The following is a 57,671-nucleotide window of genomic DNA, read 5'->3' on the forward strand; positions in this document are numbered from 1 at the left end:
GGGTCGCGGCGACAGGCGCTTCGTCGACTTCGTTTGGATCGATAAAGCCAGAGATGATGTCGGTTAAACGCATCTCTTCGGCTTCACATTGATCCCATTGATCAAGTAAAAAGTTAATCGCTTCTGGATATTCAGCGACGGAACACTGGACCTGGTTGATGCCTTCTTCGATACGCTTGGCAATATCGATCTCGCCTTCACGAGTCAATAGCTCAACGGTACCCATTTCCCGCATGTACATACGCACCGGGTCGGTGGTACGGCCAAGTTCACCGTCAACACTCGCAAGTGCTTGAGCTGCGGCTTCCGCGGCATCTTCATCGGCAGTGTCTTCGCTCATCATCAGGTCATCGGCATCAGGGGCGTTTTCAAACACCTTGATACCCATGTCATTGATCATGGCAATAATATCTTCGATTTGATCGGAATCTACAATCTCAGAAGGTAAATGATCGTTAACCTCGGAAAATGTCAGGTACCCCTGCTCTTTCCCTTTGGCAATAAGAATTCTGAGTTGCGATTGACGACTCTGCTGCATACAGATCTACCACCTGTCATTTCAAATGGATAAATAAAAACCGGTCTTAAACTTACGAATCAAATTCAAGACCGGAAATTATAGCAGAATATGCAGTTTTGAGCCAGAAATTAATCAGTAGCTTTGTGGGATTCGGCTGAGTGCCAATTCACCGGTTCCGACCAGAATACTGTCTTTAAAAACCAGCGGTGTGCACTCGTCTTTGCTGGTATTGCCATCAGCTTCGACGCGGTGTGTACGGTAGTAAAGGACATCGTAGCGGGCGCCATCAACGGTGGTGCGATTGGCAAAATCCGGGGTTCCCATGCGACTGCGAACATCGGTCAAGGTCGCGCTATCCGACAACGCCGAAATCATCTGGCGGTTCTGCTCTTCCTGTTTGCGGAAGTCACTGCTTGAGTAGCCATCGCCATGCTCGCCGTCGGCAACAATGATACATCCTTGCAAAGTCGCACTCGCGGCTAAGATTGCTACAGCAGCTGCTAAACCTTTTATTGCTTTCATTCGTTTTTCTCCTAGATAAGACGTCAGGTTATTATTAGGTCGTGGTTTTGACTTATGACATAGGTTTTAAAGCAAAGATGATGCCAACTTATCAGAATTCTATTTTTATACTTTAATTCAAACACTTAGAATTTAAATAAGAAGAGGTATGGAAACTCGTTAGAGAAACTGTTCGGCAGAATCGCCAAGCGTTGGTCAAATTCGCTAGTCGCTGTCGCTAACCTGGCTTTTTTGTGCGCGGTGCTGCATCAGCGCCATGTACTCTTTTTTCTCGGTATGGGTCAGCGGTGCTTCACGTTCCTTGGCGAGCAGTTCGTTGGCACGTTGCTCAACAAAAAGATCGATAAAGAACAAGAACGTATCAAAAAATTCCTGGCCAATCTTATCCTGATCCAGGTGGTGCTCCCAGGTCACTAACTGACGTAGCAGTTTCTCTTCACGGCTGCCGCGCCACTGTTCGAGTAGCTGAGCTGAAGTCAGGTTCTGTTCGCGGGCCTGCTGATGCAGCTGCATAAATACTTGGATACCTGGCAGCTTGAGCTGACCAAGCGCATCATGAACCGGTACTTCCTGGGCCAGTTGCGGGTATTGCAATAACAGTGCAATAGCACGTCGAATTGGCGTGATCTTAAGCTCGTCCCGCTCGGTGGTGGTGGTTTTCGCTTGCCGTACCTGTGCCGCAACCTGTGACACCTCGCGGCGCAACAGCCGCGCGAGCTCGGCCAACAGCGCTTCGCGGTAATAGTCACTGGCAATACGCTCAATTAAAGGCTTGGCCTGGTTGAGCAAAGCCGCTCGGCCACTGTCGGAAGCCAGATCCAACTGCTCTGACAGATGACTGAAAAAGTAGCTGGTGAAGCTTTGCGCCTGAGCGAGTCGCGCGGTGAAGGCTTCAGCACCCTCCTGGCGGACCAGACTATCGGGATCCTCACCGTCAGGCAGAAACAGAAAGCTCAATTCCAGGCCGTCGGTTAAAAGAGGTAAGGCATTTTCCAGCGCGCGCCATGCAGCATCACGGCCGGCGCGATCGCCATCGTAACAGCAGACCACCTTGCGCGTAGCGCGGAACAGCATCTGTAACTGGTCCGTCGTAGTGGCTGTACCCAACGAGGCAACAGCAAAATCAATGCCCGCCTGAGCCAGTGCCACCACGTCCATGTAGCCTTCGACAATGACGATTTGTTCAATCTGCCGATGGGCCCGCTTCACCTCATAAAATCCGTACAGCTCCCGGCCTTTGTGAAAAACACGGGTTTCGGGCGAATTGAGGTACTTAGGCCCATCGCCTTCAAGGATGCGGCCACCGAAACCGACCACGCGACCACGGCGATCCCGGATCGGAAACATCACCCGATCCCGGAAAAAGTCATAATAACGTCCGTTATCGTTGCGATTGACGAGTTTCAGATCCACTAACTGATCGCGTGATCCCTGGCCTTTGCCCAGGGTTTTCAGCAGATCGTCCCAACCATCGGGGGCATAGCCAATCTGGAAAGCTTTCACCACTTCACCACTCAGGCCTCGGCCCTTTAGGTAGTCAATGACCTTAGGTGCATTGGCATGGCGGCGAAGCTGGTGAGCAAAGAACTTAGCCGCATGTTCCATTTGCTGGTAGTCATCGGCCGCCTGTTGACGTTTGCGCGCCTCTGCCTGAGGATTAACTGAGGTTTCCCGCGGCACTTCCATGCCCAGCATTGCCGCTAACTCTTCAATTGCATCAGGAAAGTCCAGGCCGTCATAGCGCATCAAAAAATCAATGGCATTGCCATGCTCACCGCAACCAAAGCAATGAAAGAATTGCTTGTCGGGAGCAACAGTGAAACTTGGGGACTTTTCATTATGAAAGGGGCAACACGCCTGGTAGTTACGGCCTGCTTTTTTTAACGGAACGCGGCTGTCCACGACTTCGACCACGTCTGCGCGATCAAGGAGATCATGAATAAAGCTTTTTGGGATCAGGCCTGCCATGGTTATTTGTGTTCCGTTGTTCTGAACTGACTTGATTGTACTTGCTGAATGGGAATTGCAAAAGCCTAAATCAAAAAGCCCAAATGAAAAAGCCGGACCACGTTTCCGTGCTCCGGCCTTCGATTAGTTACTGAAGCTTTCAGTAACCAGTCGCGACGTAAAAGCTAGCGACTCTCTCTACTAAGCAATACTTGCTTGTTCTTAGTAAAGACGAGTGCGGCGCGCGTTTTCGCGCGATAATTTCTTCGCGTGACGTTTTACGGCTGCAGCTTTCTTGCGCTTACGCTCTGAAGTTGGCTTTTCGTAGAATTCACGACGACGCACTTCTGAAAGTACACCGGCTTTTTCGCAAGAACGCTTGAAGCGGCGTAAAGCGACGTCAAACGGTTCGTTTTCTTTTACTTTAACAACTGGCATTAAAATCTCACCTCAATGAAAATTCTGTTGTTGGGTTATCAACATTGGTTACTAATTAACCAAGACGAATAAAAATGGTGCTGAATTGTAGCGAGTTCAGATCCTGATGTAAAGCCTGCGATCAATTTAATTAAGGGGATTTAGCACTAGCAGCGGCAGGGATGGAAGCGGTGAAGCATGGTATCAGGCTGGTCAACGAGAGTCCCATGCTCTTAGTCACCGCTTCCAAATTTTTGGCCGAAGGGTTCGCCTCAAATGAACTGAGACTATTGTTTCATTTTTGTAATCAGTAGTATGACAGTTTATTGCGCCAAAGCGTGTCGCAGCAACTTTTTTCGCTTAAAACTTTTTCTTTTTTAGCTACAATTTTTATAAGTTGATACAATACCTCAACTTATTTTTTCGGGAATCGCACCATGCTTGACACTTTTCTGTTCCAGTTCACTTCGTTATTCACCATGATTAACCCGATTGCCGCAATTCCCATCTATATCGCGTTAACTGAGGCAATGACTCCGAAGGCTGCGCGTTGGGTTGCTATGCGTGCGGCTGTCACGGCTTTTATTGCTCTAACAGTGTTTGCCCTGCTGGGCGAAGCGATCTTCAGCTTCTTTAATATCTCCGTAAACGGCTTACGCGTCGCTGGTGGTATTTTGTTCTTCGTGATGGGCTTTGAGATGCTGCGCGGGCGCACGGTACCCAAGCGGGTGGACGGTGAGACCGACGGGGACTTTGGTTCTGATGTGGCAGTCACCCCTATAGGCATTCCGATGATTGCCGGACCCGGTGCGATCACCATGGTGATTCTGTTTATTCAGGAAGGCAAAGTTACCGAAGCAACCGCCTCTGCCACTATTAGCTTATTTATTGCTATTGCCACGGTATGCGTACTGACGGCCATCGTCTTGGCCAGTGGCCGGCAAATGCTGGCTAAGCTCGGTCGTAGCGGCAGTAAGATCCTGATGCGCCTGATGGGGTTAATCGTCATGCTCATTGCCGTCGAGTTCTTCTTCGCCGGCATCAAGCCTTACATCATTGATATCGCGACGTCGATCCCGGCCTGAGCAGACCGGGATCGATTTCGTTAGCCCAGCGCTGGAACATCCATGCCGCGTTTTTGATAAAACTCGGCGACGTGCTGATCCAGGCGGTCGGCGGCAATCGCCTCGCGCAAATCACGCATGACTTTTTGATAGAAGTGCAGGTTATGGATGGTATTCAGGCGTCCGCCTAACATCTCGTTGGAGCGATCCAGGTGATGCAGGTATGCGCGCGAGTAGTTTTTACAGGTGTAGCAGTCGCACTCAGGATCCAGCGGCCCGGTATCGGTACGGTGCACTGCGTTACGGATCTTGACCACGCCAGTACTGACAAACAAATGACCATTCCGGGCGTTACGGGTCGGCATCACGCAGTCGAACATATCAATGCCGCGCCGTACCGCTTCCACCAGATCCTCAGGTTTACCTACGCCCATCAGATAACGGGGTTTGTCCACCGGCATTTGAGGCGCAATATGGTCCAGTACCCGCATCATATCTTCTTTGGGTTCACCCACAGAAAGCCCGCCGACAGCGTAGCCATCAAAACCGATATCGGTCAGACCATCCAGCGAGATGGTCCGCAATTCTTCGTACATACCGCCTTGAATGATGCCAAATAACGCCGCCGGATTATCTCCGTGTGCGGTCTTAGAGCGCTCCGCCCAACGCAGCGATAACTCCATAGAACTGCGGGCCTCGGCCTGCGTCGCCGGGTAAGGTGTGCACTCATCAAAAATCATCACGATGTCAGAACCTAAGTCCCGTTGCACTTCCATCGACTTCTCTGGCGTCAGCAGAATTTTTTCACCATTGATTGGCGAACGGAAAGTCACGCCTTCCTCAGTAATCTTGCGCAATTCGCCCAGGCTAAACACCTGAAAGCCACCCGAATCCGTCAGAATGGGTTTATCCCAATTCATGAAGTCGTGTAAATCGCCATGTTGCTTGATGATTTGCGTACCGGGACGCAGCATCAGATGGAAAGTATTGCCCAGGCAGATGTGCGCGCCAGTATCCTTCACTTCTTCTGGCGTCATCCCTTTTACAGTACCTGCAGTACCCACGGGCATAAAGGCTGGTGTCTCAACCACGCCCCGCTCAAAAATCATGCGCCCGCGGCGAGCTTTGCCACAGGTCGAAAGTAATTCAAACTTCATTTCATCACCGCTAGGTTAAATCACGGAAAAACAGTCCGAGAGCATCAGTATACCTTAGCTCGGCTGACGGGTCACAAACATCGCGTCACCGTAGCTGAAGAAGCGATAGCTGTTGTCAATCGCCTGCTGGTAGGCGTTCAGCACATGATCCCGACCAGCAAATGCCGACACCAACATGATGAGAGTTGACTCTGGTAAATGGAAGTTGGTGATCATCGCATCGATGATCTCAAACTTGTAGCCAGGATAGATAAAAATGTCAGTATCGGAGAAAAACGGTGCCAGTTCTCGCTGTTCCTGGACCGCAGCCTGCGCCGCAGATTCCAGTGACCGCACCGAAGTCGTGCCCACTGCGACCACCCGACCGCCATTGGCCTGTGTTTGTTTTATCAGGGTCACGGTTTCTTCGGGGACCTCAGCGTATTCACTGTGCATGTGATGCTCTTCAATCTTATCGACGCGCACCGGCTGGAAGGTTCCGGCGCCGACATGCAATGTCACATAAGCAAAGTTAACGCCTTTGGCTTTCAGCTTGGCCAGAATGGCGTCATCAAAGTGCAATCCTGCCGTGGGCGCTGCGACGGCACCGGGCTTTTTGTTATAGACCGTCTGATAGCGCTCACGATCACTGGCTTCATCGGGGCGATCGATATAAGGAGGTAATGGCATGTGACCATGCTGCTCCAGAACCTCGAGCACACTTTGTTCAGTATCAAAGCGCAATTCAAACAGCGCTCCGTCGCGCCCTAGCATTTCAACTTCAACGGCATCTTCCATCCGCATCCGCTGGCCAGGCTTAGGCGCACGGTTACTGCGTACGTGCGCCAGCACGCGGTTATCATCAAGCATACGCTCGACGAGAATTTCGACTTTGCCGCCCGAGATTTTTTCACCCAGCATCCGCGCTGGAATCACCCGGGTATCATTGAAAACCAGCAAATCACCTGCCTGTAAATGATCTTCAATGGCTTTGAACTGGTCGTGGGTCACCTCACCCGTCGCTCCATCGAGCACGAGTAAACGGCTCGCGCTGCGCTCTGGCTGTGGGTAGCGGGCAATCAATTGGTCGGGTAAATCAAAGTTAAAGTCTTTAACGTCCATAGGGCTTACTGCTGCTGGTTTTTGTGCGCGTACTTTACCCTTTTTACGCGACAAAAAAAAGCACGCCGGCAGGCGTGCTAAACAGAGATGACAACCGACCTTTCGATCAGTTAAAAGCTATACGTGGTTGCTTTTGCTAATAGATCACTGGCCGATGAACAATTTTCCAATTGCTGCTTGTTAAAAATAAAGATTTTGTCACTTCCGTCTGCGCCGTTTCCTGCGCCCTCAACGACAAAGGTGACGTGCTCCTGGTCAGGTAAGGCGCGTAAGGTACGGCCGTAATTGCACAAGGTACTGGTCATGGTTTGCTCAAACTGCGCCAATTGCTGTGCTCTTTGCTCAGCGCGTTTAGCACGATGTTCTGCTGCTCTTGCTTGCAGTTGCGTCTTCGCTTCGTCAAGTTCTGCACGGGCGCTGGCAACTTTCTCTTCGCTTTTCCGCAGCTGTTCGCGAACTTCCGTTAACTGCTTTTCAATAGCTTTGCCATCGTCCGCGTTGGCGCGCGCTAATTCAAGGTCGCGCACCTGGCGCCGTAATTCGCGCACCTGTTGGGCATGGTCGCGCATTTTTCGTGAGACCTGGCGCACCACTTTCACTTTGCCATCGCCATCGTCGCTGGTGAAATACACTTCACCGTCGTTGATCACGATTTCATCGGTTACCACCTCAATCTCACGCATCACTTCACCTGCAGCGGCCAGTCCTTCGGCCATGGCAGCCTCCAGCTCGATGCTTTCTATGCCATCTAAGTGGGGCAGATCCGGCATCGGGGGCATCGGCACACCTCCATTGAAAAACACCCGGTGTCCGCCACCTAGTTTGGTCCGGTACACGACCCCCTGACCCGCCAGGTAATTAAAGCTGAGACGATTGCTGCGCAGGTTACCCTGGCCGTCTTCACTGCGCTCCTGATCAAGCGCCGTGGTAAAAATGCTGTTCATAATCTCTAGCTGCTTACGTAACTCCTCTCGCTGCTGCTGGTCGGCCTGTGCTCCGGCACTGCCCAGCAATGCCACCGCGATGGCTGAAACTACTGCTAATGTACGCATGGTCTTACTCCTGAGTTGGGTCGTTCTGATAGTCACCGTCTTCGAGTAACTCGCCGGTAACCTGTGATAATTGGTAGGCCAGGTAGACTTGGTCGTCCTCACGCTGGGCGTTGACGTAGCGGATGATATCTTCCATATCTTCCTGACGTTCGGTGCGATTGGTGGTCAGAATATAATTCACCAGTTGCTGATTAGCAGCCGCTACATCGTCGCTAAAATCCTGTCGTAAATTGGCTGCGTAATTCGCCAGTTGCAGTTGCTGCTCTGCTGCAAAAACAGTGATTTGCTCATTGACCGCAGCCTGCAACTGCTGCTCTGTCAGACTACCGCCGAAATGTACGTTAAAACCTTGCTCTGTGACCTGCACTTGTAACTGTGTAACAACAGCCAGTACTGCCAGTGCTGAGCACGCCAGCGAAGCAACAGGTAACAGGGGTCGTTGCCACCAGCGCAGGGTTTCGGTGCTGTTGTAACGAGCGCGAAAGGTCGTTTCCCGCGGCCACTCTGGCACAGCCTCAGGCCGGGTGTCAGTGGCCGTTTTTTCGATCCAGTTCTGGAATTCATCGTGCTTGTTCATACAGCCTCCACCAACGTCTGTAACTCTTCTACCGCTTTGTACAAGCGGGACTTAACGGTATTCAGTGGCACTTCAAGTTGCTGACTAATTTCCTGCAGCTTCAAGTGCTGAAAAAACTTTAATTCCACGATGAGGCGCTGCTCAACAGGCAACTTCTGCATCGCGCTCACCAGCTGCTGTGTTTGCTGCTGGCCGTGGTACACCGCCTCGGGATCGTGCCAGTCCGATGAGCTCGGTTGCTGGTCAAAATCGTAATCGTCAGCAAAGTCTTTGCGCCGGCGAAAGTGCTCGATGCAACGGTGATGAGCGATGGTCATCAGCCAGTTCTTAAACGAGCTCTCACCACGCCAGCCAGCCAGGTTCCGAAACAGTGACATAAACACATCCTGCATCAGGTCCAGAGCGTCATCGCGGCTACCACTCATGCGCAACGCGTAGTTAAAGACTAAACCCTCGTAACGCTTTACCAGCTGCAGCCAAGCTTGTTTATTATTTTCCAGCGCTCGTTTCACGAGCCTTTCATCTGATGGTGCAAACACAGTGTCGTTTCCTTTTTCTACTGCCACTAAGGTCGTGGTGGCTGATAAAAAAGTTGCCATAAAAGCAAAAAATAATCGAGCAGGCACAAAAAAAGGCGACCGAAGTCGCCTTTTTAAACAGTTTCCATCAGGCTTTAGACGCCAAATGCTGTTTTAATAATAAAGAAGAAAATGATCGACATGATTGCACCGGCAGGTAGGGTAACAACCCAGGACACCACGATGTTGCGCACCACGCCAAGGTTCAGGGCGGCAATACCACGGGCCATACCAACACCAAGCACCGCACCGACCAAGGTTTGTGTGGTTGAAATAGGTAAGCCTGTGCCTGATGCAATAACCACCGTTGAAGCCGCTGCGAGTTCCGCAGCGAAACCACGACTTGGGGTTAAATGGGTGATGCCTTTACCGATAGTGGCAATGACGCGCTTGCCCAACATTGCCAAACCTAGCACGATACCTACAGCACCTACTGGCAATACCCACCAGGCCAGGGTTGCTTTGCTGGAAATCTCGCCACCATTTTGCACAATACTGACCACAGCGGCCAATGGACCGATGGCATTAGCAACGTCATTCGAACCGTGGGCAAATGCCATGGCACACGCGGTCACAACCATAAGTACCGCAAAGACTTTTTCGACGTTGGTATAATGCATATCGCGGTCAGCTGCCGGATCAAAGCGTAAGCGGCTGATCATGATTTTACCAAGGAAGAACACCACCACAGCAATACCGACCGCCAGGGCAATGGATTCCATTAACGTGAAGTTCAAACCAACGTGTTTCAGACCTTTGGTGATGGTTACCAGTGCGATGACAAAGCCCGTCAAGCCCATGTAGAAGGGGACGTAACGCTTGGCCATATCCAGCGGACTTTCGCTATCAAAAATCAGCTTCTGTGCGCTGATAAAGATAAAGTAAGCCAGCAAGCCGGCGATCATCGGTGTCACCACCCAACTTCCCACGATACCCAGAACTTTGCCCCATTCGACCGCGTCCGGGCTTACGCCCACCGCAGCAAAACCGACAATGGCACCGATAATGGAGTGCGTGGTAGAAACCGGCCAGCCCAGATAAGAAGCAATAAGTAGCCAAAACCCTGCCGCCAGCAAGGAGCCGATCATACCAAACACCAACAGCTCCGGTGTGTCGATAAAGTAGGCTGAATCGATAATCCCCTTACGAATGGTTGACGTTACCTCACCACCAGCAAGGTAGGCCCCGGCAAATTCGAAGATCATGGCAACGATAATGGCTTGCTTGATGGTTAAGGCTTTGGAGCCTACCGAGGTGCCCATCGCGTTAGCGACGTCATTTGCACCAATACCCCACGCCATGAAGAAAGCAAAAGCTGCTGCCATTAAAATCAGCGTGAGATTATAAGTAGAAATAATATCCATTGTTCGTCTCCGACTTAGACCCGTGCAAGCATGAGTTCAAAACGCGCACCCACGCGCTCGGCCAGGTCCGCGAGATCACCGACCCAATCAAGAATTTTATAGAGAAACATAGCATCCAGCGGGTTCATTTCTTGTTCCAAAGCCCGCAACTGACGACGCAATTTTACTTGTAACGCGTCGGTGTCTTGCTCGATGCTGTCTAGTTCGGAAATCAGACTATCCACGATACGTCGTTCGCGGCCTTTAAAGCCAACTTCCAGCAGATCGTCAAACTCACCGATGGTTTCTTTAGCTTTATCAGTGGCGTCCAGACAACGCTGCAGATAAGCATCAAAGCCCTCGATCATATCTTTTGGGATTTGCAGCTCACGGCCGGTAATCAATCCTGAGATATCTTTGGCTTTATTGGCAATACGGTCTTGTTGAGAAACGAGTTCCAGAAGATCGGTACGCTCAACGGGCATGAATAAACCACTAGGAAGGTTGAGACGGATTTCACGCTTCATATCATCCGCAGCCTTCTCTTTCTTGACGATGGCTTTGCGATGCTCTTCCGCATCATCCCAGTTCGCCGCGTACACAGCTTGAAAAAAAGGTTTTAAGGTCATCGCGCAGTCATGCACCTGAGAAATGTGCTCGATCATTGGTTTGATCGGAGACTTAGCGAAAACACCCAGAAACGAATTTGCAGACATAAAAGTTCGCCTTTGTTGCTGCTATTAGAGTCAAATGTCCCCCTTCATCCAGGGGTGCGCGCATACTAGCTAAAAGCCGAAGGACACGCAAAAGTTATTGTCCGTTGTTTTTGCACAATAACCTGTTTATTGTAATCCAATCCTCCCATATTGTCAGAGTAAGCGAAATGTTCGAGTGGATCTTTTTACCCGAAGCATGGGTAGCGCTAGCCACGCTCACTGCTTTAGAAGTTGTCTTAGGTATTGATAACATTATCTTCATCTCAATTCTGGTTGGTCGATTGCCGGAGCATCAACGGCAGAAAGCAAGGCAAATTGGTCTATTGCTGGCCATGGGCATGCGGATTGCCTTACTGCTCGCAATTGTCTGGGTGATGGGGCTGACGGAGACACTTTTCTCGGTGTTCAGTTTTGATTTTTCTGGACGTGACTTGATCTTGTTTTTCGGTGGTTTGTTCCTGCTAGGGAAAAGTACTCTGGAAATTCATCACAGTTTAGAAGGTGTCGAAGAACACAAAACGGCGGGAAAAACCGCAACTTTTGCGGCCATTATCACGCAGATTGCCGTCATTGATATGGTCTTCTCGCTGGATTCCGTGATTACCGCTGTCGGACTGGTTGATTACGTTGCCGTCATGATTATTGCTGTCGTGGTGGCGGTACTGGTAATGATGCTGGCAGCGAAGGCGATTGGTGACTTTGTCGATAGTCATCCCACCATCAAGATGTTGGCGTTGAGCTTTTTGATTCTGATTGGCTTTACGTTGATGGGCGAAGGGCTTGGCTTCCACGTACCGAAAGGCTACGTCTACTTCGCTATGGCCTTCTCACTGATTGTCGAACTGCTCAATATCAAAGTGCGCAAGCGCAACAAGCCCGTGCATTTGAAAAAGCGGATTGCCGAGGACTAATCGGCAACCCGCTTGCTGGACTAAAACCCGCAAAGCTCGATACTTTAGAAACTGTAGACCAAGGTCACTGCAGTTTCGGTATCGAGTTTTTCTTTGCTAGCATCTTCTAAGTACGAGTTATGGTTTGCAGCCACTGAAAATTTAAGTGCCAGTGAACTGTTCACGTTCGCAGATACCGAGACTTCAGCACGCGACTTGGTGTTGTCTTGACCAACTTCACTAGATGCCAGCGCGTTGAATTTTGAGGTCTTGGTAATATCCCAGACCAGATTGCCCGCCACACGCAAGATGGCACTGCTTTCCTGCTCCTGCACCACGCCATTGACGATAGGCTTATTCACAGAGTAACCCGGACCCACTTCATAGTCGGTGTACAATGACGGACTATAACGATAGCGGGCACCGTAACCGACAGCGATGGTTCCCTGATACTCGTAACCACTGAATTTATCTTCTTCATACGAGCCAAACACAAATAGTGAGGAACGGCTCTCAGGATTAAACTTGTAGTTCGACTGACCTGATATGAACAGCTTGTCGCCGGTCACATAAGTATCACCCGTACTTTGGTCTTCCTGTTCGGAGCGGTAATAGTCGATAATGCCTTTGTGGCGCCAGTTCTGGTAGTCACGCGCGGCACTCAACTTGGTCTTAAATGTCTCAGTCTTAGTGTTACCTGAAGTGAACAGCAGACCAAGCTCTGCCGAAGCATCCCAGTCCGACTTTTCTTCGGTGTTCAAATCACTGGCATCGTCATACATAAAAATCGAGGCTTGCGCGTTCGCAACAGACGCCCCGCCTAAGCACGCGACAATAGCCAATGCTGTTAAAGTTTTCTGATATGCCACAAACACCTCTTTTAGTCTTCCGCAATCCACGTTTACATTAGTATAACGTGGGATTGCGGCGTAAATGAACCCCGACTAGTTCACTTTAGCGTCTAAATCTCCCGCTTCGTAGCGTTTGAACATCTCTTCCAGAGAAATCGGTTTAATTTTATGAGCCTGACCAGCACAGCCAAATGCTTCAAAACGTGCCTTACAGATATCGTACATAGCATCGGTTGAAGCCTTGAGGAATTTGCGCGGGTCAAAATTGCTGGGGTTCTGCGCTAAATGACGACGCACCGCACCGGTAGATGCCAAGCGTAAGTCGGTATCGATATTCACTTTACGAACACCGTGCTTGATGCCTTCAGCGATCTGCTCCACCGGGACACCATAAGTTTCGGGGATTTCACCACCAAATTCGTTGATCACTTTCAACCATTCTTGCGGCACCGAAGAGGAACCATGCATGACCAGGTGGGTGGTTGGAATGCGTTTGTGGATCTCTTTGATACGGTCGATCGCCAGAATATCACCGGTCGGTGGGCGACTAAACTTATAGGCGCCATGTGAGGTACCACAGGCGATGGCCAAAGCATCTACATTGGTCGCTTTTACGAACTGTGCTGCTTCTTCGGGATCGGTCAGCAGTTGGTCGTGGCTAAGTTTACCTTCTGCACCTACACCGTCTTCTTCACCAGCTTCACCCGTTTCAAGCGAACCCAGCACACCCAACTCGCCCTCGACCGACACGCCACAGGCATGGGCCATTGCCACAGCTGTTTGCGTGACCTTGACGTTGTAATCGTAATCCGCTGGTGTTTTACCGTCTTCTTGTAATGAGCCATCCATCATGACCGAGCTAAAGCCCAGTTGAATGGAACGCTGACAGATCGCCGGAGAAGTACCGTGATCCTGATGCATAACGACCGGGATATGCGGCCATTCTTCAATAGCTGCCAGAATAAGGTGACGCAAAAACGGTGCTCCTGCGTAGGAGCGAGCGCCTGCCGAGGCCTGCACAATGACCGGACTATCTGTCGCATCAGCAGCTTCCATGATGGCGCGCATTTGCTCGAGGTTATTAACGTTGAATGCCGGCACGCCGTAATCGTTCTCGGCGGCGTGATCGAGCAACTGACGTAATGAAATTAAAGCCATAGTTTATCTCCTGATTTGCTGTTCTGCTCGGCTAGGCTTAGCCATGTTCTGCGCGTTCTTCCAGAATCGCTACTGCGGGAAGTTTTTTACCTTCTAAGAACTCTAAGAAGGCCCCACCGCCGGTCGAGATATAGCTGATTTTATCAGCGATACCATACTTATCAATTGCCGCAAGAGTGTCACCACCGCCTGCGATAGAAAATGCTGAGCTTGCTGCTATTGCGTCAGCTAAACGTTGGGTACCTGCACCAAACTGATCAAATTCAAACACACCGACTGGACCATTCCATACGATAGTGCCCGCATTTTGCAGAATGTTTGCGAAGGCTTCAGCGGTATCAGGACCAATATCAAATACCATGTCATCGTCACTGATCGCATCGACAGTTTTGGTTTCAGCCTGAGCTTCAGCGCTGAACTCCTTGCCAGTGACCACATCGGTCGGCAGTGGAATATCACCACCTTTCGCTTGCGCAGCATCAATCAGGCGCTGCGCTTCATCGGTAAGATCGGCCTCGTAAAGCGATTTACCAACGTTGTGCCCCGCGGCCGCGATAAAGGTGTTGGCGATGCCACCACCAACAATCAGCTGATCGACCACTCCGGATAAAGATTCCAGTACCGTCAGCTTGGTTGAGACTTTCGAGCCACCGACAATGGCCACCAACGGCCGTGCCGGCTCAGCCAGGGCTTTGCCCAGTGCATCCAGCTCTGCGGCGAGTAACGGTCCAGCACAGGCAACGTCAGCATACTTCGCCACGCCATGCGTGGAGGCTTGCGCCCGGTGTGCGGTACCAAAGGCGTCCATAACAAACACATCGCAAAGTGCTGCGAGTTTCTGCGCCAGCGCATCGTCGTTATTCTTTTCGCCTGGATTAAAGCGTACGTTCTCAAAAACCACCACTTCGCCGGCAGCAACATCGACCCCGTCCAGATAGTCTTTAGCAAGCCGTACCGGTGCGTCCAGCGCATCCTTTAAGTAATCAACCACAGGTTGCAACGAAAACTCAGGGTTATACTCGCCCTCTTCCGGCCGGCCAAGATGCGACATCACCATGACTTTGGCGCCACCTGCAAGTGCCTGCTTCAGAGTAGGCAATGCGGCCTTGATGCGGGCATCAGAGCTCACTTTTCCGTCTTTGACCGGAACATTAAGATCCTCGCGGATCAGAACGCGCAATCCGTCTAAATCTAAATCATCCATTGTGATGACTGCGGACATCGTTGTTTCCTCTCTCATCTACTTCTGATTAATCTTGCCGTGCTTGCTGCAGCATAACTTCGGCGGTATCGAGCATGCGATTGGCAAACCCCCACTCGTTGTCACACCAGCACAGCACTTTAATTAAATGTTTACCTGCGACCCGGGTCTGGGTGCCATCGACAATGCTTGAACGTGGATCATGGTTAAAATCAATCGACACCAGCGGCTCATCGGTGTAGCCGAGAATCGTCGCCATCGCGCCCCGGGCAGCCTTCGCCAGCGCCTCGTTCACCGTCTCGATGGACACCTCATCACGGACCGTGACACTGAGGTCCATGGCGGTCACATTAGTGGTGGGCACACGCACCTGAATGGCTTCAAACTTACCGGCAAAATGCGGCATGATACGCTCGATACCGCGTGCCAGGCGAGTATCCACTGGGATAATAGAACGCCCTGCGGCACGCGCCAGACGCGGGTCTTTGTGGTAAGCATCAATCACCTGCTGATCGTGCATAGCAGCGTGGATGGTGGTAATGGCGCCACTTTCGATGCCAAACAGATCGTCTAATACCTTCAGTACGGGGACCGAGCAGTTGGTGGTACAGGAGCCATTGGAAACGATCCGATGTGCCGCCGTTAACTGGTCTGTATTGACGCCATAAATTGCAGTGAAATCAACATCCGGCGAGCCTGGATGTGAGAACAATACCTGTGGGATACCGACATCATGATAATGCGCGCCATCTTCAGGGGTGCCATGCACGCCGGTACAATCCAACACCAGATCTACGTCCAGGTCCTGCCAGCTAAGATTGCTGATTTCCGATTCGGCAGAAACCCGAATCACATCGGCTCCGACGCGCAACTCGTGCTCGCCTGAGCAGGTCACCGCCTGCTCAAAGCGACCATGACTGGTGTCGTACTTAAGTAAATGAGCCATGGCAGTGACCGGTGCCAGCTCATTAATGGCGACAATTTCAATGTGCTCGCGATAACCACGTTCATACAAAGCACGCAGCACACTGCGTCCAATTCGACCAAATCCGTTGAGTGCTAACCGTGCCCGTGGTTGCGTCATTCCCCTAGTAACTCCTCAGCCATGGCCACCAGGTGCTCAGGCGTGAATCCGAAGTGTTTGAATAGATCACCAGCCGGTGCCGATTCGCCAAAGCTGGTCATGCCAAGTATACGTCCGTGCAGGCCGACGTACTTGTACCAGTAATCAGCAATCCCCGCTTCCACAGCAATACGCTTAGTGACTGAACCTGGCAGTACCTGTTCACGATAATCCGCTGGCTGAGCATCAAATACGTCGGTCGCTGGCATCGACACCACGCGCACTGAGTGGCCTTTGGCCTGCAGAGTTTTTGCTGCGGCGACGCTAAGTGCAACTTCCGAACCGGTAGCAATCAAAATCAGCTCAGGCGCGCCCTGACCATCCAATAAGGTATAGCCACCACGAGCAATATTCGCGAGCTGTTCAGAACTACGCTGCTGCTGTGCCAGGCCCTGACGACTGAAGATCAATGCCGTTGGCCCGTCAGTGCGTTGCAGTGCAGCTTTCCAGGCGACTGCAGACTCAACCTGGTCACATGGACGCCAGGTGCTCATGTTTGGTGTGGTGCGCAAACTGGCCAACTGCTCCACCGGCTGGTGGGTAGGCCCGTCCTCGCCCAGACCAATTGAGTCATGGGTGTAAACAAAAATACTGCGCTGTTTCATCAACGCTGCCATGCGCACTGCATTGCGGGCATATTCCATAAACATCAGGAACGTTGCGCCGTAAGGCACCAACCCACGATGCAAAGCAACACCGTTCATAATCGCCGACATACCAAATTCACGAACACCGTAGTAAACATAGTTGCCGCTGGCATCGTCGGCATTGACATCTTTGGCATCGTTCCACAAAGTCAGGTTTGAGCCGGCAAGGTCAGCGGAACCGCCGAGTAACTCGGGTAACTTCGGGCCATAAGCATTCAGCGCGTTTTGTGACGCTTTACGGCTGGCAATGTCGGCTGGCTCAGCTTGCAGCTGTTCGATATAAGCTTGCGCATGAGCATCAAAATCCGCAGGTAAGTCACCCGCTAACCGGCGCTTCAGTTCCTCTGCTAGTTCAGGGTAGGCTTGCGCATATGCGGCCAAGCGCTGCTCCCAAGCTTGCTCTTGCTCAGCGCCGCGCTCTTTGGCCGACCAGGCTTGATAAACGTCATCAGGAATCTCAAACGGTCCATAAGACCAGCCTAACTCTTTGCGGGCTGCCGCGATTTCATCATCACCAAGTGGCGCCCCATGGCAACTTTCCGAGCCCTGCTTGTTGGGAGCACCAAAACCGATAATCGTTTTGCAGATAATTAATGTGGGCCGCGCTGTCTCCGCGTGAGCGGCATCGACAGCAGTTTTAATTGCTTCGGCATCATGACCATCTACGCTGTCGATAACATGCCAACCATAAGCTGCAAAACGCTTGGCGGTATCGTCGGTGAACCAGCCTTCAACTTCACCATCAATAGAGATGCCGTTGTCGTCATAAAACGCCACCAATTTACCAAGACCTAAGGTGCCGGCTAACGAGCAAACTTCGTGGGAAATACCTTCCATTAAGCAGCCGTCACCTAAGAAAGTGTAGGTGTTATGGTCAATGATATTGTGCTCGTCACGGTTAAACTGCGCCGCCAGCACTTTCTCTGCTAATGCCATTCCGACTGCGTTGGCCAGCCCCTGACCCAAAGGTCCGGTGGTCGTTTCAACGCCAGGAGTATAACCATATTCCGGGTGACCCGGAGTCTTTGAATGCAACTGACGAAAATTTTTCAACTCGTCGATGGGCAGTTCATAACCGGTCAGGTGCAGCAATGAATAAATCAGCATCGAACCGTGTCCGTTGGACAGGACAAAACGGTCACGGTCGGCCCAATCAGGGTTTTCAGGATTGTGTTTCAGGTAGTCACGCCACAGGACTTCGGCAATATCCGCCATGCCCATAGGTGCGCCCGGGTGGCCCGAGTTGGCTTGCTGTACGGCATCCATGCTTAACGCACGAATAGCGTTGGCGAGATGCTTACGCTCAGAAACTGCTGTCGTCATAACAAATAACCCCGAATTGCTGCTTGAGAAAATGCTCACTTGGTGCGCGTATTCTCCACAATTCGGGGCTTCTAAGCAAATCAGATGTCAGCGCGAAGGGCTTCGGCTTTGTCTGTTTTCTCCCACGGAAACTCTTCCCGGCCAAAGTGGCCGTAGGCTGCTGTCGCAAGATACATAGGTTGCTCAAGGTTTAGCATCTTAATTAAGCCATAAGGACGTAAATCAAAGTGCTTGCGGACCAGAGCAATCAGGCGCTCCTCAGAATACGAGCTGGTACCAAAGGTTTCGATACTGATTGAAGTCGGCTCGGCAACGCCAATCGCATACGAAATTTGCAGCTCACAGCGGTCAGCCAGGCCAGCAGCAACCAGGTTTTTCGCGACATAACGCGCCGCATAGGCGGCACTGCGGTCAACCTTGGACGGATCTTTGCCGGAAAACGCTCCGCCACCATGGCGCGCCATACCGCCGTAGGTATCGACGATGATCTTGCGTCCGGTCAGGCCACAGTCACCCATAGGCCCACCGATCACAAATTTACCGGTCGGATTAATGAAAATGCGCTCTTGATTCGCTGGGAACCATTGGCCCGGCAACACCGGTTTGATAATGGTTTCAATCACCGCTTCCCGCAGCTCTGCCTGAGTAATACCCTCGGCGTGCTGCGTAGACAGCACCACTGTATCAATGGCAACGGGCTTGCCGTCTTCATAGATAAAGGTCAGCTGGCTTTTGGCGTCAGGCCGTAACCAGGGCAAAGTTCCGTTTTTACGGACTTCCGCTTGCCGTTGCATCAATCGATGGGCATAGGTAATCGGCGCTGGCATTAATACGTCAGTTTCATTTGAGGCATAGCCAAACATCAGCCCCTGGTCACCGGCGCCCTGCTCTTCCAACGAGGTCCGGTCAACGCCCTGATTAATATCCGGCGACTGCTTACCGATGGCATTTAAGACTGCGCAAGAGTCAGCATCAAAGCCCATATCTGAATGAACATAGCCAATGTCGCGCACGGTATTACGGGTCAATTCTTCAATATCCACCCAGGCCTTGGTGGAGACTTCACCGCCAACCAATACCATGCCGGTTTTTACGTAAGTTTCGCAGGCCACTCGGGCACGGGGATCTTGCGTCAGAATAGCATCAAGAACCGCATCTGAAATCTGGTCTGCAATTTTATCAGGATGTCCTTCTGAAACAGATTCAGAAGTAAAAAGGTGCTTCGTCATAGTTTAGGTGTCTCTACTTTTATCCGGACTTAAAAAATTGGGCGTAGTTTAGCGAAACCACGCCCAGTTTTCTACATTTAGACGTCTAAAAGTCTTTATCGCTGTTTTAACGTCGCCATATCAATTACAAAGCGGTATTTCACATCGCTACGCAACATCCGCTCATATGCTTTATTGATATCATTCATCGCAATCAGTTCAATATCCGAGGTGATGTTGTGCTCAGCGCAGAAATCGAGCATTTCCTGCGTTTCGGCAATACCGCCAATCAAAGACCCTGCCAGTGAACGGCGTTTGGCGATCAGGTTGAAGACCGACGGCGACGGATGCGATTCAGCCGGGACGCCGACCAGACACATGGTGCCGTCTAACCGTAGTAACGCCAGGTACTCATCCAGGTTATGCGGAGCTGCAACGGTATTCAGAATAAAGTCGAGCGAGTTCACCCACTCTCCCATAGCTTCTTCGTCTTTCGAGATCACCACATGGTCGGCACCCAGACGTTTACCATCTTCAACTTTGCCGGGCGAGGTGGTGAACAAGACCACTTCTGCTCCCATGGCTTTGGCAAGTTTTACCGCCATATGACCCAGTCCACCTAGGCCGACAACGCCCACTTTGTGACCTTTGCTCACACCCCAGTGGCGTAGTGGTGAGTAGGTGGTGATACCGGCGCATAGCAGCGGTGCCACGCCAGCCAGATCAGCATCATCAGCAACCCGCAAGACAAAGTCTTCAGTGACTGTAATGCGATTTGAGTAGCCACCATAGGTGACGCCTCCCGAGTGCTTGTCTTCGCCGTTGTAAGTCGCGACGAAACCGTTCTCACAGTACTGTTCGTGACCATCATCACAGCTATGGCAGTGGCCACAAGAGTCCACCATACAGCCAACACCGACGTTATCGCCAACTTTATACTTGCTGACTTTGCTGCCAACACGGGTCACTTTACCCACAATTTCGTGACCTGGGACGCAAGGGAACACGGTGTTGCCACCCCACTCATCGCGTACCTGATGTAAATCCGAGTGGCAAACACCGCAGTAAGCAATCTCAATCTCTACATCAAGCTCGGTGGGCTCGCGCCGGTCAAATTCAAAATACTCCAGCTCTTTGTCCGCAGCATGCGCTGCATAACCAATAGCTCGTGGCATTATTCACTCCTTTTTCGCTTAATGTTCCGGGTACAACAACGCTTCGTTGACGGTTTGTGTCAACGGATGGTAGCCAGATTTCGCCTGTTCATAGACTTCGCGTGCCCATTTCAGGTTTTCCGGTGTTTTCGCCAGTTCCCGATAAAGCGGGCTGACCAGCTTGTTGCGACCAATGTTGAGCAGGTAGTTACGTAAACGATCACGCGCTGGTTCATATTTTTTAGTAATCGCCAGCTTCAACCAGGCATGCGCAATTTCGGCATTGCTGCTGGCGGTTAAATGATAGTCGTTATCCAACCTTTTCATGTTGGTACTGGAAATATCCAGCGGTAAGTTATTGATAAAGTGTAGCCATTCATGCGTGGTCCATTCTGCGGTTTGCAGCTGCCCACCTTTTAACCAACGCTGCATTTGTCGCTCGACCTGGGCAAAAGCATCGGACTCGGGTTTTGGTGCATCCGCAGGCAGGCCGGGCTCATGGATCCATTCGTTCACTTTATCCATGCTAACCACATTGGGATGCTTGGCCAGCAGGTTCTTGGCCAGGTAATGTTTGAACTGAGCGGTCGAAATACTTTGAAAGGCGAAATCAGCAAAGTATTGACGTAAAAAGGCATCGAAGACTTCGCGACCAAATTTGTGCTCCAGGTAAACCAGGAACAACTGACCTTTAACGTAGGGAACGTTGGAAAAGACGTCGTCAGGATGGCGGGTCCCCAGATCGATATTTAAAACGGTATCGGCCGCTGGCAGCCGTTCCATATCAGCTAACAGATCCTGATACCCCAGCGCCAGCTCCATCTGGGCCCGGCGCTCACCAAACAAAGCTTCCATGATGCGGTTTTCAACATAGCTGGTGAAGCCTTCATTGAGCCATAAGTCGCGCCAGCTGGCATTGGTCACCAGATTGCCTGACCAGGAATGCGCCAGCTCATGAGCAATTAAGTTAATCAGGGAGCGATCACCGGAAACCACGGTCGGGGTGATAAACGACAGCCGTGGGTTTTCCATACCGCCGAACGGAAAGCTGGGCGGCAGTACCAGCAAGTCGTACCGATCCCAGCGGTAAGGGCCATACATTTTTTCGGTAGCGGTAATCATCGCCGGGGTATCCGCCCACTCCCAGGCGGCGTCATCAATAATGTAAGACTCAGCAAACACAGCAACGTTATCGCTGATGGATTTAATTTCCAGATCGCCCACAGCAATTGCAATCAGATAAGGCGGGATCGGCTGCGGCATGGTGAAGCTGTAGTTCCCATCACGGTCGTCACTCAAGCTGTTATCTGCACTCATCACCGCTAACAAGCCGGCGGGCGTGTAGACCTGCGCATTGTAGGTCAGGCGCAGTGCAGGCGTATCCTGAATTGGAATCCAGCTGCGCGCATGGATCGGCTGTGACTGGCTGAACATAAACGGATGTTCTTTACCCGCGGTTTGCGCCGGTGTTAGCCACTGCAGACCACTCGCCGTTGGCGCTGTTTTATAATGGATGCGCAGCTTATCGGCATCTTCACCGATGGTCACCGTCAGTTCTTGCCCCAGCGTTTGATGGGGTTCGCCTAAAGCGAAGGGCGTTTCCTGCCAGACACCATCCTGCCATAGCTCGGTTTTTTGGATGGTCAGATCACGCGTATCAAGATGGATGGCGGTAGCATCGGAGCGACGCAGCAGATCATAAGTCGCGGTTCCTTCCAGTTGCTGCTCGGCAAAATCGACGGTCAGGTTCAACTCTAAGTGAGGGGTGCTGACTTCATCAAGGCGGGCATAACTATGCGCGTCTTCCGCCCACGCCGTTGCTGATGAGCTCGCCGCAGCGACCAGGGTTACCGCGCCTGCCCACTGAATCAGTTGCTGCTGTATCGCCATAAAAGGTTTCCTTCTGATAAGATGATGGCATAAACATATTTAGGATCATGTTATGCGAGTACCGCGAATTTATCACCCTTTGCCGGCGAATACGCTTGAAAATAGTACGCAACCTGCGCTCAGCGTGGGCCAACAACTCGATCTTTGCGACGAGGCGGCGAATCACGTCGGCCGGGTGTTGCGTATGCAGGACGGCCAGCCGCTGGTCCTTTTCACCGGCGATGGCATGGATTACCGGGCGGTGATTGTCAGCGCCTCAAAGAAAAATGTGCGGGTTGAGATCACAGACATGGTGGTCAACGCCACTGAGTCCCCCGTGAAGATTCATCTGGGCCAGGGCATTTCCCGCGGCGATCGTATGGACTTCGTGCTGCAAAAGTCGGTGGAACTGGGCGTGCACAGCATCACGCCTGTCTTTACCGAGCGCTGCGGGGTGAAGTTAAGCGGTGACCGACTGCAGAAAAAAGTGCAACAATGGCAGAAGATTGTCGTCGCTGCCTGCGAGCAAAGTGGTCGCAGTGTCGTACCACAAGTTCATTCACCGGTGGCCCTCAATGACTGGCTGGCAAAGCTGCCGCCGGCGTTACGGCTGACCCTCGACCCGACCGCCCGTAAACCCTTGCGCGAGCAGCAGCTGACCAGCGAGCACGTGCAACTGCTCATTGGCCCGGAAGGCGGCCTGACCGATACCGAAATTGCCGCTTCGAAAAATGCTGATTTTCAGCCCGTACAACTTGGCCCCAGAGTGCTGCGCACAGAAACCGCAGCCTTAACGGCACTCAGTGTCATGCAATATCAATTTGGCGATTTAGCCACGCCCATTATTCAGGAGTAACCTTATGAAGTTAGCAATGATTATGGACCCCATTGCCACCGTTAAGACCTACAAGGACACCAGCTTCCGGTTGCTGCTTGAAGCGCAGGAGCGTGGCTACGAATGCTATTACCTGGAGATGAGCGATCTCTCATTGATTGCCGGCAAACCCATGGCGCATGCCCGCCGTGTCGATGTTGTTGATCAGGAGCGTGACTTTTATAAGTTAGGTGAAAGCGTGAATCAGCCGCTGGCCGATTTTGACGTGATCATGATGCGCAAGGACCCGCCCTTTGATACGGAATTTTTATACACCACCTATTTGCTCGAACTAGCAGAGGAAGCCGGTGCACTGGTAGTGAATAAACCGCGCAGTTTGCGCGACTGTAATGAGAAACTGTTCACGGCCTGGTTCTCTCATTTAACGCCGCCGACCATTGTCACCCGTCGCGCGGACGAGGTCCGTGCGTTTCATAAAGAGCATCAGGACATTATTTTAAAGCCTCTGGATGGCATGGGTGGCGCTTCCATTTTCCGGGTCGGCGAAGATGGCAATAACCTGGGCGTCATCATCGAAACACTGACCGCTCACGGTCAGCGATTTGCCATGATCCAACGCTATATGCCCGAAATAAAAGACGGCGATAAGCGTATTCTGATTATTGATGGCGAGCCTATGCCCTACTCACTGGCACGGGTACCTTCGGCCGGTGAAACCCGCGGTAACCTGGCAGCAGGAGGCAGCGGCCGACCACAGCCATTGAGTGATAGCGACTGGGAGTTAGCGCGTGAAGTGGGGCCTGAACTGAAACGTCGCGGCCTGTTGCTGGTTGGACTTGACGTGATTGGCGATCGCATCACCGAAATTAATGTCACGAGTCCAACTTGTATGCGCGAGATCGAAGCCGCATATGATATCAATATCGCAGGCAAACTTTATGAAGCCATTGAGGCACGCCGCGAAGCAAAAAGCAGATAAGGTCATTATGGAAGCACTCACGAATTTACAGAATCATTTTTTAATTGCGATGCCGGGCATGGACGACCCCTTTTTCCATCGCTCGGTCACTTACATCTGCGAGCACAATGCGGAAGGGGCGATGGGTCTTATCATTAACCAGCCCGTAGAACTTAATGTCGCCAACCTGCTTGAGCAACTTGAGATTGTAGTGCCTGAGCAGTCGCTGATGTTCGATAAGCAAGTTTTTGCCGGCGGTCCTTTGGCACGTGACCGCGGCTTTGTGCTGCACTCGCCGGAAGAAGAGTGGCGTAGTTCGGCACGATTAAGTGACGACGTCATGATTACCACTTCCAAAGACATTCTTGAGGCTATGGGCCGCGGCGATGCGCCAGAGAAGTTTCTGCTGACTCTGGGGTATGCCGGCTGGGAAGCGGGCCAACTGGAACAGGAACTGGCGGACAACAGCTGGCTGACGATTCCCGCTGATCCGGAAATCCTGTTTAACACGCCTATCACCGAGCGTTGGCAAAAAGCCACGGAAACACTAGGCTTTCACGCCTGGCAATTAGGGCCCGGAGCCGGCCACGCATGAGTCAGCTGCTGGGCTTTGATTTTGGTACACACAATATTGGCGTTGCCGTGGGTCAGACCATAACAGGAACCGCTTCGCCGCTGGCCGCGTTAAAAGCAAAAGACGGCCAGCCGGACTGGCACAAAGTGCAGGTGCTGATTAACGAGTGGCAGCCCCAGTGTCTGGTGGTAGGTTTGCCTCTGAATATGGATGGTACCGAACAGCCAGTAACCGAGCTGGCGCGTAAATTTGCCAACCGCTTACACGGCCGGTTTGGTTTACCCGTGCACCTGCAGGACGAACGCTTAACCACTGTCGCCGCAAAAGAAGAGTTGTTTGAGCGCGGCGGCTTTCGTCAGCTCAGCAAAGATAAAATCGACAGTGCTGCTGCGCAGCTCATCCTCGAAGACTACATTAGTCAGTTAAGCTGATGCAGCAGCTGCATTGCCTATAAATTTTCTTCGGCGTATTGCGCCAGACTGCTGCGCACCACACCATTTAAATTCACCGTCGCACTGCCGGGGTAATCTTTAAAACGCTCCACAATATAGGTTAAACCTGAAGTCACTGCGGTCAGATAATAGCTGTCAATTTGCGCCAGGTTACCGGAGCAAATGATTTTAGTACCGGTACCACAGCGGGTAATAATGGTTTTTAGCTGCGACGCGGTAAGGTTCTGCGACTCATCTAATAATACGATGGCATTTTGAATGCTTCGTCCGCGCATAAAGTTCAACGACTTAAACTGGATATTGGCCTTATTCATGATGTAATTCAGGCTCGACTCCATGCTTTCATCGTTTTTGTGCAACACTTCCAGCGAATCGGTAATTGCCGCCAGCCAGGGCGCCATTTTTTCTTCTTCAGTGCCAGGCAGGTAACCGATAGACTCAGCAATTTCCGGTGTATTGCGGGTCACGATGATCTTTTCATAAATACCTTGTTCAATAACCAGCTCCAGGGCCGAGGCCAGCGCCAGCAGGGTTTTACCACTGCCTGCCGGACCGGTCAGAATCACCAGATCAATGGTCGGATCAAGCAGAGCATTCATGGCCATTGCCTGATAAATATTTTTCGGATGAATTCCCCAGGCGTGATAACTCATCATCCGCTCGAAGCCCAGATCATGCAGCCGCACAAGCTCGTCACCGTAGCCTACTACTTTGGCCGCAAAATGCTCGGTTTCATCGATCAGGTACTGGTTGCGAAAGACGGTCGGTAAAATGTCCCGGTTCAGTTCGTGGAAGGTTTCCCGACCTTCCTGTACGCTGGTGACTTCGCCAACGCTTTGCCAGAAATCACCTTCGAGCTCAACAAAGCCTTTCGATAAGAAGCGGATATCGTCGATCAACTGGTCCGTGCGGTAGTCCTCAACAAACTTCACTCCAGCGCCTTTCGCCTTTAACCGCATATTGATGTCTTTGGTGACTAAGACAATTTTGGCGTTGCTCTTGGTCTTCTGCAGCTCAAGTGCGGCCTGAATAATGCGGTGATCATTTTCTGAGAGGTTCAGTACCGACTCGGTTTGCTTTAACTGATAATCAGGGAAAATGGCCAGTGTACCTTCGGCGCGATGCGCTCCTTGTATACGGTTAAGTGGTACTCCTTCGATGATTTCCTCAGGACTGGCGTCCTTCAGGGCATCCTCTAACGAGCGAATTGCGACCCGGGCCTCGCGGCTGACATCTTTATGGCGATCTTTAATGTTGTCGAGCTCTTCGAGCACAACCATCGGAATAATAACGTTATGTTCTTCAAAGTTTAAAAAGGCGAGCGGTTCGTGGAGTAAGATATTGGTGTCGAGCAGGTAGTATTTGGGCATTGTTTCAGTCATGCGTGACCTCAAGCAGCTATGAAGATTATTTATAATTTTGGCTTGCCATGCACTTTTAAGACTAGCGCAGTTTTCATGAAAATGGTGTGAACATTGAAAAAAATTTCGCTACCATGTGCGCCCTTTGGTAGAACGTCCTCGGACGTGTTGAGTTGTAGAGGTTTTTGCATGTCAAAAGATAGCGAGCACACTTATGTTGCAGGTCAGCGCTGGTTAAGCGAAACGGAACTTGAACAGGGGCTTGGCTTGTTGACGCAAGTTGAAGGCCGCATGCTCACAGTTTTGTTCCCTGCGACAGAGGAACTGCGCCATTATGCCATTCAGCAGGCACCGCTGGCGCGCTATCGGCTGTTACCTGACGATCGGGGTCAACACGCTGACGGCTGGTTCTTCCGTGTGACTGAGGTCGAGACTAAAGCTGGAGTACTGCATTACCACGGCGTGCATGAAGATACTGATAAAAAGATCACTCTGCCAGAAACACAGCTGGCTGCACAGGTCGCCACTCAGCATCCATTAACCCGCATCCTGGCGGGCAAAACCGATCGACTTGACATGTACCGCCTGCGCCAGCAGGCCCAGCAACACTTACAACATTGGCAACAATCTTCCGTTGCCGGATTGCTTGGCGCCCGGGCACAGTTACTCCCTCATCAGCTTTACATTGCCCATACTGTGGCCGACCGTTTTCAGCCGCGGGTGTTGCTCGCCGATGAAGTCGGCCTTGGCAAAACCATTGAAGCAGGCTTAATTTTGCAGCGACGCTTACTCAGCGGACGGAGTCAGCGGGTGGTGGTGATAGTACCGGACAGCCTTTGTCATCAATGGCTGGTCGAACTTAAGCGGCGTTTTGCCCTGGCCTTTAGCTTGTTTGATGAAGAGCGCTGCGAACAGACTCTGCACGAGTACGACAACGTCTTCAGCGCTGAACAACTGGTAGTGGTACCTCAGAGTCTGCTGCAAAGTGAAACTTGGCAAGCCCAGCTCGCTGCGGCGGACTTTGATCTACTGATAGTCGATGAAGCGCACCGCATCGCACCACAAACATCACATTTTGCTCAGTTACAGCAATTGTGTGGCGCGATTCCTGCTGTGTTGCTGCTTACCGCGACACCAGAGCAAGCCGGACTTGAGGGACACTTTGCCCGCTTACAACTGCTCGACCCTGATCGGTTCCACAGCTTTGACGACTTTGTCGCCGAGCAGGAAAGTTACCAGCAGTTGAGTCCTTTAGCCGAGGTGCTGGCGCGAGTGGAAGCCGATAAGTTGCTTGACCGTGTGCTTGATCACTACGGCACCGGGCGGCTGATGTTCCGTAACAGCCGCGCGCACGTCGGCGGCTTCCCTGAGCGCCAGTGTCAGCCTGCGCCATTAGAAGCCGACAACGATGAATTCACCAGCAAAGCCAACTGGCTGCATAACCTGCTGCGCCAGCACAAGCCGGAAAAGTTTATTCTGATTTGTCGCTCAGCTCTGACCGTGCAGGAACTGTACGATTACCTGCGGGTGCAACACGGCGTCCATGCCGCCGTATTCCATGAGGGCATGAGCCTGCTCGAGCGTGATCGCGCAGCTGAATTCTTTGCCAGTCCAGAAGATGGCTGCCCGGTACTGCTGTGTTCCGAAATTGGCAGCGAAGGTCGCAACTTCCAGTTTGCCCATCACCTGGTCTTGTTTGATCTGCCGGAGCACCCGGATCTTCTCGAGCAGCGCATCGGACGACTGGACCGCCTTGGCCAGAATCAGGACGTACAGATTCATGTGCCTTATGTTACCGACAGCCGCGATGCTTACCTGTTCCAGTGGTATCAGCAAATGCAGGCGTTTGCCGCACCAAACGCGGTTGGTGCCATGCTTTATAATGAATTCAGTGAGCAACTGCAGCCCTATTTAAGCGGTGATTATCATGACGAGCTGGGCTTCGAAGGACTGCTGGAAGCCACAGCCGAGCGCGCCGGGCAATTGCGTGAGCAAATCCGCCAGGGCCGTGACCGCCTGCAGGAACTGAACGCTTATCGGCCGCATCAGGCGCAGGCGATACTCGACGCAATTACCAGTGATGAGCGTCCGCAGCAGCTACGTGATTTCATGCACAACTTCTGGGCACGGTTTGGCCTCGATTACGATGAGCTGAATGCCGACAGTGGCTGGTTGCGCCCCACCGAACATATGCGGGTTCAGCTCCCGGGTTTGCCCGATGAGGGCCTGACGGTCACCTTTTCCCGTGACTATGCGCTGGCCAACGAACAGGTGGAGTTCCTGAGCTGGGACCATCCGCAGGTGCAACACGCACTGGAATTACTCAGCACCGATAGTTTTGGGAGCACTTGTGTTGCTCTGATCCAGAATCGCGCCCTGCCGGCGGGCAGCTGGTTTGTTGAGCTGACCTTTAGCAGTCAGCTGACGGCACCGGCCCATCTGGTCGCGCAGGAATTTTACCCGCAGCAGGCCATCCGGGTGCTGCTGGACAGTCAAGGTCGGGACTTGACCTCGCGCGTGCAAGCCAACGCATTTGATAAACAATTGCAGTTTATTGATAAAAAACAGTCCCGCGCGTTGTTGCAACAGTTACGGCAGACCATTCAGCAACATATTCAAAGCGCCTGGCAGCCGGCCGAAACGCAACAGCAGGCGCTCGTTGCCCAAGCCGCGGAACGCCTTGAACAACGTATGGCTGCGGCCCAGCAACGACTGCAACAATTGCAGCAACGCAACCCGGCGGTGCGGCAGAGCGAAGTGGACGCGCTGAACTCACGTCAGCAACAGCTTACCGCGGCTCTGCGTCAGCCTATGCTGCAGCTCGACAGTGTCCGTATCGTTGTGAATTCGCCAGCATGACCTTGCTGCACTACGCGCCACCCACCGAGCCTTATCTGGATATTGTCTACCGTGATGAGGCCATTGTGGTGGTGAATAAGCCTTCCGGTTTGTTGAGTGTACCTGGTAAAGATCCGGCACACCGCGACTCGGTCTGGGCTAGGGTCACCCGCGTTTTACCGGGGGCCCGTGTCGTTCACCGCCTGGATATGGCGACCTCGGGTCTCATCGTGCTGGCCTTACACAAAACCGCACAAGCGCATTTACAGCGTCAGTTTGAACAGCGCAAAGTGCATAAGTACTATCGCGCTCGTGTCGCTGGGCAACTCCCCGCCACTGCCGGAGTGATTGATCTGGCGATGCGCTGTGACTGGCCCAACCGGCCCCGGCAGATGATCGATTTAATTGAGGGGCGTCAGGCCCAGACCCGCTATCAGGTGGTGGCCTTTGATGGCGAAATAAGCGAAGTGATGTTATTTCCTGTCACCGGTCGGTCGCACCAGCTCCGGGTACATATGCAGGTGTTAGGCACACCTATTCTGGGGGACAAGTTTTATGCGGGCGCGGCCGCTTATGCCGCCGCTTCCCGTTTACTTTTACATGCCGAAGAGATTGGTTTTACTCATCCTCTGAGCGGGGCAGCGATTAACTTTCACTGCCCTGCTGACTTTTGATAAGTTCATAAGCCGCCTGAATTTCCTGCGCTTTTTGCTGGGCTGAAGCTCGCATTTCCTCTGGCAGACCTTGCGCTGCCAGCTTGTCCGGGTGGTGCTTTGCCATCAACTTGCGGTAGGCTTTTTTCACCTCAGCGAAGCTGGCTTTGCGGTCCACACCCAGTACCGCATAGGCATCATCAAGTTGACTGGCCGCAGTAGCACCACTGCTACCGCCCTGACCGCCCCGAAAACGCTGGCCAGCCTGTGCCATCCGCAACCACAGATCAAGCTGAGCGCGGCGGAAACCCAACGCCTGAGTGATGCGCAGCAGCACGTCGTACTCGGCTTGATCAAGCTTGCCATCATGTAAGGCAACAATCAGGATCTGCTCAATGAAAAACTGCAGAATGTCTTTGCGCCATGCCACTTGGCGACGGAAGGCGCTGACTTTGCTGACCAGCGGATAACCGGCATCTTTGCCTTCGCGAAAAGCTTCCTGGGCACGACTGCGAGCATCATCACTGAGTTTCAGGTGATGCATCAGGGCATTCACATAATCAATGTCCTGTTCCGTAACGCGGCCCTTCGATTTGGCCAGATGCCCTAACACGGCAAACAGCGTATCTGTAAATAGCTGCTGATCGACCGCGCCACCCGGGCGCATGGATTGCTGCAAAGCGCGATCAAACCAATGCCCAATCAAGAGCCCCAGAAACAAACCGGGAAGTTTTAGAAACAGGTAACCGAAGAAACCACCGAGCACTTTACCCAAAAACATGCTTACTCCTCGTACTTAATCCAGTGCCGCCATGGCGGGCAAGATACGGTCTTTTAAAAGATCGCGAAAATCGTCGAACTCCGGGTAGATGGCAGCAACGTCGTGAAGATAGCCCAAATTTCTTGGAATATCCTGCACGTACCCTGGATTACCATCCCGTTGATAGCGGCGGGCAAACAAGCCACTGGCATACGCATGGCGCTGTAAGCCCATTAAATCGAACCAACGTTGCCAGGTGGTGCTATCGACATCTTTTACTAAATCACTCTGCTCTTTACACAGATAATCAAAGCATTCTGCTGACAGCCGGCGCACCTGCTCTTCTGGCCAGCGCACATAGCAGTCACGCAGCAAACTGACGACATCATAGGTGATTGGCCCAATCACTGCATCATGAAATCCCGTATAAGCCAGAGATTTATCCCCTTGCACCAGCACGTTCCGCGCATGAAATTTACGGTGCACACCCACCTGCGGTTGTGCCGTGGCATTATCAACCAGGGTTGCGCAAAATCGCTCCCATACCTCTTGCTCTGCAGCAGTAAACTCGATCTGCAGGTGAGCCTTCACTAACCATTCTGGCAGCAAATCAAGCTCGGCCTGTAACTGTGTGCGATTAAATTCCGGTAAGGCGCCATACTGGGTTTCACGTACCCGCATAATCTCGCCAAGATCAGCGAATACTTTCGCGTACCAGTCACTGAGTGAGTGTTCACTTAGGTGGCTCAGCAACAAGCTCGAGCCCAGATCTGTGATCAGCATAAAACCATGTTGCTGCTGCACAGCCACCAGTTCGGGAACGGCTATATTGCGTTCACTGTAAGCGTCAGCAACTGCTAGGTAGTTTTCCAAAACCGCCTCAGTGTTCATGGTATCAACTGCAATAAGACTACGCAGACCATCATGAGTTCGGTAGTAACGCCAGGGACGGGCATCACCAAATACCGGTTGCAGATCCTGTTGCGGGTGCCCGGTCACCGCCTCACACCACGCCTGCAACTTTACTTCTCGTTTATTTTCCACGCTTATTCCTCGCTCACAAATGGCAGGCAAAGTAAATTTGCTTTATCATACCTTCCACATTGTTAAGGACAAAGTTGAGTCATCACTAACATGCATTCATTTATTCGCGGAGCCGGCTGGGGCATTGGCCTATATTTATGCGGCACCACAGTCGTCTCAGCACAGGCGCAGGACAACGCAGAGTTCCTTGCCCAATGTCCCGTCCGCGCACCGTTATTCCAGCTGGATGAACTCAAACCTATCCGTAACCTTAGCACTGATGCTATTGGCGTCCGAGCAAATCAAGCCGACATTGACTCAGAAACTTCTATCGCCTCGTTTACCGGCAATGTTGAGGTGCAATTTAATAATCAATTCTTATTGACTGAGCAGGCTACTGTGAATCAAGCGACGGGCAATATCAATGCCAGTGGTGCGACTCAATTTACTGATGGTTACGTCCAGGTGGCAAGTGAAAATTTCCGTCTCAACTCCGGTGAAAACCGTGCCTACCTGTCGGGTGCTCAATATCAGCTGATTGATAACGGTGCACACGGTACCGCTGAGCTTCTAGCCATTGCTCAGGAACAAGTTTTGCTGACCGGCTCAACCTTTACCACCTGTCCGACAGATAACCCGGCCTGGCAGCTTAGTGCTGAAGAAATCAGTATTAGCGAAGATGAAGCCTGGGGTGAAGCATGGCACGCTAAGTTTGAGCTTTTTGGTGTTCCGGTGCTGTATGTTCCCTACCTTAACTTTCCGATTAATGACGAACGCAAAACCGGATTTTTGTTCCCGACTATCCGCTCGTCACAGAAAAACGGCTTTGAGTTTGAAATTCCTTATTACATCAACATCGCTCCTAATCAGGACGCCACGATCACGCCGCGCTACATGGCTGAACGCGGGCTGCAAATGCAAGCCGAGTACCGTGTGCTTACCGACGACGGCTATGGTCAGTTAAACCTGGCTTATCTCAACGACGATAATAGTCTTGAGACCGAGGAGTCACGTTATCTGTGGCGGGTTGAGCACGCCCAGAACTGGAATCAGAACTGGCGTTCGTACATCAATGCTCTTGATATCAGCGATGACGATTACTTAAATGATTTTGGTAGCGACTTTGCTGGGCGAGCCGATGCGCAGCTTTATCGGCACGCCCGTATCGATTATCTGAGTGACAACGTCGAGGTCATGCTCCGGGCGGAAGATTTTGAGCTACTCGGTAACTACCGCTCGCCGTACCGTACGATGCCGCAAATTGTGACGCAGGCGCACTGGCAGGGACCGCGGATGCTGTCTTATGGCGTGTTCTCCGAGCTCACCCACTTTCAGAATCAGGAAGACAGTCGCGATTATGCCTCGCGTCTGCATGTTGAACCACAGGTCAGCCTGGCGCTTGAGAAGCCTGCTTATGACTGGCTGACAGAGTTACGTTATAGCTACACATACTATGACCAGACGGCCAGCGACAGTGGCCTGAGCGAAAACCCCTCGCGCGGTTTACCGCAGTTCCGGATGCGCGGACGTCTGAATCTCGAACGCGAGTTCAACTGGGACAACACGAATTACCGCCAAACCCTGCAACCCCAGATTCAGTATCTGTATGTGCCCTACCGGGATCAGTCTGATATCGGTATCTATGATTCGACCTTAATGCAGGATGACTACCGCGGTTTGTTTCGTGCGCGCCGTTTTTCCGGACTTGACCGAATCGCCGATGCCAACCAGGTCACTATCGGCGCCTCGACCAGTGTCTACAACGACAGCGCCCGCGAGTTGATGCGTTTTAGTGTAGGACAGATTTATTATTTTGATGACAGCGAGGTCAATCTGTTCGATGAAGCCAGCCAGGTTTCCGATGACCGTTCTGATGTGGCTTTTGAAACCCGTTTTCGCCTTGGCCAGCGTTGGTTTATCAACGGTGCTGTGCAGTACGATCTTGAGCAGGAAAACACCCGTAAGAGTCAAACTGCGGTTGAGTATCGCGTCAATGAGAGTAACCTCGTGCAGCTGAGTCACCGGCAGGTGACCAACATTCTTAACGATGATATCGAACAATTAGGTTTACAGACGGTCTATCAAGTGAATAGCAAGTGGCAACTGGCCACAAATTGGTACTACGATTTGCAGCAGAAGCGTACCAACGACGCGCTTCTTGCGTTACAGTACAACGACTGTTGTTGGGCCGTACGCGTGAGTGCCTATCGTCGCATCAATCGCAATCTCGAATTACAACAATTTGATCCCATGGCAGGTGAACCAGAGTTCGATAATGGGGTCAGTATACAATTCATAATTAAGGGGCTTGGCTCTGACAATGGTAATCTGCTGGAACTTATTGAGCAGAGCCTGTTTGGTTATCGCCACCCGTTTTATTTAAGCAACTAGGTAGTTTTCATGAACAAGATGTTGAAGTTAGTGAGCATTGCATGGCTGGCAATCGCAAGCAGCGTAGTCTCAGTGCAAGCCAACGAAGTGCTCGACCGGGTCGCTGTCATCGTTAATGACGGTGTGATTCTGCAAAGCGAAGTCGAAGCCATGTTGGCTCAGATCAAGCGTAACGCGGCTGAACAAGATATCAGTCTACCCGGTGATGAAGTGCTGCGGGTACAAGCGATCGATCGCCTGGTGTTGCAGGAAGTCCAGCTTCAAATCGCCCGTCGTGCCGGTATTGAGGTGAGTGATGCGCAACTTGAACAAACCATTCAAGGCATCGCTCAGGAATCCAACATGAGTGTTGATGAGCTGCGTAACGAGATTGAGCGTCTGGGCAGTTCCTGGTCGAGCTACCGTGAATCAGTGCGCAAAGAAATGCTGCTAGGTGAAATTCAGCGCGGCGCCGTACGCGAGCGGGTTTATATCTCACCACAGGAAATTCAAAATCTGTCCGAGATGCTGGACGAAGTCAACAGCCAGGAAGTCGAGTACCGGTTGAGCCACATTTTGGTGGGTTTACGTGACGGCAGTGGCGGTGACGAAGTCCAGGACGCACGCGAGCGTGCTGAACAGCTGTTAGATGTTCTGCGTAACGGTGCTGATTTTGCCGAGACAGCAATTTCCGCATCGTCGGGCTCACGCGCACTGGAAGGTGGTGATTTGGGCTGGATGAATATTAATGCGATGCCAACGTTATTCGCAGAAGCCGTGCGTGGTAAGCGCGAAGGCGACCTGATTGGTCCGATTAAAAGTGGTGTTGGTTTTCATATTCTGAAAGTTGCCGACACTCGCGGTTTAGAAACTGTTGAAGTGGAAGAAGTGAATGCCCGGCATATTCTGCTGCAACCTTCTGTGATTCTCTCTGACAAACGTGCCCGCGAGAAGCTGACCGAGATTCGTGCGCAAATCGTCGCCGGTGAAGCGACCTTCGAAGAGATGGCGCGCGAGCATTCCTCTGATCCGGGTTCAGCGAGCCAGGGCGGTGAATTAGGCTGGTCGCAAACCGATGTCTATGACCCAGCCTTTAAGCAGGTCGTCGATAGCTCCGAGATCGGTGTCATTAGTGAGCCTTTCAAATCACAGTTTGGCTGGCACATCGTTGAAGTTCTCGACCGCCGTGTTCAGGACGCCACCGAGCGGAGTAAACAAAACCGCGCGTATCAGTTACTGTTCCGTCGTAAATACCAGGAAGAGCTGGAAAACTGGCAACAAGAGATCCGTGACCAGGCGTATATTGAACAGGTCATTAAATGAGTTTGAAACGTATCGCCTATAGTTCCGGCGAGCCGGCCGGCATCGGTCCTGACATTGCACTGTATTTAATGCAAGAGATGGCCGCGAAGCAATGGCCCTGTGAACTGGTGGTACTGGGTAACAAACAACTCCTACAAGACCGGGCTGAACAGCTCGGTCTTGTCGTTTCCTGTGTCGACTATGACGCTCAACGGCCCCCGCAACTCTGGCCCAGCGGAACTCTGGTGGTCGCCGAGCATGAACTTGGCGCACCCGTGCAGGCCGGGCAGTTGGATAGTGCCAATAGTGCCTATGTACTGAGCCTGCTACGCCATGCTGGCGAAGGCTGCATGCAAGGCGAATTTGATGCCATCATGACCGGCCCCGTTCACAAAGGGGTGATTAACGATGCTGGCATCGCCTTTAGTGGTCATACGGAGTTCTTCGCTGAGCTTAGCCACACCAAACAAGTGGTCATGATGCTGGCCACTGAAGGTCTTCGTGTTGCCCTGGTAACCACTCACCTGCCCTTGAGTCAGGTTCCGGCAGCTATTACCCAGCCGCTGGTGGAGAGTGTCACCAAGATCGTAGCAACAGAATTGCGCCAGCGCTTTCAGTGCAGCTCGCCCAAAATACTGATGTGTGGCCTTAACCCGCATGCCGGCGAACAAGGCCATCTCGGCCGGGAAGAGATCGAACACATAGAGCCAGCGCTCGCAGCCTTGCAGTCGCAGGGTATCGAGGTAAGCGGCCCATGGCCGGCTGACACCGTATTTCAACCCCATTATTTAGCCAACGCCGATGCTGTCATCGCCATGTATCACGATCAAGGGTTACCCGTGCTAAAATACCGGGGCTTCGGCAATGCCGTGAATATCACCCTCGGCCTGCCTTTTGTTCGCACCTCGGTGGATCACGGCACTGCCCTCGATAAAGCGGGCACCGGCGCAATTGACATCGGCAGTGCCTGCTACGCTTTAGAGACCGCCTTAACCATGGTAACGGAATGACAAAAACGCATTTGGGACATCGCGCACGTAAGCGCTTTGGACAAAACTTTCTGCACGACACCTTTGTGATTGACGCTATCGTTGATGCAATTAATCCGCAAAAAGACGAGCAGTTGCTTGAGATCGGCCCTGGCCTTGCAGCACTTACTGAGCCGGTCTGCGACCGCATTGATCACCTGACCGTGGTCGAGCTTGACCGTGACCTTGCTGATCGCCTCGAACAGCACCCGTTCTTGCAGCAAAAGCTGACGGTCTATCGTGGTGATGCGCTGAAAACAGATTTTCGTCAGTTCCAACAAGACGGACAAAAACTGCGCGTGTTCGGCAACCTGCCGTACAACATTTCAACGCCGATTATTTTTCACTTACTCGACCAGATCGACGCGATTAGCGATATGCATTTCATGCTGCAAAAAGAAGTGGTCGAGCGTCTGGCAGCACAACCTGGTACTAAGGCTTATGGTCGCCTGACCGTGGCAGTGCAACAAGCCTGTGCCGTTGAGCCGGTGCTGACGGTGCCTGCCGGCGCCTTCACCCCGCCACCTAAAGTGGAGTCGGCAGTGGTACGGTTAACTCCGTATGCGGAGCCACCCTACCCGGTGCACGACTTTAAAACCTTGCAGAAACTTTGTCTGGTTGCCTTTAACCAGCGCCGTAAGACCATCCGCAACAACTTAAAACAGCATTTCTCTGATGCACAACTTGAGGCGCTGGGAATCGACCCGGGCACACGCCCGGAAACATTATCCGTGGCCGACTATTGTCGGCTCGCCAATTGGTATTACGAAAACGAAGGTGCTTTATGAGTGACATACGTATTGAGGTTCAAACTCACTATCTTGCTGCCCAATCAGCACCGGATAATGGTCAGTATGTTTTTGCCTACACCATCACCATCAGTAATGATGGCGCCCAAGCGGTGCAACTGCTGAATCGTGCCTGGCGCATCACCGATGCGGATCACAAAATCACCCGGGTCGCCGGTGACGGCGTAGTCGGTCAGCAGCCTCACATAGCCCCGGGCGAATCCTTCAGCTACACCAGCGGCACCGTGCTCGCTACACCGATCGGTACAATGGAAGGACATTACGGTATGGAAGCTGCTGATGGCTCGAAATTTGAGGTTACTATCCCGTCATTCCGTCTGGCTGTGCCTAATATTCTGCACTAACACCGGAGCTTTGTATGGCACGCTATTTTGTCGGAGATCTGCAAGGCTGTGTGACCCAGCTCGACGAATTGCTGGCACAGGTCAACTTCGATCCACGCTTTGATGAACTCTGGTGCGTCGGCGACATCGTTGCCCGCGGCCCGGACTCACTGGCCTGCCTGCAACGCTTGCGTGACCTGGGTGAAGCAGCAAAGTGCGTGCTCGGCAATCATGACTTGAATTTACTTGCCGTGCTGACTGGGGTGCGCAACGCCAACCCGAAAGACAAGCTGGATGCCATTCTCGCGCTTCCTAAAGCTGAACAACACGAGTGGATTGAATTTCTGGTGCAACAACCGCTGATGCGCCAGGTCGATGATGTCGTAATGACCCATGCTGGCATCTATCCGCAGTGGTCTTTAGCGCAAGCTGCGGCGCTAGCCGAGGAAGTCCGCGCGAGTCTGCAGCGTGCCTGGCGCCACCGCAAGCTGGCCCAGTGGCTTGATAAAATGTACGGCAATGAGCCGACCTGCTGGTCATCGACATTGCAGGGCCCCGAGCGGATCCGCTTTATTATTAATGCCTTCACGCGTATGCGCTTTATCGGCGAGAATCACTGCCTGGAGCTAGATACTAAAGGAGCGCCAGATGCCGACACTCGGGAGCGGGGACTAATACCGTGGTTTGAAACCTGGCAACCACAACCCATGACCCTGATGTTCGGGCATTGGGCTGCCTTACAAGGTCATACTGGTCGTGACGATGTGATTGGTCTGGAAACAGGCTGCGTATGGGGCGAAACAATGACCCTGCTGCGCTGGCCCGAAGGCCAGCGTTGGCAGGCAGAAAATCCTGAAGGTGCGGATTAAGCGACACCTAAGCTACAGTAATCCGCGCAAACTTACGTTTGCCAACCTGATAGACCGCCGTAGTGCCGGCTGCAATCATTTGTTTGGTATCGGTGACCTTCTCGCCATCCACCTTCACCGCACTTTGTTTAATCATCCGCATCGCATCAGAGGTGGAGTTGACCAGCTGAGCTTCTTTAAGCAAGTGGCAAATACCGATTTCGCCAGCCTCAGTGTTAAGCTCAAGTTCAGGCATGTCATCAGGGATAGCATTTTTACTAAAGCGCTGCACAAAATCCTGCTCTGCTGCCTCGGCTGCTTCGGCGTCATGAAAGCGAGTGATAATCTCTTTTGCCAGCAGCACTTTATAATCACGAGGGTTAGCGCCTGCGCTGACCGCCTGCTTGAACTGTGCAAGTTCTTCCAGTGGCCGGAAGCTCAGCAATTCAAAGTAGCGCCACATCAGCTCGTCCGAGACCGACATCAACTTACCGAACATATCGTTGGCGGGCTCAGTGATGCCAACGTAGTTGCCCAGCGACTTCGACATCTTCTGCACCCCGTCAAGGCCCTCAAGCAAAGGTACCATGATCACCGTTTGAGGGATCTGACCCTCATCTTTTTGTAGTTCACGGCCCATCAGCAAGTTGAAGCGCTGGTCGGTACCACCGAGTTCAACATCGGCACGCAGTGCCACGGAATCCCAGCCTTGTACCAGCGGGTACAAAAACTCATGAATGGCAATGGGCTGCCCGGAAGCGTAACGCTTCTTGAAGTCATCGCGTTCCAGCATACGCGCAACGGTCTGACGCGCCGCCAGTTTGATCATGCCGTCCGAGCCTAACTCATTCATCCATTCTGAATTGAAACGAATTTGGGTTTTTGCCGGATCGAGAATCTTAAAGACCTGTTCTTTATAGGTTTGCGCATTGGCAATTACATCGTCACGCGACAAGGGTTTACGGGTGACATTTTTACCCGTTGGATCGCCGATCATGCCGGTGAAATCACCGATAAGAAAAACGATCTCATGGCCGAGATCCTGAAACGCCCGCATTTTATTGATTAAAACCGTATGGCCAAGGTGTAAATCTGGTGCGGTTGGATCAAAACCGGCCTTGATCACTAAAGGTTTACCTTTTGCGAGCTTATCCTTAAGTTCATCGGCGAGCAGAATTTCTTCTGTGCCGCGGGCTATCTCTGCAAACGCATCCGCCGCTGATTTTGTCATTACTTTCATACTCCTGAGCTGTCGACCGTGACGCGGGAAGGGCTATCAAACGTTGCATTGTATGCTATTTGAGACGGTCTTTTAAGCGGAAATAAAGGTAAAGCGACTGGAAAAACGTTGCACTTCGTATTATTCTGCCAAAAGAACTATGGGAAATAGGGTTCCCAGTGCGCTAACTTCAGGAAGTATATGAAGGTATTAACTACTAGAATGGCAGGTGTTTTAAAGCAACTGCCACGACGTCACCAGCTCTTATTGTCGGGGGTTTGCCTCGCGACGCTAATTGTCATGTTGCTGCCATCCGAGCCAGCGACCGCGTCGCGTAATACCTCCGATCCCAAACTTGCCGATAAACAGTTGATTCTGGGCGAGCGTCTCGAAATTCCGCTCACCCTGAAGGACACAGTGACTGCCCCAGCCGCGCAGGAATTGCAGCTAAAGCCAGCCGTAGATTCTACCGCAGCCGCTGAAACGTTCGCCGTAGAGGAACCTGCAGAGCCTGCTGTGCACTGGAGCGGTTATGAAGTTAAGTCCGGAGATAGTCTGGCACGTATTTTCGATGTCATGGGCTTCTCACCGCAACAGCTCTATCGGGTCACGCAAGATAAGCAAGCAAACAAGTACCTGCTGAAGCTGCATCCGGGCGATACCCTGCGCTTTGCCAAGAATGCTGAAGGCGAGCTGCTGCAGCTGGCCTACCAAATCAGTCCTGTGGATACCCTGATCGTGAGCCAGACCACGAAGGGCTACGCCAGTGAAATCGACACTAAAGAAGTGCAGATTCAGGAAGCCTTTGCCTTTGCTGAAATCGATTCAAGCTTCTGGAACGCAGGTATTAATGCGGGCCTGACCGAAAATCAAATCATGAGTATCGCCAATATTTTTGGTTGGGACATCGACTTTGCACTCGACCTGCGTAAGGGTGACGAGTTCTCGGTCATCTTTGAAAAAGAGTACGTTGACGGTGAGTTCGTCGGTTATGGCCGAGTTCTGGCCGCCGAGTTTGTCAATCAGGATCGTAAATTCCAGGCGATTTTACACAGCAACGGCGACTACTACGCGGTGAATGGCAACGCCATGCGTAAATCATTTCTACGCTCGCCGGTGAAATTTACCTATATAAGCTCTAGCTTTAATCCGCGCCGCCTGCACCCTGTTACCGGTCGGGTCCGTCCCCACAATGGGATTGATTACGCTGCCAATGTCGGCACACCGGTTATGTCCTCAGGTAGCGGTAAAGTCATTGCCAGCGCCTACAACAATCTGAACGGCAATTACGTGTTTATCCAGCATGGCGAGCGCTATGTCACCAAGTACCTGCACCTGAGCAAGCGCACGGTGAAACGTGGCGATCGGGTCAAGCAAGGCGACTTGATTGGCCGTGTTGGTGCAACCGGCCGTGTCACCGGTGCTCATCTGCATTACGAATTTTTGGTAGATGGTGTGCATCGTAATCCGCGCACCGTCAAATTCCCTGAGGCCGAGTCACTGACCGCCAGCGAAATGCCAGAGTTCAAGCAAATTGCTGACCAACGTTTAGCGATGCTGGCAGATAACAGACGCGTCTTCCTGGCCATGCGCTGAGCATGAGCGAACAGCTTTACATCGGTTTAATGTCAGGAACCAGCATGGACGGCCTTGATGCCGTCCTTGTTGATTTTAGCGGCGAACAACCGCAGCTTCTGCAACACTACTCCCAGGCACTTCCGCCGCACCTCAAGGCTGAGTTTCAAGACCTCTGTGCCCCCGGTACTAATGAACTGCACCGACTCGCTACTGCGGATCGGCAATTTGCCGAATACAGTGCTGAGGTGGTGTTGGCATTGCTCGAGCAGGCTCAACTGTCAGCCTCAGCCATTGCAGCCGTGGGCAGCCATGGTCAGACCGTACGCCATATGCCTGACGCACTGACGCCCTACACTGTGCAACTCGGTGATCCCAATACGCTTGCCGCACTAACGGGAATTGCCGTCGTCGCAGACTTCCGCCGTAAAGACATTGCCTTAGGTGGTCAGGGAGCCCCGCTGGTACCTGCTTTTCACGAGGCCTTGTTTAAAACGCGTCTGGCAGAAGACTGTCCAACGGCGGTGCTTAACCTCGGCGGCATCGCGAACATTACTTTGTTCGCGGCCAACGGCGGTGAGGTCACCGGCTTTGACACCGGACCAGCCAACACGCTCCTCGACCTTTGGTATCAACTCCACCACCCAGACGCAGCGCAAAGCTACGATCCGGAAGGCAGTTATGCTGCCAGTGGCAAAGTGATTCATGAGCTGCTTGGGGCTATGCTTGCCGACGATTACATCCAGCAGGCACCTCCGAAAAGCACCGGCCGCGAGTACTTTAATTACAACTGGCTAATGAGCTATCTTGAGTCTGCAAATGGCTCAGATATCGGGTGGCGGAGTGAGGACATTCAGGCAACCCTGGCAGAATTTACGGCTGCCACGGTCGCTCACGGCCTGCAGCAAGCCAGCCGGACACAGGTCCATAGCGTTTTTGTTGCCGGTGGTGGAGCTTTTAACCAGCATTTATTAGGCCGCTTAGCGACGCACTATCCCGAGGCTCAGTGGCGTAGTGTTGCTGCCTTAGGGGTAGACCCGCAACAATTGGAAGCGATGGCGTTTGCCTGGTTAGCGCGCCAGTTTATGCTCGGTTTACCAGGCAATATGCCGGCAGTGACGGGCGCCAGCCGCGCCACTGTACTCGGTGGTCTTTACTTACCTTAATGACGTTGTATCAGGCTAAGCTTTGGCTTTTAAGCCTGCAGCTTCGCAAAAGCATCACGGGTAAGATTTTCATTGTTGCCATCAGCACCTACCACGATACTGTCTTCAATACGCACACCGCCGTAAGGGCGTAACTCAGCGATACGCTCCCAGTTCATTTCTTTGGCATCAGCATGTGCTTCAAGCAGCTGATCGACGACGTAAAGACCAGGTTCAATGGTGAAGACCTGTCCTTCTTCTACCGGGCGTAACAAACGCAGGAACGGATGGCGTGGGTCGCGGTCGTACGTATCCCCGCGATCATTGCGAAGGAAGCCACCCACATCATGCACCTGCAGGCCAATAAAGTGACCCAGCCCATGAGGGAAGAATGCGCTGCTGAAGCCCTGTTCATAAATGCTCTCCGCTGAGCCTTCCACGAAACCAAAATCACTCAGAATCTGGGCAATTTTCAGGTGCTGGGAGACATGCAACTGATAGTAATCGACACCAGGCTTGATCTCCTTCAGCAACGCTTGCTGCGCATCATCTACCGCTGTCACTAAATCGGCAAAGAAGCCCTCATTACGGGCGTATGTGCGGGTGATATCCGCGCAGTAACCACGATAGGTGGCGCCAGCATCAATTAAGAATGAACGGCTTTCGGCAGGAGCTTGGGTCTCGTACACATCGTAATGCAAAATGGCGCCATGCTCATTCAGGCCGACAATACTGTTGTAAGGCAGCTCGCTTTCACGGAAGTGAATCGCGGCAAGATAGGCATGGTGAATTTCCAGCTCACTCTTGCCCGCTAAAAACGCATCACGGGCCGCCAGATGAGCGTAGGCTGCGCGCTCGTTTGCCACGCGCAGGTTCTCCAGTTCCCATTCAGTTTTCAGAGCACGGTGAAAGTGCAGGTGGTCGATGAGATCTTGTGGATTGCGAGCTTTCACGTTCCAGCTGGCCACTGGCTCGGCAAAATCTTCGCCGATGAAAGCAGCATCCTGGAGTTTACTGCCTAACTGTGCGGTCAGTTTGGAGAGGTCGTCGATGACCACCAGCTCTACGTGCTCCTGCCATTCAGCCGGCTCGATAGTGACAGGTGCATGCCAGAAATCGCGAGCCTGGAACAGGAACAGTACCGGCTTTTGGCCGCGCTCATAGAAAATTGCACTCTTTGGGCTTGCTGTGACCGGCAACCAGTATTTGAATAATGGATTGACTTTGAAAGGGGCTGGATTATCGTCCAAAAACGCTACCCGCGGTTGGCCCGCGTAAACCAGAACGGAATCGAAATTGGTTGCTGCCAGGGCTGCGTCGAAACGGGCCTGAACTGTGGCGATATGTGCCGCATAAGAACTCATAGAATACCTCCCCTACAAATGAAGAAGGCATTCTAACGTAAAGCTAAGCGGAAGGCATCACTCGTCCGTTAACGAGTGCAGATAAGAGGTTAAACGGCGAAACTCGCACCACAGCCACAGGTCGTGGTGGCGTTGGGATTATCGACAAAGAAGCGGGCGCCTTGCAAACCTTCTTCGTAATTGACTGTACCGCCAACCAGATATTGCAGGCTCATGGGATCGACCACCAGAGTCACGCCGTTTTTTTCGATTTCCATATCACCGGCGTTCACTTTTTCGTCAAAAGTGAAGCCATACTGAAAGCCCGAACAGCCCCCACCAGTTACGTAAACACGCAGCTTCAACGCAGGATTCTCTTCATCTGCGATCAGGGTCTTCACTTTATTTGCTGCTGCCTCAGTAAATTGGATAGGCATCGCTTGCGCTGCATCAGTCATTCGTTTACTACCTCCGATGATTAGAACGCTATTTTCTCGTACCTGAGTAAAAGGGTCAAGTATTGCAGTCGGACTATGACTGCAGCTCACTCCATAAAAACGTGCGCTCAAGCAGTGTATTTCCACTTCCCTGTACATTTACGCGTACAGTAATGCTCTCTGGCTCAAAGTTATCGGGTAATCTGAAGCTACCTGTCTGGACTTTGAAATAACGCATGCTGAATTCTTTGTCAGCCGCTGGCAGCTCTGCCAGCTCAAATACATCCAGGACCACTCTGCTGCCGTCCAACAGGCCATGCAGGCTGACATTCAGCGTGCCTTTGACACCGCCGCGCTGCCGATCCGTTTGCACGACCGCAAGACGAAACTGATAATGCTCTGGCTGGCGTAACGAATAAAGCTCAAAAGCATCGATGACCACCCCTTGCGCTTCCAGTTCCGGAGCCATGATCTTCTGATAAAAGGCCAACTCTCGTTTGAGCGCCATTAACTCATCCTGACCCGCAATAAGATCGCGTTCCAGCTGTTCACTGGCGGCGCGCTCGATGCCAAGCTCAACTTCAGCAATATGCTTTTGATAATCCGTTGTTTCGGCTTGTTCATAAAGCTGCTCGACTTGCAATTCAAGGTCGTTTACCCGGCTCAGCAAATACCAGTTTTGTCCGGCACCGATTAGGTAACCCAGCACGAAAGCGCTGATCACAACCACAGCAATTAAGCCAAACTTTTGCTTCTCATTCATAGCAGCTCTTCATATCATGGAACGCATGTTATGCTACGCAGCTTAAAAGGATTAAACAATGACTTTACTCTGGGTAAAAGCCCTCCACATCATTTTTATGGTGGCCTGGTTCGCCGGAATTTTCTATCTGCCGCGCTTATTTGTCTATCACGCTCAGACCGAGTCGGCAGAAGTGAGCGCACAACTTAAAGTTATGGAGCGCCGCTTACTTTATTTTGTCACCCCCTTTGCCCTGCTGACATTGGTCTTCGGGGTCTGGTTAATTATCGCCTATGGTAGCGCCTGGTTCTCTGCCAGCGGCTGGATGCATATCAAACTGCTGCTGGTGATTCTGTTATATGGCTACCACCTGTATTGCTTTAAGTTGTTGGCGGATTTTGCCAATGACCGCAACCGCCGTAGCCACAAGTTTTACCGTATCTTCAATGAAGTACCGGTATTCGCTTTGTTTGCCATTGTGATACTGGCGATACTGAAGCCATTTTGAGTGCCAACATTCTTTTTGGCGCCACTATCTGCTAGTATAACGGTCCAGTGTTTGATCAACTTTTCGCTACTCTTTTCGTAACTCGCTGAGGCTGCAACACATGAACTTCACTGGCGCCAACATTCTTTCTGTTGACCAATTCAATCGTGACAGTATTGACGACATTTTCGAAGTGGCAGACCGTATGTTGCCCTATGCCCGTCGCCAAAAACGCACCCGCGTACTTGACGGTGCCATTCTCGGAAACCTGTTTTTTGAACCTTCTACCCGTACCCGCGTAAGTTTCGGTACCGCGTTTAATCTACTCGGTGGCGAAGTTCGTGAAACCACGGGTATGGAGAGCTCAGCTCTGGCGAAAGGCGAATCCCTGTACGATACCGCTCGCGTGCTCAGTAGCTACAGTGACGTTATCGCCATGCGCCACCCCAAATCAGGGGCGGTTGCAGAATTTGCCGAGGGCAGCCGGGTGCCGGTCATCAACGGGGGCGATGGCGCCAACGAACACCCGACCCAGGCGCTGCTGGATTTGTACACCATCAAAAAAGAACTCGCCTACCACGGCCATACGGTTGATGGCATGCATATCTGTATGATGGGTGACCTCAAGTTTGGGCGAACCGTACATTCCTTGTCACGTCTGCTGGCCCTTTATGACAATGTCCGCTTTACCCTGATCTCACCGCGCGAATTAATGATGCCAGATAGTGTCATGAGCGTGCTGACCAATGCCGGTCATGAAATCAATGTCACTGATCAGGTCAGTGGCAGCTCCGATGCTGATATTGTTTATCAGACCCGGATCCAGCAGGAACGTTTTACCTCGCCACAGGAAGCTGATCAGTACCGTGGCAAGTTTCGTCTGAACAGCGAGATCTACACCAAACATTACAAGCCCAACACCGTTATCATGCATCCTTTGCCGCGCGATTCCCGCGCTGAAGCGAACGAACTTGATAACGATTTGAACCAAAATCCCAATTTGGCCATATTCCGTCAAGCCGACAATGGCGTTCTTATCCGTATGGCGTTATTTGCGCTCACTCTTGGTGTTGCTGACCAGGTTCAGGATTACGAGTGTGAAGTCAACTGGTTCAGCGACAAGCGCAACGTCTAACTTATCGTAAAAGAGGATCACGATGTCTCGATCTGAAGATTTATTTGCTCAAGCCCAGCTCGCCATTCCTGGCGGCGTTAATTCCCCTGTGCGTGCCTTCAACGGAGTTGGTGGTTCGCCGATCTTCATCGAGCGTGCTGACGGCGCTTATATGTACGATGCTGACGGCCAGCGCTACATTGACTACGTTGGCTCATGGGGCCCGATGATTTTAGGCCACAACAATGCTGCGATTCGCGAGGCGACTCACGCTGCTGTCGACCGTGGCCTGAGCTTCGGTACCCCGACCTCCAGCGAAATTACTATGGCCGAGAAAATCAAGGCACTGGTACCCTCCATTGAGAAAGTTCGCATGGTGAACTCCGGCACCGAAGCGACCATGACGGCTATCCGTCTGGCACGTGGTTTTACCGGGCGCGACAAGATTTTGAAATTCGAAGGCTGCTATCACGGTCACGCCGATGCCCTGTTAGTCAAAGCGGGCTCAGGCCTGCTGACTCTGGGCGTGCCAAACTCGCCCGGGATCCCGGAAGACTTCGCTAAACATACGCTGACGGTGACCTTTAACGACATCGAGTCGGTCCGCCAGATCTTTGCTGAACACGGACAGGATATTGCAACCATTATCGTTGAGCCGGTGGCCGGCAACATGAATTGTATCCCTCCTGCCCCCGGCTTCCTGGAAGGTTTACGGGAAGTTTGTGACGAGTACGGCAGTGTCCTTATTTTTGACGAGGTGATGTCAGGTTTCCGCGTTGCCCGTGGCGGTGCCCAGGAGTACTTCAATGTGATTCCTGATCTAACCACTCTGGGTAAAGTGATTGGCGGTGGTATGCCCGTCGGCGCATTCGGTGGTAAGCGCGAGATTATGGATTATATTGCGCCGGTAGGGCCCGTCTATCAGGCCGGTACCCTGTCAGGGAACCCAGTGGCTATGGCGGCAGGTCTTGCCGCACTGTCACAACTTGACGATGAAGCGCTTTACCCACAACTAGACGCCAAGGTTGAGCGTTTGGTAACCGGTATGCAGGAACGCGCTGATGCCGCAGGTATTCCATTTACCACCAATCGCGCAGGCTCAATGTTTGGTTTCTTCTTCAGCACTGATGCAGAAGTCACCAGCTACGCCCAGGCAACCCAGTGTAATATGGAACACTTCCGTAAGTTCTATCACAGCATGCTCAAACAGAGGATCTACCTGGCTCCATCAGCGTTTGAAGCAGGCTTTATGTCGGCGGTCCATAGCGATGCCGATATCGACGCCACTCTGGATGCCGCCAGCAACGCCTTTGCTGAATTAAAACAAGGCTAACCCAGCCTGCTCAGAATGGACCGCATGGTGGAGGAGCGCTAATTAAATAGCTTCTCCCACCACGCGCGTTCGTCGATTTCTCCGTCACAGTTCACCTGCTCAGGTAGTGCCTGAGGGTACGCCGGGAAACGACGTTGGGATGGACAATCCAGAGGTATTGCTACACCTGTTTGCGGATGAAATGCAGTAAGCTGCAAAGGTGCCGGAGGCTGAGTTGCCAAAGGCCGCACGCCGAGCTGACTGAAAATTTCGGCAACGACTGGCAACGCACCGGAGCTACCGGTTAGATGAATCGGCTGATTGTCATCCCGGCCCAGCCACACGGTGACCAGTTTGTCCTCATCATAAGCTACGAACCAGCTATCGCGGTAATCATTGGTGGTGCCACTCTTGCCTGCCAGTGCATCGCTGCCAAACAGCGCAGCTAGTGCCTTGCCGGTTCCCTCGTTAATCACGCCGCGCAGGCCGTAATTCACCAGCGCCGTCGTCACCTCATCAAAAACTTCATAACCTGCCGGCGGGCGCCGTTGATAAAATTCAAGACCGCGATGGTCCGTCAACGCCTGTATGGTCGCATAGCTGCGATAGCGTCCCTGTTGCGCCCACACTCCATAAAGCTCACTGACTTGCAGCGGAGATAACTCCACCGACCCCAGAGCCAGCGAAGGTACACTTGGAATCGGAGTATCCACTCCGGCGGCCTGCAGTTTATCGACCACAGCGGGAATACCTACACTCAAGCCGAGCCGGACCGCCGGCAAGTTGCGCGATTGCGCCAGCGCATCGTACAGCATCAAGCTGCCCTGGAACTTGCCGTCGTAGTTGGCTGGACGCCAGGTACTGCCGTCCGCTTCCTGTAACTCCAGCGGCTGATCTTCAACAATGGTTCCCAGGTGGAAGCTGTTTTTTTGGGCCAATGCCAGGCCATAAATCGTGGGTTTGATGAGTGAACCCACCTGGCGAATCGCCATGCTGGCCCGGTTAAAGCCAAACTGCTGTGGTTGCCGGTCGCCCACCAAGGCCACCAGACTTGCATTATCAGGCTCGGCAATCACCACCGCCGCCTGTAATTCCTCGGCTTTACTCAGACGCGGCAGCTGACTCGCCACACTGGCCTCAGCAATTTGCTGTGCCAGCGGATCAAAATAGGTGAATACCCGCAGTCCTTGTTGGGCCCAGTCTTCAGGGACATTGAGCTGGCTCAGCTCTTGTTTCACCTGCGCCAGGTAGTGTGGCGCCCAGGTCTGACCCACCCGTGGCCCTTTCGGAGCGACCAGTGTGGTATCCAGAGCCGTCAGATAAGCCGGTTGGGATAATAAATTCTCGGCAAACATGAGCTGCAGAATCATGTCCCTGCGCTTTTTTACCCGCTCGGGGTAACGGTGGGGATTGTAATACGAAGGACCTTTGACGATAGCCACCAGTAAGGCCATTTCCGCAGGTTCGAGCTCTTCCACAGATTTGCCAAAATAATAGCGGCTGGCCAGGCCCACGCCATGAATCGCCCGGCCACCGTCCTGACCGAAATAAATTTCGTTAAAGTAGGTTTCGAGGATTTCGTTCTTACTAAAGCGAAAATCGATGATCAATGCCATCAACGCCTCGTTGGCTTTTCGCCAAAGCGTTTGCTCCCGCGTCAGATAAAGGTTCTTCACTAGCTGCTGGGTCAGGGTGCTGCCACCTTGTACGGTTTCCATTGCCGCCAGGTTGGCCAGTGCCGCACGTCCAATGGAGCTTAGGGAGACCCCGGCGTGATGGTAAAAGTCACGATCTTCAACCAGCAATAAGGTTTCTATGAGCAAGTTTGGCACGCGTTCAAGCCCCACCAGCAGGCGGTCCTCGCCTTGGTCACCGGTGACCTGTCCAAGCACTAAGGGATCCAGCTGAAATTGGCTTAACATGCGCCCGTCTGGCAGGCTGCGTAGACTTGCCACCCGGCCATTGGCAAAACTGACACGAACCTTTTGTGCCATTGCCGGGCCGCTGGCAAAATCAAAGGGGCGGCGGTGGATTTCCAGCTGATCGCCTGAGCGACGGTAACTGCCGCTCGCAGCAGTGGTGGCACTTTGCTGATAGCGTAATTGGGTTAATTCTGCCAGCACCTGCGACATACGCAATGGTGCGGTGGGCTCAAGGGTCAGGGGCCGTGCATAAACAATGGCTGAAGCCTGATAACGCTCGCTGGCGAAGCGTTTGGTCAGCGAGCTGTCGAGGTATATGGCATAAAAGCCAAGCGTAATCAGCACCACAAGGGCGAGCTTGGCCAGAGTCACTAGCAAAAAGCGCATCAGCATCCGTCTTCTGTTATCAGAGACTCACTAGGATACTTTGGTTTTTGTTGATGTGTACCCTTTTCGCGAGAATTTTCATTAAATTTAATCTGCACCTTTATCCTGCTCAGCCCGCCTGCCGCGGCGTTGTACACAAATCCGTCGTGCTCATCTTATTCGTTGTTCTGCAGAAACTTTTTGGTTTTGCGCGTCGCTTGCGCCTGCACCGGATCGTCGGGCCAGGGATGCTTGGGATAGCGGCCTTTCATTTCTTTTTTTACTTGCTGATAGGAGTTTTGCCAAAAGCTTGCCAGATCACTGGTACGCTGCAACGGCCGGCCCGCGGGTGAAAGTAACTCGAGCATGAGTGTAACCTTGCCCTGACACAGGGCGGGGGATGCTGGCGTGCCAAACACCTCTTGCAGCTTTAGCGCTACTTTCGGCGGTGTACTGGTATAGTCGATGGCGTGGCGATGGCCACTGGGAGCGTGCCAGTACTGTGGACAAAGATGCTCTAACAGTTGTTCCTGCTGATAGCTCAGCCGCGCCTTTAAGGCGGCCTGTGGCGACCAGCGTCGCAGCTGCTCGAGATCCTTAATGTTCTGCCAATAAGGTGCGGCCCAGTGCGCCAGCTCAGCCAGTAATGCACGCTGCTCGAAATCGGGCCAGTGGCCGTGTTCGCTCTCCGGCAAATAACGCTGCGCTAATCTGAGGCGCGCCAATAAACTGGCCGCGGAGTCCCAGTCCAGCGCAGCAGATGGCTGTTGCTGGACGTAATCCACCAGTAGTTGTACGCGCTCGTCGTGGGTCGGTTGAGTTTGTGCAGCACGCTGCGCTACGGTTAACACGCCCAGGCGTTGTACCTCGACCACCTCAAAACGCTGCCGGGGCCCGCTCAAGCGCAGCTCCTGCTGCCACGCCAGGGTCAGTGCCGGATGCCGAAAATCGCTCTCAGCCAGCGGTAGCACACAGCCAATAATGGCATCTGCCTGAGCTTCACTGAAGTTCATGGTTAACACCAGCAGCCACTCTCCTCCAACACGATGATCACCATGATGAAAGCGTGCACCGCCACCGTAGGCAAGACGATAATGAGTACCGGCTTCACCACGACATTGGGCGATCCGATCGGCGAAACCCCACAGCGCAAGCTCTGCGGCAAGTGGCGCAGCGACCTGGGTCACTACGGGTTTGACCCGCAACTTCTGACACCAGAATTGCCAGCGTTTGCGTGCCTCGCCCTGCAACTGGTTTGCGGTTAACGGGAACTGTTCCGGTTGCCGTGGTGGCTGTTCAAGCTGCGCCAGCACTAATGCTGCCGCACCGCGTTGCTCCGCAGAAGCCTGCTCAACGGCGACAGCGATCCTTGCCAGACGTGGCTCCGCACCATACTCAGCGACGCGTTTCCCAAGTGCGGTCAAATGCAAAGTGCCATCAACCACACCCAGCGCCTGCAAGTGCTGTTGCGCGACCTCCACATGCACAGGGTTTGCCGGCGACAGAAACTGCATCTCGGACAGCTCAGTGCCCCAGCGTTTTGCTTCCAGTGCGGCACCACTCAGGTCGTCGGTCAGCAGCGCCGGCTCATCGTAGTCGCGCATACTGTGTTCTTCATTCTGGCTCCATAAACGAAAACATTGACCAGGACCAAGCCGCCCTGCGCGGCCGGCGCGCTGAGTTGCCGCGGCCTTACTGATCCGCTGTGTCTGCAGACGGCTGACGCCATGCCGCGGATGAAACACCGAGCGCCGCTCACGGCCACTGTCGACCACCACGTCGATGCCGGGAATGGTCAGGCTGGTTTCGGCGATATTGGTGGCTAGCACAACTTTCTTTTGACCTTCAGGGAGTTCACCAAGTGCTGCGCGTTGCGCCGCTAAGGGTAATTGCCGGTGCAAGGGCAGTACCTCGGCTGGCAGCTGCAAGCGTTGCTGTAACTGCTGGATTTCGCGCCAGCCGGGCAGGAACACCAGTACGCCTTGCCCGGCGCTCTGCAGTGCCTCGCTAATCACCTGCACACTATGCTGTAACCAGTCGTTGGCGACCTTTGGCGGGCGATAATGCACGCTGATAGGATGCTGTCGTCCGGCACTTTGCAAGACTCTGGCATCCTCACCCAGCCAGCTGGCAATGGTCTCAGCCGGCAGCGTTGCCGACATGATCAGAACGCCCAGGTCTGGCCTTAAAGGCAAGGCTTCGAGCAACATCGCCAGCCCTAAGTCACTGAATAAGTTACGCTCATGGAACTCGTCAAAAAGCACCACAGCAACATCACTGAGCTCGGGATCCTGTTGCAGGTATTGTACGAAAACACCTTCAGTGATCACCATCAGCTGGGTGTTCGCCTGCGCGCGGCGCTCGCCACGGACGTGATAGCCGACGCGCTGGCCAACAGATTCACCCAGCTGCTCGGCCAGATAGTGGGCAATGGCAACCGCCGCCAGGCGCCGCGGTTGCAGCAGCAGAATGCGCCGGCCTTGCCAGTCGCCCTGTTGCAGTAAAGCTAAAGGTAAGTAGGTAGATTTGCCGGCGCCGGGCGGCGCCTGCAAGACAAGTTTGCTACCTTTAAGCTGCGCCAGAACCTCAGGAACCAGCGCAGCGACAGGTAGTTCTTGCGGGCCGCTCACTTAGTCGTTAAGCAAGGCAGCGATGGTCCGCACACCAAGCGCGGTCGCACCTGTTGCCCACATTGCATTGGCATTGTTTTGATAAGCTCCGGCAATGTCAAAATGCAGCCAGCCTTTACCTTCATTTGGCGCAAAGCGCAGCAGGAAGCCCGCAGCATTACTTGCGCCAGCAGCGCCGCCGCCTTTCTGTGGTCGGCTGTTCGCGCAATCGGCGAAGGCGGACGGGGTATTCTCCTTATGCCAGCGGTTCAGCGGCAACCGCCAGAGGTTTTCCCGCTGTTGCGCCGCCGTTGCAAGAGCTTTATTGGCAAGTTCATCGTCGACACTAAAGAGTGCGTTGTATTCATTACCTACCGCCATCTGAGCGGCACCCGTCAAGGTGGCAGCATCCAGCACCAGCTTAGCATTGACCTCGCCCGCGTATTGCAGGCCATCAGCCAGCACCAGACGGCCTTCAGCATCGGTATTGACGACTTCCACGGTCGTGCCATTTTTATAGGTGATCACATCCCCTAGCTTGTAGGCGGTGCCATCAATCAGGTTCTCGGCACAGCAAAGTACCAGCTGCACCCGCTTTTGCAGGCCTTGCTGTATCGCCAGCCCTAAAGCACCAGCAACCGTGGCCGCACCACCCATGTCACACTTCATCGCCAGCATTCCTTCACTGGATTTAACGCTGTAACCACCGGAGTCAAAGGTAATGCCCTTACCGACCAGCACCGCATCAACAGGGGCACTGTCTTGCTGACTCGGGTTATAGTCCACAATCAACATACAAGGCTTATGCTTACTGGCACGACCCACGGTGTGAATACCCACCCAGCCTTCATCCAGCAGTTCATCGCCGGAGATGACCCGGCTGCTGACGTGCTCAGGGGCAATGGCTTCAAGCTTTTCGGAGACGCGCTTAGCCAGTGACTCCGGGTAAATATCTGCCGGAGGTAAGTTGGTCAGCTCGCGCGACCAGTTCACCAGCTCACGCATCGAGGTTAAGGTTTGTGCATCACCCGCAAACTCGATGGAGTTGGTACTGCGGGTGTCGGTATAGCCGTTAGCGAATGCCCATTGCCGCTCAAAATCCCAGTCATCGCCGGCCAGTTTGACTTTGCTCACGCCCAGCGAGTCAAGCTGACGTCCTGCTTTTTGAACTTTGCGTAAGTTTTCCGCTTCGTCGCTACCGACGTAGATGGTTGCGCCCTTTTCACCCATGATGACCGCGGCGCTCTTTTTCCACGCGGCGTCTGAAAACTCTTGTTGAACAATAAATACAGCTAATGCAGTAGACATGCTTTACAGCTCCCATTAAGGTTGCGAATCAATTTGAGTATATCCTATGCAAAGTATATGAGGCTGGCAATGCAGTTTGACAACCCTTTACGCGAGGCTTTTTTAGTGCGCAGGTACAAGCGCTTTCTGGCCGATGTCTATCATCCGGACTGGCCTGAGTACGCTGCAGCGGAAACCCCCTTAACGGTCCATTGTCCGAATACCGGGGCCATGACTGGCTGTGCTGAACCGGGAATGCGGGTCTGGTTAAGCGACTCCAATAACAGCAAACGCAAATACCGCTACACCTGGGAACTTGCCAAAACCTCTAGCGGTGCCGGTATTTGTGTCAACACCCAGCGCGCCAATACCGTCGTCGGGGAGGCTCTACAGCTAGGCTTACTGAAGTCCCTTGGCCCGCTGCAGGAGCTGCGCGCCGAACAGCGTTACGGTTACGATAACCGCAGAATTGACTGGCTGGCCCGGGACGCTCAGGGGCAGCAGGTGTTCATTGAAGTGAAAAGCGTCACCCTGGCTGAACAGCGACAAGGCTACTTCCCGGATACCGTTAGCAAGCGAGCAAGTGAACACTTACTGAGTTTAATAGATATGTGCCGCGACGGACACCGGGCAGCGGTCGTCTACTGTGTGCTTCATGGCGATGTGCAGAGTGTACAAGCCGCGGCCCACTGCGATCCTGCTTACGCTGAATTAACCCACAAAGCAAAGCAGTCAGGGGTTGAATTCTATGCATTACAGACCGATATCACGCCACAGGGTATCCGCGCCATTGGCGAACTTCCGAGCAAATAAAATTGCGCAGGGGTTGGCTTTCTGGTATATGTACCGACCTTTTTTGACGAATCATCTCATACAGGAGATCCACAATGCCTCAAGGAACGCCCAAAAAAGCCCATGGCATTCTGGCACAAGCTGGCTTAGAGCCTTATCAGGAAAAGCCAAACGAAGAATATATGAACGAAAAGCAGCGCGACCACTTCCGTAAAATTCTGGAAGTATGGCGCAACCAGCTGCGTGAGGAAGTGGATCGCACCGTGCATCACATGAAAGATGAAGCGGCGAACTTTCCTGACCCGGTCGACCGTGCTGCACAGGAAGAAGAGTTCAGTATTGAGTTACGCACCCGTGACCGCGAGCGTAAGCTGATTAAAAAGATTGAAAAGACACTACAGAAAATTGAAGCCGACGATTTTGGTTTCTGTGATTCCTGTGGCATCGAAATTGGTATTCGCCGCCTTGAAGCGCGCCCTACCGCCGATCTCTGCGTGGACTGCAAAACCCTCGCGGAAATCAAAGAGAAGCAAATGACTGGCGCCTGATATGGCGACCGGCCTCCCGTATTGCGGACGCTTTGCCCCGACCCCGTCGGGGCCTCTTCATTTTGGTTCTTTAGTCGCTGCAGTTGCAAGTTACCTCGACGCCAAAGCCCATGACGGACGCTGGCTGGTGCGTATCGAAGATGTCGATAAACCCCGCGCAGTCGCTGGCGCCAGCGACACCATTTTACGCCAGTTGGAACAGCATGGCCTGCTGTGGGATGGCGAGATCTGGTATCAGTCGCAGCGCGATGCCGCTTATCAGCAAGCTCTCGAAACACTTCGTGCGCAAAGCCTGACTTATTACTGCACCTGCACCCGTAAACAAATTAAAGCGCGTGGCGCCCACTACACTGGCTACTGCCGCAGCCGTCAACGACCTGCCGCAGGCAGCGCCGAGCGTTTCCGTAATGACCAGCCCAGCCTGCAGTTCCATGACCGTATTCAGGGTGACGTCCAGCTGGAGCCGGTATTTGCGCGCGAAGACTTCCTTTTGTATCGTCGCGACCAGCTCTATACCTATCAATTGGCAGTGGTCGTTGATGACCATCAACAAGGCGTAACCGATATTGTTCGTGGTGCCGACCTGATGACCGCATCCAGCTGGCAACTTGCCCTCTGGCAACAGCTCAGCGAGCGTTGCCCCCGGCTTGCGCATGTCCCCTTAGCGCTTGATCCGGACGGTCGCAAACTGAGTAAACAGAACCACGCGCCAGCCCTGCGTGCAGACCAGGTGCCAGCGCAACTGCTGCGCGCCTTTGAATTTTTAGGCCTGACCGACATAGCAGCTGATGCGTCGCCTGCTGAATTACTACAACAAGCAACCATAGCATGGCGGCTAAAGTACCTTTCCTGAAGCTTCAGTAACGGCTACAATACGCACATTGCACTACACCAAAGGTTTGATTAGGGAGACAAAACTATTATCAAACGCATCAAAGCCCTCGCCAAGAAAGCGATGCGGCAAGCCGAACCCAGTTCGGACTTACCTCGCAATATACTCGCGAAACCTTTGGTTATACCTCGCGATCAGCATCCGGTTTCGCGCAAAGATATTGCCGAGCCTGCTTTAAAGGTGCTGTACCGGCTGCACAATGCGGGTTATGAAGCCTTCTTAGTCGGCGGTTGCGTCCGCGACTTACTGCTTGGCATCCAACCCAAAGACTTCGACGTCGCTACCAGTGCCAAGCCTGAAGAAGTGCAAAAGTTATTCCGTAATTGCCGCTTAGTCGGCCGCCGCTTTCGCCTGGCCCATATTATGTTTGGCCGTGAAATCATCGAAGTAGCAACCTTCCGCGGCCACCACAGCGACAGCGAAGAAAACGCACAAGCGCAAAAACACGCCAAGAGTGATAACGAAGGGATGCTGCTGCGCGACAATGTCTACGGCAGCATAGAGGAAGACGCGCAACGCCGTGACTTCACCGTGAATGCTCTGTATTACAATATCGCCGACTTCTCAATTCACGATTTCGCCAACGGCGTGCGTGACATTGAAAACGGTGTATTGCGCATGATTGGCGATGCCGAGACCCGCTATCGGGAAGATCCGGTACGAATGTTGCGCGCCATTCGCTTTGCCACCAAATTATCCATGCGCATGGATGCCAGTGTTGCCGACCCTATTCGTCAGCATGCGGCACTTCTGCAAAACATTCCTGCGGCGCGACTGTTTGAAGAGTCGCTGAAGTTATTTACCGCCGGTAAGGCGCTGGCAAATTTCGAAATGCTTAGCGACTATCACCTGTTTCAGCAGCTATTCCCGCAACTCAAAAACTACTTAAAAGCACCTGAAGAATCGCCCTATCAGATGCTGCGTCAGACCTTCGCGGATACCGATGCGCGTCTGGCCAAGGGACTCAGCATTACCCCTGCTTATTTATTTGCAGCGTTGCTGTGGTGGCCATTGCAAGCGCGCATGGAAGAGCTCATGTTTGAGAGCGGACTGCCACCAGTCGATGCCATGAACATCGCCGCGGCAGACGTCATTGGCCGCCAGATGCAAAGTATTGCAGTGCCGAAACGATTTACTATTCCCGCCCGTGAGATCTGGCAGTTACAGCAACGTCTGGAACGCGCCAAAGGGAAACGCGTCAAATCGCTGTTGGGCCACCCTCGCTTTCGCGCGGCCTATGATTTCCTGTTGTTGCGCGCGGCTACCGCTACGCCGCTTGAGCAAAAGAAACTCAACGAACTGGCACAGTTCTGGACCAAACAGCAGGAG

Annotated in this window: 52 protein-coding genes (2 of these 52 running past the window's edge); 23 read left to right on the forward strand and 29 right to left on the reverse strand. The window is 52.7% G+C overall.

The annotated features are described in order from the left end of the window. The 4 genes from rpoD to rpsU all read right to left on the reverse strand — a co-directional run. Nucleotides 1–538: the 5' end (the start) of an RNA polymerase sigma factor RpoD gene (gene rpoD, locus J6J28_RS10285; protein ID WP_301721540.1), read on the reverse strand. The gene continues 1,301 nt to the left of window position 1, outside the view; 538 of the gene's 1,839 nt are visible here — the first part of the coding sequence; the start codon lies at nt 536–538; its stop codon lies beyond the left edge, outside the window. A gap of 114 nt (nt 539–652) precedes the next feature. Then, a complete protein-coding gene (locus tag J6J28_RS10290) occupies nt 653–1,042 on the reverse strand; it encodes a DUF3192 domain-containing protein (RefSeq protein WP_301721541.1) in 390 nt (129 codons plus the stop codon). A 204-nt stretch (nt 1,043–1,246) separates the two neighbouring features. Next, nucleotides 1,247–3,010, reverse strand: a complete 1,764-nt coding sequence (gene dnaG / locus J6J28_RS10295) for a DNA primase (RefSeq protein ID WP_301721543.1) — start codon at nt 3,008–3,010, stop codon at nt 1,247–1,249. Nucleotides 3,011–3,211: 201 nt separating this feature from the next. Beyond that, nucleotides 3,212–3,427: a 30S ribosomal protein S21 gene (gene rpsU / locus J6J28_RS10300; protein WP_034733010.1), complete on the reverse strand. Its 216-nt coding sequence runs from the start codon at nt 3,425–3,427 to the stop codon at nt 3,212–3,214. A gap of 416 nt (nt 3,428–3,843) precedes the next feature. On the opposite strand from rpsU, the gene J6J28_RS10305 reads away from it, so the two are divergent. Further along, nucleotides 3,844–4,491: a MarC family protein gene (locus J6J28_RS10305; protein ID WP_301721546.1), complete on the forward strand. Its 648-nt coding sequence runs from the start codon at nt 3,844–3,846 to the stop codon at nt 4,489–4,491. A 20-nt stretch (nt 4,492–4,511) separates the two neighbouring features. On the opposite strand, the gene tgt is transcribed toward J6J28_RS10305, so the two are convergent. From tgt to J6J28_RS10340, 7 genes are all read right to left on the reverse strand, one after another. Next, nucleotides 4,512–5,627 (reverse strand): tRNA guanosine(34) transglycosylase Tgt, encoded by a 1,116-nt coding sequence (tgt, locus tag J6J28_RS10310; protein WP_301721547.1) that lies wholly within the window; start codon nt 5,625–5,627, stop codon nt 4,512–4,514. Between the two features lie 54 nt (nt 5,628–5,681). Further along, nucleotides 5,682–6,728 (reverse strand): tRNA preQ1(34) S-adenosylmethionine ribosyltransferase-isomerase QueA, encoded by a 1,047-nt coding sequence (gene queA, locus J6J28_RS10315; RefSeq protein WP_301721635.1) that lies wholly within the window; start codon nt 6,726–6,728, stop codon nt 5,682–5,684. A 110-nt stretch (nt 6,729–6,838) separates the two neighbouring features. Beyond that, the gene (locus J6J28_RS10320; RefSeq protein ID WP_301721549.1) at nt 6,839–7,780 is read right to left on the reverse strand and encodes a hypothetical protein; all 942 of its coding nucleotides are present in this window, start codon (nt 7,778–7,780) and stop codon (nt 6,839–6,841) included. 4 nt (nt 7,781–7,784) lie between these two features. Then, nucleotides 7,785–8,357: a hypothetical protein gene (locus tag J6J28_RS10325; protein ID WP_301721551.1), complete on the reverse strand. Its 573-nt coding sequence runs from the start codon at nt 8,355–8,357 to the stop codon at nt 7,785–7,787. Next, complete coding sequence (locus J6J28_RS10330; protein ID WP_301721553.1) at nt 8,354–8,869, reverse strand: RNA polymerase sigma factor; 516 nt, start codon at nt 8,867–8,869, stop codon at nt 8,354–8,356. The genes J6J28_RS10325 and J6J28_RS10330 overlap by 4 nt, the downstream gene beginning before the upstream one ends. Nucleotides 8,870–9,030: 161 nt before the next feature. After that, on the reverse strand, nt 9,031–10,299 hold the full coding sequence (locus J6J28_RS10335) for an inorganic phosphate transporter (RefSeq protein ID WP_301721554.1): 1,269 nt from the start codon (nt 10,297–10,299) through the stop codon (nt 9,031–9,033). A 14-nt stretch (nt 10,300–10,313) separates the two neighbouring features. Beyond that, nucleotides 10,314–10,994 carry a TIGR00153 family protein gene (locus tag J6J28_RS10340; protein WP_301721555.1) on the reverse strand — a complete coding sequence of 227 codons (681 nt, stop codon included), beginning with the start codon at nt 10,992–10,994 and terminating at the stop codon, nt 10,314–10,316. A gap of 167 nt (nt 10,995–11,161) precedes the next feature. Here J6J28_RS10340 and J6J28_RS10345 point away from each other — a divergent pair, with 167 nt between their 5' ends. Continuing rightward, nucleotides 11,162–11,905 (forward strand): TerC family protein, encoded by a 744-nt coding sequence (locus tag J6J28_RS10345; protein WP_301721556.1) that lies wholly within the window; start codon nt 11,162–11,164, stop codon nt 11,903–11,905. Between the two features lie 44 nt (nt 11,906–11,949). Here the strand turns inward: J6J28_RS10345 and J6J28_RS10350 are convergent, their stop codons facing one another. The 8 genes from J6J28_RS10350 to J6J28_RS10385 form a co-directional block, all read right to left on the reverse strand. Beyond that, the gene (locus J6J28_RS10350; RefSeq protein WP_301721557.1) at nt 11,950–12,753 is read right to left on the reverse strand and encodes a DUF481 domain-containing protein; all 804 of its coding nucleotides are present in this window, start codon (nt 12,751–12,753) and stop codon (nt 11,950–11,952) included. Nucleotides 12,754–12,828: 75 nt separating this feature from the next. Next, nucleotides 12,829–13,893: a class II fructose-bisphosphate aldolase gene (fba, locus tag J6J28_RS10355; RefSeq protein WP_301721558.1), complete on the reverse strand. Its 1,065-nt coding sequence runs from the start codon at nt 13,891–13,893 to the stop codon at nt 12,829–12,831. 37 nt (nt 13,894–13,930) lie between these two features. Continuing rightward, nucleotides 13,931–15,115, reverse strand: a complete 1,185-nt coding sequence (locus J6J28_RS10360; RefSeq protein WP_301721559.1) for a phosphoglycerate kinase — start codon at nt 15,113–15,115, stop codon at nt 13,931–13,933. Between the two features lie 28 nt (nt 15,116–15,143). Further along, nucleotides 15,144–16,178, reverse strand: coding sequence for an erythrose-4-phosphate dehydrogenase (epd, locus tag J6J28_RS10365; RefSeq protein ID WP_301721560.1), 1,035 nt, complete (start codon nt 16,176–16,178; stop codon nt 15,144–15,146). Next, nucleotides 16,175–18,187: a transketolase gene (gene tkt, locus J6J28_RS10370; protein WP_301721562.1), complete on the reverse strand. Its 2,013-nt coding sequence runs from the start codon at nt 18,185–18,187 to the stop codon at nt 16,175–16,177. Before tkt ends, epd begins: the two co-directional genes overlap by 4 nt. Before the next feature lie 80 nt (nt 18,188–18,267). Next, nucleotides 18,268–19,416 (reverse strand): methionine adenosyltransferase, encoded by a 1,149-nt coding sequence (gene metK, locus J6J28_RS10375; protein WP_301721563.1) that lies wholly within the window; start codon nt 19,414–19,416, stop codon nt 18,268–18,270. A gap of 95 nt (nt 19,417–19,511) precedes the next feature. Next, nucleotides 19,512–20,570 (reverse strand): NAD(P)-dependent alcohol dehydrogenase, encoded by a 1,059-nt coding sequence (locus J6J28_RS10380; protein ID WP_418055178.1) that lies wholly within the window; start codon nt 20,568–20,570, stop codon nt 19,512–19,514. Nucleotides 20,571–20,588: 18 nt separating this feature from the next. After that, a complete protein-coding gene (locus J6J28_RS10385; protein WP_301721564.1) occupies nt 20,589–22,439 on the reverse strand; it encodes a M1 family metallopeptidase in 1,851 nt (616 codons plus the stop codon). 52 nt (nt 22,440–22,491) lie between these two features. Here J6J28_RS10385 and J6J28_RS10390 point away from each other — a divergent pair, with 52 nt between their 5' ends. From J6J28_RS10390 to ruvX, 4 genes are read left to right on the forward strand one after another with little or no spacing between them, the layout of a single operon-like run. Beyond that, nucleotides 22,492–23,274: a 16S rRNA (uracil(1498)-N(3))-methyltransferase gene (locus tag J6J28_RS10390; RefSeq protein ID WP_301721566.1), complete on the forward strand. Its 783-nt coding sequence runs from the start codon at nt 22,492–22,494 to the stop codon at nt 23,272–23,274. 4 nt (nt 23,275–23,278) lie between these two features. Then, nucleotides 23,279–24,232, forward strand: coding sequence for a glutathione synthase (gene gshB, locus J6J28_RS10395; protein WP_301721567.1), 954 nt, complete (start codon nt 23,279–23,281; stop codon nt 24,230–24,232). A 7-nt stretch (nt 24,233–24,239) separates the two neighbouring features. Next, nucleotides 24,240–24,806 carry a YqgE/AlgH family protein gene (locus J6J28_RS10400; RefSeq protein ID WP_301721637.1) on the forward strand — a complete coding sequence of 189 codons (567 nt, stop codon included), beginning with the start codon at nt 24,240–24,242 and terminating at the stop codon, nt 24,804–24,806. Continuing rightward, entirely contained in the window at nt 24,803–25,216 is a 414-nt protein-coding gene (gene ruvX, locus J6J28_RS10405) for a Holliday junction resolvase RuvX (RefSeq protein ID WP_301721568.1), read from the forward strand. Before J6J28_RS10400 ends, ruvX begins: the two co-directional genes overlap by 4 nt. 17 nt (nt 25,217–25,233) lie before the next feature. Here the strand turns inward: ruvX and J6J28_RS10410 are convergent, their stop codons facing one another. Further along, complete coding sequence (locus J6J28_RS10410; protein WP_301721570.1) at nt 25,234–26,619, reverse strand: PhoH family protein; 1,386 nt, start codon at nt 26,617–26,619, stop codon at nt 25,234–25,236. A gap of 168 nt (nt 26,620–26,787) precedes the next feature. Between J6J28_RS10410 and J6J28_RS10415 the strand changes: the two genes are divergently transcribed. Next, entirely contained in the window at nt 26,788–29,457 is a 2,670-nt protein-coding gene (locus J6J28_RS10415) for an SNF2-related protein (protein WP_301721571.1), read from the forward strand. Then, nucleotides 29,454–30,110: a pseudouridine synthase gene (locus J6J28_RS10420; protein ID WP_301721573.1), complete on the forward strand. Its 657-nt coding sequence runs from the start codon at nt 29,454–29,456 to the stop codon at nt 30,108–30,110. Before J6J28_RS10415 ends, J6J28_RS10420 begins: the two co-directional genes overlap by 4 nt. On the opposite strand, the gene djlA is transcribed toward J6J28_RS10420, so the two are convergent. Then, nucleotides 30,082–30,870 (reverse strand): co-chaperone DjlA, encoded by a 789-nt coding sequence (djlA, locus tag J6J28_RS10425; protein ID WP_301721574.1) that lies wholly within the window; start codon nt 30,868–30,870, stop codon nt 30,082–30,084. The two genes, J6J28_RS10420 and djlA, sit on opposite strands and share 29 nt — an antisense overlap. A 15-nt stretch (nt 30,871–30,885) precedes the next feature. Further along, nucleotides 30,886–31,893 (reverse strand): aminoglycoside phosphotransferase family protein, encoded by a 1,008-nt coding sequence (locus J6J28_RS10430; protein ID WP_301721576.1) that lies wholly within the window; start codon nt 31,891–31,893, stop codon nt 30,886–30,888. 90 nt (nt 31,894–31,983) lie between these two features. Between J6J28_RS10430 and J6J28_RS10435 the strand changes: the two genes are divergently transcribed. Genes J6J28_RS10435 through J6J28_RS10460 form a run of 6 tightly spaced genes read left to right on the forward strand, consistent with a single transcriptional unit; the run spans nt 31,984 to nt 38,573 of the window. Next, nucleotides 31,984–34,263, forward strand: coding sequence for an LPS-assembly protein LptD (locus J6J28_RS10435; RefSeq protein WP_301721577.1), 2,280 nt, complete (start codon nt 31,984–31,986; stop codon nt 34,261–34,263). Between the two features lie 9 nt (nt 34,264–34,272). After that, entirely contained in the window at nt 34,273–35,565 is a 1,293-nt protein-coding gene (gene surA / locus J6J28_RS10440; protein WP_301721579.1) for a peptidylprolyl isomerase SurA, read from the forward strand. Continuing rightward, nucleotides 35,562–36,554 (forward strand): 4-hydroxythreonine-4-phosphate dehydrogenase PdxA, encoded by a 993-nt coding sequence (pdxA, locus tag J6J28_RS10445; protein ID WP_301721580.1) that lies wholly within the window; start codon nt 35,562–35,564, stop codon nt 36,552–36,554. Before surA ends, pdxA begins: the two co-directional genes overlap by 4 nt. After that, complete coding sequence (rsmA, locus tag J6J28_RS10450; protein WP_301721581.1) at nt 36,551–37,360, forward strand: 16S rRNA (adenine(1518)-N(6)/adenine(1519)-N(6))-dimethyltransferase RsmA; 810 nt, start codon at nt 36,551–36,553, stop codon at nt 37,358–37,360. Before pdxA ends, rsmA begins: the two co-directional genes overlap by 4 nt. Beyond that, nucleotides 37,357–37,725 (forward strand): Co2+/Mg2+ efflux protein ApaG, encoded by a 369-nt coding sequence (gene apaG / locus J6J28_RS10455; RefSeq protein WP_301721582.1) that lies wholly within the window; start codon nt 37,357–37,359, stop codon nt 37,723–37,725. Before rsmA ends, apaG begins: the two co-directional genes overlap by 4 nt. A gap of 14 nt (nt 37,726–37,739) precedes the next feature. Continuing rightward, a complete protein-coding gene (locus tag J6J28_RS10460; protein WP_301721583.1) occupies nt 37,740–38,573 on the forward strand; it encodes a symmetrical bis(5'-nucleosyl)-tetraphosphatase in 834 nt (277 codons plus the stop codon). A gap of 7 nt (nt 38,574–38,580) precedes the next feature. Here the strand turns inward: J6J28_RS10460 and tyrS are convergent, their stop codons facing one another. Further along, nucleotides 38,581–39,783: a tyrosine--tRNA ligase gene (tyrS, locus tag J6J28_RS10465; RefSeq protein WP_301721584.1), complete on the reverse strand. Its 1,203-nt coding sequence runs from the start codon at nt 39,781–39,783 to the stop codon at nt 38,581–38,583. Nucleotides 39,784–39,993: 210 nt separating this feature from the next. On the opposite strand from tyrS, the gene J6J28_RS10470 reads away from it, so the two are divergent. Next, entirely contained in the window at nt 39,994–41,367 is a 1,374-nt protein-coding gene (locus J6J28_RS10470) for a peptidoglycan DD-metalloendopeptidase family protein (protein ID WP_301721639.1), read from the forward strand. A 2-nt stretch (nt 41,368–41,369) separates the two neighbouring features. Beyond that, nucleotides 41,370–42,512 carry an anhydro-N-acetylmuramic acid kinase gene (locus J6J28_RS10475; protein ID WP_301721585.1) on the forward strand — a complete coding sequence of 381 codons (1,143 nt, stop codon included), beginning with the start codon at nt 41,370–41,372 and terminating at the stop codon, nt 42,510–42,512. Nucleotides 42,513–42,541: 29 nt separating this feature from the next. Here J6J28_RS10475 and pepQ read toward each other — a convergent pair whose 3' ends face one another. From pepQ to J6J28_RS10490, 3 genes are all read right to left on the reverse strand, one after another. Next, the gene (gene pepQ / locus J6J28_RS10480; RefSeq protein WP_301721586.1) at nt 42,542–43,855 is read right to left on the reverse strand and encodes a Xaa-Pro dipeptidase; all 1,314 of its coding nucleotides are present in this window, start codon (nt 43,853–43,855) and stop codon (nt 42,542–42,544) included. Nucleotides 43,856–43,944: 89 nt separating this feature from the next. After that, nucleotides 43,945–44,292 carry an iron-sulfur cluster insertion protein ErpA gene (erpA, locus tag J6J28_RS10485; RefSeq protein ID WP_301721587.1) on the reverse strand — a complete coding sequence of 116 codons (348 nt, stop codon included), beginning with the start codon at nt 44,290–44,292 and terminating at the stop codon, nt 43,945–43,947. Between the two features lie 73 nt (nt 44,293–44,365). Continuing rightward, a complete protein-coding gene (locus J6J28_RS10490) occupies nt 44,366–45,034 on the reverse strand; it encodes a DUF6776 family protein (protein WP_301721588.1) in 669 nt (222 codons plus the stop codon). 58 nt (nt 45,035–45,092) lie between these two features. Here J6J28_RS10490 and hemJ point away from each other — a divergent pair, with 58 nt between their 5' ends. The 3 genes from hemJ to hemL all read left to right on the forward strand — a co-directional run bounded on the left by hemJ (nt 45,093) and on the right by hemL (nt 47,947). Further along, nucleotides 45,093–45,521: a protoporphyrinogen oxidase HemJ gene (hemJ, locus tag J6J28_RS10495; RefSeq protein ID WP_301721589.1), complete on the forward strand. Its 429-nt coding sequence runs from the start codon at nt 45,093–45,095 to the stop codon at nt 45,519–45,521. Nucleotides 45,522–45,621: 100 nt separating this feature from the next. Beyond that, the gene (locus tag J6J28_RS10500) at nt 45,622–46,635 is read left to right on the forward strand and encodes an aspartate carbamoyltransferase (protein ID WP_301721590.1); all 1,014 of its coding nucleotides are present in this window, start codon (nt 45,622–45,624) and stop codon (nt 46,633–46,635) included. Nucleotides 46,636–46,657: 22 nt separating this feature from the next. Then, nucleotides 46,658–47,947 (forward strand): glutamate-1-semialdehyde 2,1-aminomutase, encoded by a 1,290-nt coding sequence (gene hemL / locus J6J28_RS10505; RefSeq protein ID WP_301721591.1) that lies wholly within the window; start codon nt 46,658–46,660, stop codon nt 47,945–47,947. Nucleotides 47,948–47,985: 38 nt separating this feature from the next. Here the strand turns inward: hemL and mrcB are convergent, their stop codons facing one another. The 3 genes from mrcB to pepB all read right to left on the reverse strand — a co-directional run bounded on the left by mrcB (nt 47,986) and on the right by pepB (nt 54,131). Next, nucleotides 47,986–50,235 carry a penicillin-binding protein 1B gene (mrcB, locus tag J6J28_RS10510; protein WP_301721592.1) on the reverse strand — a complete coding sequence of 750 codons (2,250 nt, stop codon included), beginning with the start codon at nt 50,233–50,235 and terminating at the stop codon, nt 47,986–47,988. A 155-nt stretch (nt 50,236–50,390) separates the two neighbouring features. Beyond that, nucleotides 50,391–52,844 (reverse strand): ATP-dependent helicase HrpB, encoded by a 2,454-nt coding sequence (gene hrpB, locus J6J28_RS10515; RefSeq protein WP_301721593.1) that lies wholly within the window; start codon nt 52,842–52,844, stop codon nt 50,391–50,393. Beyond that, the gene (pepB, locus tag J6J28_RS10520; RefSeq protein ID WP_301721594.1) at nt 52,845–54,131 is read right to left on the reverse strand and encodes an aminopeptidase PepB; all 1,287 of its coding nucleotides are present in this window, start codon (nt 54,129–54,131) and stop codon (nt 52,845–52,847) included. 69 nt (nt 54,132–54,200) lie between these two features. Here pepB and sfsA point away from each other — a divergent pair, with 69 nt between their 5' ends. The 4 genes from sfsA to pcnB all read left to right on the forward strand — a co-directional run. Beyond that, entirely contained in the window at nt 54,201–54,923 is a 723-nt protein-coding gene (gene sfsA / locus J6J28_RS10525) for a DNA/RNA nuclease SfsA (protein ID WP_301721595.1), read from the forward strand. Nucleotides 54,924–54,997: 74 nt separating this feature from the next. Then, nucleotides 54,998–55,450 carry an RNA polymerase-binding protein DksA gene (dksA, locus tag J6J28_RS10530; protein ID WP_301721596.1) on the forward strand — a complete coding sequence of 151 codons (453 nt, stop codon included), beginning with the start codon at nt 54,998–55,000 and terminating at the stop codon, nt 55,448–55,450. A 1-nt stretch (nt 55,451) separates the two neighbouring features. Beyond that, nucleotides 55,452–56,303 (forward strand): tRNA glutamyl-Q(34) synthetase GluQRS, encoded by an 852-nt coding sequence (gene gluQRS / locus J6J28_RS10535; RefSeq protein ID WP_301721597.1) that lies wholly within the window; start codon nt 55,452–55,454, stop codon nt 56,301–56,303. Nucleotides 56,304–56,405: 102 nt separating this feature from the next. Then, nucleotides 56,406–57,671: the 5' portion of a polynucleotide adenylyltransferase PcnB gene (gene pcnB / locus J6J28_RS10540; protein ID WP_301721598.1), read on the forward strand. 105 nt of this gene lie beyond the right edge of the window; only the first 1,266 of its 1,371 coding nucleotides appear in the window; it begins with the start codon at nt 56,406–56,408; the stop codon falls past the right edge of the window.

Origin of the sequence: Pseudidiomarina terrestris (genome assembly GCF_030466375.1) — a bacterium.
GTDB classification, from domain to species: Bacteria; Pseudomonadota; Gammaproteobacteria; order Enterobacterales; family Alteromonadaceae; genus Pseudidiomarina; species Pseudidiomarina terrestris.

What these genes read in the sequence shown, in the direction of transcription:
- J6J28_RS10290 (WP_301721541.1), bottom strand. Translation starts at nt 1,042, where the DNA reads ATGAAAGCAATAAAAGGTTTAGCAGCTGCTGTAGCAATCTTAGCCGCG.
- dnaG (WP_301721543.1), bottom strand. Translation starts at nt 3,010, where the DNA reads ATGGCAGGCCTGATCCCAAAAAGCTTTATTCATGATCTCCTTGATCGC.
- rpsU (WP_034733010.1), bottom strand. Translation starts at nt 3,427, where the DNA reads ATGCCAGTTGTTAAAGTAAAAGAAAACGAACCGTTTGACGTCGCTTTA.
- J6J28_RS10305 (WP_301721546.1), top strand. Translation starts at nt 3,844, where the DNA reads ATGCTTGACACTTTTCTGTTCCAGTTCACTTCGTTATTCACCATGATT.
- tgt (WP_301721547.1), bottom strand. Translation starts at nt 5,627, where the DNA reads ATGAAGTTTGAATTACTTTCGACCTGTGGCAAAGCTCGCCGCGGGCGC.
- queA (WP_301721635.1), bottom strand. Translation starts at nt 6,728, where the DNA reads ATGGACGTTAAAGACTTTAACTTTGATTTACCCGACCAATTGATTGCC.
- J6J28_RS10320 (WP_301721549.1), bottom strand. Translation starts at nt 7,780, where the DNA reads ATGCGTACATTAGCAGTAGTTTCAGCCATCGCGGTGGCATTGCTGGGC.
- J6J28_RS10325 (WP_301721551.1), bottom strand. Translation starts at nt 8,357, where the DNA reads ATGAACAAGCACGATGAATTCCAGAACTGGATCGAAAAAACGGCCACT.
- J6J28_RS10335 (WP_301721554.1), bottom strand. Translation starts at nt 10,299, where the DNA reads ATGGATATTATTTCTACTTATAATCTCACGCTGATTTTAATGGCAGCA.
- J6J28_RS10340 (WP_301721555.1), bottom strand. Translation starts at nt 10,994, where the DNA reads ATGTCTGCAAATTCGTTTCTGGGTGTTTTCGCTAAGTCTCCGATCAAA.
- J6J28_RS10345 (WP_301721556.1), top strand. Translation starts at nt 11,162, where the DNA reads ATGTTCGAGTGGATCTTTTTACCCGAAGCATGGGTAGCGCTAGCCACG.
- fba (WP_301721558.1), bottom strand. Translation starts at nt 13,893, where the DNA reads ATGGCTTTAATTTCATTACGTCAGTTGCTCGATCACGCCGCCGAGAAC.
- J6J28_RS10360 (WP_301721559.1), bottom strand. Translation starts at nt 15,115, where the DNA reads ATGTCCGCAGTCATCACAATGGATGATTTAGATTTAGACGGATTGCGC.
- epd (WP_301721560.1), bottom strand. Translation starts at nt 16,178, where the DNA reads ATGACGCAACCACGGGCACGGTTAGCACTCAACGGATTTGGTCGAATT.
- tkt (WP_301721562.1), bottom strand. Translation starts at nt 18,187, where the DNA reads ATGACGACAGCAGTTTCTGAGCGTAAGCATCTCGCCAACGCTATTCGT.
- metK (WP_301721563.1), bottom strand. Translation starts at nt 19,416, where the DNA reads ATGACGAAGCACCTTTTTACTTCTGAATCTGTTTCAGAAGGACATCCT.
- J6J28_RS10380 (WP_418055178.1), bottom strand. Translation starts at nt 20,570, where the DNA reads ATGCCACGAGCTATTGGTTATGCAGCGCATGCTGCGGACAAAGAGCTG.
- J6J28_RS10385 (WP_301721564.1), bottom strand. Translation starts at nt 22,439, where the DNA reads ATGGCGATACAGCAGCAACTGATTCAGTGGGCAGGCGCGGTAACCCTG.
- J6J28_RS10390 (WP_301721566.1), top strand. Translation starts at nt 22,492, where the DNA reads ATGCGAGTACCGCGAATTTATCACCCTTTGCCGGCGAATACGCTTGAA.
- gshB (WP_301721567.1), top strand. Translation starts at nt 23,279, where the DNA reads ATGAAGTTAGCAATGATTATGGACCCCATTGCCACCGTTAAGACCTAC.
- J6J28_RS10400 (WP_301721637.1), top strand. Translation starts at nt 24,240, where the DNA reads ATGGAAGCACTCACGAATTTACAGAATCATTTTTTAATTGCGATGCCG.
- ruvX (WP_301721568.1), top strand. Translation starts at nt 24,803, where the DNA reads ATGAGTCAGCTGCTGGGCTTTGATTTTGGTACACACAATATTGGCGTT.
- J6J28_RS10410 (WP_301721570.1), bottom strand. Translation starts at nt 26,619, where the DNA reads ATGACTGAAACAATGCCCAAATACTACCTGCTCGACACCAATATCTTA.
- J6J28_RS10415 (WP_301721571.1), top strand. Translation starts at nt 26,788, where the DNA reads ATGTCAAAAGATAGCGAGCACACTTATGTTGCAGGTCAGCGCTGGTTA.
- J6J28_RS10420 (WP_301721573.1), top strand. Translation starts at nt 29,454, where the DNA reads ATGACCTTGCTGCACTACGCGCCACCCACCGAGCCTTATCTGGATATT.
- djlA (WP_301721574.1), bottom strand. Translation starts at nt 30,870, where the DNA reads ATGTTTTTGGGTAAAGTGCTCGGTGGTTTCTTCGGTTACCTGTTTCTA.
- J6J28_RS10435 (WP_301721577.1), top strand. Translation starts at nt 31,984, where the DNA reads ATGCATTCATTTATTCGCGGAGCCGGCTGGGGCATTGGCCTATATTTA.
- surA (WP_301721579.1), top strand. Translation starts at nt 34,273, where the DNA reads ATGAACAAGATGTTGAAGTTAGTGAGCATTGCATGGCTGGCAATCGCA.
- pdxA (WP_301721580.1), top strand. Translation starts at nt 35,562, where the DNA reads ATGAGTTTGAAACGTATCGCCTATAGTTCCGGCGAGCCGGCCGGCATC.
- rsmA (WP_301721581.1), top strand. Translation starts at nt 36,551, where the DNA reads ATGACAAAAACGCATTTGGGACATCGCGCACGTAAGCGCTTTGGACAA.
- apaG (WP_301721582.1), top strand. Translation starts at nt 37,357, where the DNA reads ATGAGTGACATACGTATTGAGGTTCAAACTCACTATCTTGCTGCCCAA.
- J6J28_RS10460 (WP_301721583.1), top strand. Translation starts at nt 37,740, where the DNA reads ATGGCACGCTATTTTGTCGGAGATCTGCAAGGCTGTGTGACCCAGCTC.
- tyrS (WP_301721584.1), bottom strand. Translation starts at nt 39,783, where the DNA reads ATGACAAAATCAGCGGCGGATGCGTTTGCAGAGATAGCCCGCGGCACA.
- J6J28_RS10470 (WP_301721639.1), top strand. Translation starts at nt 39,994, where the DNA reads ATGGCAGGTGTTTTAAAGCAACTGCCACGACGTCACCAGCTCTTATTG.
- J6J28_RS10475 (WP_301721585.1), top strand. Translation starts at nt 41,370, where the DNA reads ATGAGCGAACAGCTTTACATCGGTTTAATGTCAGGAACCAGCATGGAC.
- pepQ (WP_301721586.1), bottom strand. Translation starts at nt 43,855, where the DNA reads ATGAGTTCTTATGCGGCACATATCGCCACAGTTCAGGCCCGTTTCGAC.
- erpA (WP_301721587.1), bottom strand. Translation starts at nt 44,292, where the DNA reads ATGACTGATGCAGCGCAAGCGATGCCTATCCAATTTACTGAGGCAGCA.
- J6J28_RS10490 (WP_301721588.1), bottom strand. Translation starts at nt 45,034, where the DNA reads ATGAATGAGAAGCAAAAGTTTGGCTTAATTGCTGTGGTTGTGATCAGC.
- hemJ (WP_301721589.1), top strand. Translation starts at nt 45,093, where the DNA reads ATGACTTTACTCTGGGTAAAAGCCCTCCACATCATTTTTATGGTGGCC.
- J6J28_RS10500 (WP_301721590.1), top strand. Translation starts at nt 45,622, where the DNA reads ATGAACTTCACTGGCGCCAACATTCTTTCTGTTGACCAATTCAATCGT.
- hemL (WP_301721591.1), top strand. Translation starts at nt 46,658, where the DNA reads ATGTCTCGATCTGAAGATTTATTTGCTCAAGCCCAGCTCGCCATTCCT.
- mrcB (WP_301721592.1), bottom strand. Translation starts at nt 50,235, where the DNA reads ATGCGCTTTTTGCTAGTGACTCTGGCCAAGCTCGCCCTTGTGGTGCTG.
- pepB (WP_301721594.1), bottom strand. Translation starts at nt 54,131, where the DNA reads ATGTCTACTGCATTAGCTGTATTTATTGTTCAACAAGAGTTTTCAGAC.
- sfsA (WP_301721595.1), top strand. Translation starts at nt 54,201, where the DNA reads ATGCAGTTTGACAACCCTTTACGCGAGGCTTTTTTAGTGCGCAGGTAC.
- dksA (WP_301721596.1), top strand. Translation starts at nt 54,998, where the DNA reads ATGCCTCAAGGAACGCCCAAAAAAGCCCATGGCATTCTGGCACAAGCT.
- gluQRS (WP_301721597.1), top strand. Translation starts at nt 55,452, where the DNA reads ATGGCGACCGGCCTCCCGTATTGCGGACGCTTTGCCCCGACCCCGTCG.